At 64.5% G+C, this 44,601-nt stretch carries 43 protein-coding genes; 17 read left to right on the plus strand and 26 right to left on the minus strand.

The window, feature by feature from the left end; genetic code table 11:
• The first annotated feature begins 579 nt into the window (after positions 1-579).
• Together JNL31_RS09595 and JNL31_RS09600 are read left to right on the plus strand one after the other, a co-directional pair.
• Entirely contained in the window at positions 580-1,158 is a 579-nt protein-coding gene (locus JNL31_RS09595; protein ID WP_294972725.1) for a nitroreductase, read from the plus strand.
• Complete coding sequence (locus JNL31_RS09600; RefSeq protein ID WP_294972783.1) at positions 1,158-1,850, plus strand: EI24 domain-containing protein; 693 nt, start codon at positions 1,158-1,160, stop codon at positions 1,848-1,850. The genes JNL31_RS09595 and JNL31_RS09600 overlap by 1 nt, the downstream gene beginning before the upstream one ends.
• A gap of 13 nt (positions 1,851-1,863) precedes the next feature.
• On the opposite strand, the gene JNL31_RS09605 is transcribed toward JNL31_RS09600, so the two are convergent.
• Positions 1,864-2,133 carry a DUF1467 family protein gene (locus JNL31_RS09605; protein ID WP_294972726.1) on the minus strand — a complete coding sequence of 90 codons (270 nt, stop codon included), beginning with the start codon at positions 2,131-2,133 and terminating at the stop codon, positions 1,864-1,866.
• 7 nt (positions 2,134-2,140) lie between these two features.
• The gene (gene mce, locus JNL31_RS09610; RefSeq protein ID WP_294972728.1) at positions 2,141-2,545 is read right to left on the minus strand and encodes a methylmalonyl-CoA epimerase; all 405 of its coding nucleotides are present in this window, start codon (positions 2,543-2,545) and stop codon (positions 2,141-2,143) included.
• 135 nt (positions 2,546-2,680) lie between these two features.
• Here mce and JNL31_RS09615 point away from each other — a divergent pair, with 135 nt between their 5' ends.
• Positions 2,681-3,361, plus strand: a complete 681-nt coding sequence (locus tag JNL31_RS09615) for a response regulator (protein ID WP_294972730.1) — start codon at positions 2,681-2,683, stop codon at positions 3,359-3,361.
• A 22-nt stretch (positions 3,362-3,383) separates the two neighbouring features.
• On the opposite strand, the gene JNL31_RS09620 is transcribed toward JNL31_RS09615, so the two are convergent.
• The 4 genes from JNL31_RS09620 to JNL31_RS09635 form a co-directional block, all read right to left on the minus strand.
• Positions 3,384-3,851 (minus strand): DUF1993 family protein, encoded by a 468-nt coding sequence (locus tag JNL31_RS09620; RefSeq protein WP_294972731.1) that lies wholly within the window; start codon positions 3,849-3,851, stop codon positions 3,384-3,386.
• Positions 3,851-5,629 carry an aspartate--tRNA ligase gene (gene aspS / locus JNL31_RS09625; protein ID WP_294972733.1) on the minus strand — a complete coding sequence of 593 codons (1,779 nt, stop codon included), beginning with the start codon at positions 5,627-5,629 and terminating at the stop codon, positions 3,851-3,853. The genes JNL31_RS09620 and aspS overlap by 1 nt, the downstream gene beginning before the upstream one ends.
• A gap of 148 nt (positions 5,630-5,777) precedes the next feature.
• Positions 5,778-6,404 carry an aminotransferase class IV family protein gene (locus JNL31_RS09630; protein ID WP_294972735.1) on the minus strand — a complete coding sequence of 209 codons (627 nt, stop codon included), beginning with the start codon at positions 6,402-6,404 and terminating at the stop codon, positions 5,778-5,780.
• Positions 6,347-7,483 (minus strand): aminodeoxychorismate synthase component I, encoded by a 1,137-nt coding sequence (locus JNL31_RS09635; RefSeq protein ID WP_294972736.1) that lies wholly within the window; start codon positions 7,481-7,483, stop codon positions 6,347-6,349. Before JNL31_RS09635 ends, JNL31_RS09630 begins: the two co-directional genes overlap by 58 nt.
• Before the next feature lie 259 nt (positions 7,484-7,742).
• Between JNL31_RS09635 and JNL31_RS09640 the strand changes: the two genes are divergently transcribed.
• From JNL31_RS09640 to JNL31_RS09670, 7 genes are all read left to right on the plus strand, one after another.
• The gene (locus JNL31_RS09640; RefSeq protein ID WP_294972737.1) at positions 7,743-9,302 is read left to right on the plus strand and encodes an amino acid permease; all 1,560 of its coding nucleotides are present in this window, start codon (positions 7,743-7,745) and stop codon (positions 9,300-9,302) included.
• A 143-nt stretch (positions 9,303-9,445) separates the two neighbouring features.
• Entirely contained in the window at positions 9,446-12,775 is a 3,330-nt protein-coding gene (gene carB, locus JNL31_RS09645; protein ID WP_294972739.1) for a carbamoyl-phosphate synthase large subunit, read from the plus strand.
• Positions 12,776-12,875: 100 nt separating this feature from the next.
• Positions 12,876-13,844: a DnaJ C-terminal domain-containing protein gene (locus JNL31_RS09650; RefSeq protein ID WP_294972741.1), complete on the plus strand. Its 969-nt coding sequence runs from the start codon at positions 12,876-12,878 to the stop codon at positions 13,842-13,844.
• Complete coding sequence (locus JNL31_RS09655; protein WP_294972742.1) at positions 13,841-14,176, plus strand: hypothetical protein; 336 nt, start codon at positions 13,841-13,843, stop codon at positions 14,174-14,176. The genes JNL31_RS09650 and JNL31_RS09655 overlap by 4 nt, the downstream gene beginning before the upstream one ends.
• Before the next feature lie 372 nt (positions 14,177-14,548).
• Positions 14,549-14,788, plus strand: a complete 240-nt coding sequence (locus JNL31_RS09660) for a hypothetical protein (protein ID WP_294972743.1) — start codon at positions 14,549-14,551, stop codon at positions 14,786-14,788.
• A 474-nt stretch (positions 14,789-15,262) separates the two neighbouring features.
• Complete coding sequence (locus tag JNL31_RS09665; protein ID WP_294972745.1) at positions 15,263-15,673, plus strand: ketosteroid isomerase-related protein; 411 nt, start codon at positions 15,263-15,265, stop codon at positions 15,671-15,673.
• Complete coding sequence (locus JNL31_RS09670) at positions 15,670-16,266, plus strand: GNAT family N-acetyltransferase (protein ID WP_294972746.1); 597 nt, start codon at positions 15,670-15,672, stop codon at positions 16,264-16,266. The genes JNL31_RS09665 and JNL31_RS09670 overlap by 4 nt, the downstream gene beginning before the upstream one ends.
• A gap of 56 nt (positions 16,267-16,322) precedes the next feature.
• Here JNL31_RS09670 and JNL31_RS09675 read toward each other — a convergent pair whose 3' ends face one another.
• The 9 genes from JNL31_RS09675 to JNL31_RS09715 all read right to left on the minus strand — a co-directional run bounded on the left by JNL31_RS09675 (position 16,323) and on the right by JNL31_RS09715 (position 27,045).
• Complete coding sequence (locus JNL31_RS09675) at positions 16,323-17,768, minus strand: APC family permease (protein ID WP_294972748.1); 1,446 nt, start codon at positions 17,766-17,768, stop codon at positions 16,323-16,325.
• A gap of 83 nt (positions 17,769-17,851) precedes the next feature.
• Positions 17,852-18,367: a flavin reductase family protein gene (locus JNL31_RS09680; RefSeq protein ID WP_294972750.1), complete on the minus strand. Its 516-nt coding sequence runs from the start codon at positions 18,365-18,367 to the stop codon at positions 17,852-17,854.
• 4 nt (positions 18,368-18,371) lie between these two features.
• Positions 18,372-19,715 (minus strand): glutamine synthetase family protein, encoded by a 1,344-nt coding sequence (locus tag JNL31_RS09685; RefSeq protein ID WP_294972752.1) that lies wholly within the window; start codon positions 19,713-19,715, stop codon positions 18,372-18,374.
• Positions 19,712-20,386, minus strand: a complete 675-nt coding sequence (locus tag JNL31_RS09690) for a TetR/AcrR family transcriptional regulator (RefSeq protein WP_294972754.1) — start codon at positions 20,384-20,386, stop codon at positions 19,712-19,714. Before JNL31_RS09690 ends, JNL31_RS09685 begins: the two co-directional genes overlap by 4 nt.
• Positions 20,383-21,675, minus strand: coding sequence for an alpha/beta fold hydrolase (locus JNL31_RS09695; RefSeq protein ID WP_294972755.1), 1,293 nt, complete (start codon positions 21,673-21,675; stop codon positions 20,383-20,385). Before JNL31_RS09695 ends, JNL31_RS09690 begins: the two co-directional genes overlap by 4 nt.
• The gene (locus tag JNL31_RS09700) at positions 21,675-23,018 is read right to left on the minus strand and encodes an acyl-CoA dehydrogenase family protein (RefSeq protein WP_294972757.1); all 1,344 of its coding nucleotides are present in this window, start codon (positions 23,016-23,018) and stop codon (positions 21,675-21,677) included. Before JNL31_RS09700 ends, JNL31_RS09695 begins: the two co-directional genes overlap by 1 nt.
• Positions 23,018-24,067, minus strand: a complete 1,050-nt coding sequence (locus JNL31_RS09705) for a peptidase M29 (protein WP_294972758.1) — start codon at positions 24,065-24,067, stop codon at positions 23,018-23,020. The genes JNL31_RS09700 and JNL31_RS09705 overlap by 1 nt, the downstream gene beginning before the upstream one ends.
• Positions 24,068-24,187: 120 nt before the next feature.
• On the minus strand, positions 24,188-24,610 hold the full coding sequence (gene cueR, locus JNL31_RS09710) for a Cu(I)-responsive transcriptional regulator (protein ID WP_294972784.1): 423 nt from the start codon (positions 24,608-24,610) through the stop codon (positions 24,188-24,190).
• Positions 24,610-27,045, minus strand: coding sequence for a heavy metal translocating P-type ATPase (locus tag JNL31_RS09715; RefSeq protein ID WP_294972760.1), 2,436 nt, complete (start codon positions 27,043-27,045; stop codon positions 24,610-24,612). Before JNL31_RS09715 ends, cueR begins: the two co-directional genes overlap by 1 nt.
• 244 nt (positions 27,046-27,289) lie before the next feature.
• Here JNL31_RS09715 and JNL31_RS09720 point away from each other — a divergent pair, with 244 nt between their 5' ends.
• A complete protein-coding gene (locus JNL31_RS09720; RefSeq protein ID WP_294972762.1) occupies positions 27,290-29,743 on the plus strand; it encodes an AMP-binding protein in 2,454 nt (817 codons plus the stop codon).
• Here the strand turns inward: JNL31_RS09720 and cysA are convergent.
• From cysA to JNL31_RS09750, 6 genes are all read right to left on the minus strand, one after another.
• Positions 29,713-30,432, minus strand: a complete 720-nt coding sequence (cysA, locus tag JNL31_RS09725) for a sulfate ABC transporter ATP-binding protein (RefSeq protein ID WP_294972764.1) — start codon at positions 30,430-30,432, stop codon at positions 29,713-29,715. The two genes, JNL31_RS09720 and cysA, sit on opposite strands and share 31 nt — an antisense overlap.
• Before the next feature lie 11 nt (positions 30,433-30,443).
• Positions 30,444-31,304, minus strand: a complete 861-nt coding sequence (gene cysW, locus JNL31_RS09730) for a sulfate ABC transporter permease subunit CysW (RefSeq protein WP_294972765.1) — start codon at positions 31,302-31,304, stop codon at positions 30,444-30,446.
• On the minus strand, positions 31,297-32,133 hold the full coding sequence (gene cysT, locus JNL31_RS09735; protein WP_294972766.1) for a sulfate ABC transporter permease subunit CysT: 837 nt from the start codon (positions 32,131-32,133) through the stop codon (positions 31,297-31,299). The genes cysW and cysT overlap by 8 nt, the downstream gene beginning before the upstream one ends.
• Before the next feature lie 62 nt (positions 32,134-32,195).
• Positions 32,196-33,311 (minus strand): sulfate ABC transporter substrate-binding protein, encoded by a 1,116-nt coding sequence (locus tag JNL31_RS09740; protein ID WP_294972785.1) that lies wholly within the window; start codon positions 33,309-33,311, stop codon positions 32,196-32,198.
• A gap of 71 nt (positions 33,312-33,382) precedes the next feature.
• Complete coding sequence (locus tag JNL31_RS09745; protein WP_294972767.1) at positions 33,383-33,634, minus strand: hypothetical protein; 252 nt, start codon at positions 33,632-33,634, stop codon at positions 33,383-33,385.
• 185 nt (positions 33,635-33,819) lie between these two features.
• Positions 33,820-34,278, minus strand: a complete 459-nt coding sequence (locus JNL31_RS09750; protein WP_294972768.1) for an Rrf2 family transcriptional regulator — start codon at positions 34,276-34,278, stop codon at positions 33,820-33,822.
• 196 nt (positions 34,279-34,474) lie between these two features.
• Here JNL31_RS09750 and JNL31_RS09755 point away from each other — a divergent pair, with 196 nt between their 5' ends.
• A complete protein-coding gene (locus JNL31_RS09755; RefSeq protein WP_294972769.1) occupies positions 34,475-34,948 on the plus strand; it encodes an Lrp/AsnC family transcriptional regulator in 474 nt (157 codons plus the stop codon).
• Positions 34,949-35,046: 98 nt separating this feature from the next.
• On the opposite strand, the gene JNL31_RS09760 is transcribed toward JNL31_RS09755, so the two are convergent.
• From JNL31_RS09760 to JNL31_RS09775, 4 genes are all read right to left on the minus strand, one after another.
• Positions 35,047-35,265, minus strand: coding sequence for a hypothetical protein (locus JNL31_RS09760; RefSeq protein ID WP_294972770.1), 219 nt, complete (start codon positions 35,263-35,265; stop codon positions 35,047-35,049).
• A 31-nt stretch (positions 35,266-35,296) separates the two neighbouring features.
• Positions 35,297-35,458, minus strand: coding sequence for a hypothetical protein (locus tag JNL31_RS09765; protein WP_294972771.1), 162 nt, complete (start codon positions 35,456-35,458; stop codon positions 35,297-35,299).
• On the minus strand, positions 35,455-36,024 hold the full coding sequence (locus JNL31_RS09770; protein WP_294972772.1) for an alpha/beta fold hydrolase: 570 nt from the start codon (positions 36,022-36,024) through the stop codon (positions 35,455-35,457). Before JNL31_RS09770 ends, JNL31_RS09765 begins: the two co-directional genes overlap by 4 nt.
• A gap of 159 nt (positions 36,025-36,183) precedes the next feature.
• Entirely contained in the window at positions 36,184-37,050 is an 867-nt protein-coding gene (locus JNL31_RS09775) for a MurR/RpiR family transcriptional regulator (RefSeq protein WP_294972774.1), read from the minus strand.
• 125 nt (positions 37,051-37,175) lie between these two features.
• Between JNL31_RS09775 and JNL31_RS09780 the strand changes: the two genes are divergently transcribed.
• Genes JNL31_RS09780 through JNL31_RS09800 form a run of 5 tightly spaced genes read left to right on the plus strand, consistent with a single transcriptional unit; the run spans position 37,176 to position 42,060 of the window.
• The gene (locus JNL31_RS09780) at positions 37,176-38,195 is read left to right on the plus strand and encodes a spermidine/putrescine ABC transporter substrate-binding protein (RefSeq protein WP_294972775.1); all 1,020 of its coding nucleotides are present in this window, start codon (positions 37,176-37,178) and stop codon (positions 38,193-38,195) included.
• Entirely contained in the window at positions 38,196-39,263 is a 1,068-nt protein-coding gene (locus JNL31_RS09785; protein WP_294972776.1) for an ABC transporter ATP-binding protein, read from the plus strand.
• Entirely contained in the window at positions 39,263-40,147 is an 885-nt protein-coding gene (locus JNL31_RS09790; protein WP_294972777.1) for an ABC transporter permease, read from the plus strand. The genes JNL31_RS09785 and JNL31_RS09790 overlap by 1 nt, the downstream gene beginning before the upstream one ends.
• Positions 40,140-40,976, plus strand: a complete 837-nt coding sequence (locus tag JNL31_RS09795; protein ID WP_294972778.1) for an ABC transporter permease — start codon at positions 40,140-40,142, stop codon at positions 40,974-40,976. Before JNL31_RS09790 ends, JNL31_RS09795 begins: the two co-directional genes overlap by 8 nt.
• A gap of 1 nt (position 40,977) precedes the next feature.
• Positions 40,978-42,060 carry a P1 family peptidase gene (locus JNL31_RS09800; RefSeq protein ID WP_294972780.1) on the plus strand — a complete coding sequence of 361 codons (1,083 nt, stop codon included), beginning with the start codon at positions 40,978-40,980 and terminating at the stop codon, positions 42,058-42,060.
• Positions 42,061-42,228: 168 nt separating this feature from the next.
• On the opposite strand, the gene JNL31_RS09805 is transcribed toward JNL31_RS09800, so the two are convergent.
• Positions 42,229-44,136 carry a potassium transporter Kup gene (locus JNL31_RS09805; protein WP_294972781.1) on the minus strand — a complete coding sequence of 636 codons (1,908 nt, stop codon included), beginning with the start codon at positions 44,134-44,136 and terminating at the stop codon, positions 42,229-42,231.
• Positions 44,137-44,601 lie beyond the last annotated feature (465 nt).

Here is a 44,601-nt window from a genome sequence, read left to right on the forward strand (position 1 = left end):
GACTACGAATCTGAGGGTCGGGCGTTCGAATCGCTCCGGGTCCGCCATTTATCCCTACAAGTTGGCTACTTGACAGGATACCCGGCGTCAGCGCCGGTCAGCTCGATAGCCGACAGGGCGACATGCTGGCAGCGCGATCAAGACCTGCTGGAATCATTGAGCAGATGTCACGCGACGAAGCTGTCGGTCATGAAGCTACGCCCGGATTCTGGCAGTAGAAGGACACTCTGCTCGCACTTCGATGATAGCAAGCAGATGCATCTGTTGGAGCTTGCAGAACACTCGCTGCTCCAAGGAATGCTTGCCGAGCGGCCTGGAGGACAAGCTCGACTCCACGAGGGCAGCCCGACTACCGAACTCGACCGAACCAGGCTGCGAACAGATGCCTGATCCGACCTCGGACGAAACGATTCCACAATGCGATTTCCGTTTCCGCGAAACGCTCTCGCCATCAATCCGGGAAAGCAAAAAACGGGCACAGAAGCTGTTCGGAAACTGCGATAATCCGCAGCCTCCGGTGGCTGGCGCAGCCCCGGCAATGGCCGTAAGCTGCACGCGACGAAAACACTCAGGTTTCACATGCCCCGCCGCAACGACGCTGCCCTTGCCTTCCTGTCCCACCGCCACTCCCGGCCCGCCAAGCTTTTCTCCCTCCCGGTCCCGACGCGCGAGCAATTGACCGAGATCCTGACCGCCGCCACCCGCGTTCCCGACCACGGCAAGCTTGAACCTTGGCGGCTGGTCGTCGTGCAGGGCGCTGCGTTCAAGCGGCTGGCCGATCTGGCCGAGGCGCGGGCGCGCGAGCTTGGTGGCGACGACGAGAAGGTCGCCAAGGGGCGCGGCCAGTATGACCTGGGCAAACTGGCCGTGGTGGTGGTCGCCTCGCCAAGGCCCTCACCCAAGATCCCGCCGGTCGAACAGCTGATGTCCGCCGCCGCCCTGTGCTTCAGCATTGTCACCGCGGCGGAAGCAGCGGGCTGGGGCGCAAACTGGCTGACCGGCTGGCCCGCGCATGACCCCGTCTTCGCCGCCCGCGCCTTCGGCTGCACCGAGGGCGAGACGGTGGCAGGCATCGTCCACATCGGCACCCCGCCCGAGGATTTCCCGGACCGTCCGCGCCCCGATCTTGCCCGCATCGTCACCTGGGCCGAGGCGTGATCTTCTCCGCCTTCTTCCGGGCGCTCGGCCAGCTCGGCGACCGCCGGTTCCGGCGCGTGGTCTTCCTTGGCATCCTTCTCGCACTCGCGCTTCTGTTCGGGGTCTACGTCCTGTTTCTGCAAGTCATCTGGTGGCTCTCGCCGGATACCATCGACCTGCCCGTGATCGGCCCTATCACCGGACTGCACACGATTCTCGGCTGGACCTCGGTCTTCTTCATGCTCGGGCTTTCGGTCTTCCTGATGGTTCCGGTCGCCTCGGCCTTCACCGGGTTCTTCCTGGAAGACGTCGCCGACGCGGTCGAGGACCGACACTATCCCGGCCTGCCGCCCGCGATGCCGGTGACCCTTGCCGAAGGACTGCGCCAGTCGGTCAATTTCCTGGGTCTGGTGATTGCAGTGAACGTGGGCGCGCTGTTCCTCTACCCCCTCGTCGGCCCCGGCATCCCGGTACTGTTCTGGGCGGTGAACGGATACCTTCTGGGCCGCGAGTATTTCAGTCTCGTCGCCCTCCGCCGCCTTCCGGCCAACGAAGTGAAGGCCATGCGCCGCCGCAACCGCTGGACGCTCTGGGCCGCCGGAACCCTGATGGCAGCGCCCCTGTCGGTGCCGATCCTGAACCTGGCCATCCCGGTGCTGGGCGTGGCGACCTTCACCCATCTCTACCACCAGCTTGCCGACGCGGGACGATAGTCCGGAACGGCCGTCAGTGGCGGATGCGCTCGAACCAGTCCAGGTCCTCGATCGTGATCCAGCCCGACATGATGACCGCGACAATCACCGCCCAGATCGGCGTCGCAATCAGCGTGGTGATCCAGGCCTTGCGTTTCATCACCTCGCCTGCAGGCGCACCCGGCGGCGTGCCCGGCACGATGTCCTTCGCCTCGTCCTGCGAAACGGTGCGGATCGGCAGAACGCAGAACAGCGTCATGAACCAGGTGGTCGCGTAAAGGACGATGGCGCCCGTGATGCTCATTTGATGCTCATGCCTGTTCCAGTTCCACCAGGCAACCGTTGAAATCCTTCGGGTGCAGGAACAGCACCGGCTTGCCATGCGCCCCGATCTTCGGCTCGCCCGACCCCAGCACCCGCGCCCCTTGCGCCTTCAGGTGGTCACGCGCGGCAAGGATATCATCGACCTCGTAGCAGATATGATGGATGCCGCCCGAAGGGTTCTTCTCCAGGAAACCGAGGATCGGCGACGCCTCGCCCAGCGGATGCAACAACTCGATCTTGGTGTTCGGCAATTCGATGAAGACCACCGTCACCCCATGATCCGGCTCGGCCTGAGGTGCGCCAACCCTTGCCCCCAGCGTGTTGCGATACTGCGCTGCCGCCGCCTCCAGGTCGGGCACGGCGATGGCAACATGGTTCAGGCGTCCGATCATGGGGTCCTCGCAAGCTCTCGGTCCCGCTTATGCGATCCGGGCGGGCCGCGTGCAAGCGGCCTTGGGGTCGCAATCGCGTTAACCGGGGCTTTACGGGGGTCGTGGACACTCCGGCGCAGACAGACGAGGTTCGCCATGCCCTTCCCGCCCGATCCGCAGCTGCCGCAAGACCCGCCGCAAGGCCAGGGCAGCCTGCCCTTGCGGGGGCTGTCCCTGCTTGTCGTCGATGACAGCCGCTTCACCTGCGACGCCCTGCGGCTGATCCTGCACCGGGCCGGGGCGCGCCTGCGTCGGGCGGAAAGCCTGGAAATCGCCCGCCTGCACCTGGCCTTCCATCGTCCCGACCTTGCCATCGTCGATCTTGGCCTGCCCGACGGAAGGGGTGAGGATCTGATCGCCGAACTATCCGCCGAAGGCTTCCCGGTGCTTGGCATCTCCGGCGATCCCGACAACCGGGACGTGGCGCTGGATGCAGGCGCCGCAGGCTTCATCGAAAAGCCCATCGGTTCGGCCGCCGGTCTGGTCCGGCTGATTCGCCAGCTCGCCACCGGCGCCGGACCGCTCGACCGGGCGGAAGATCAGCCGGTCCCCTCCGGCGATCTGATGGCGCTGCGCGACGATCTGGTCCGCGCCGCAGCGCTGATCGCAGCGCCGGGGGACGCGGGTTATGCCCTGGCCTTCCTGCGCAGCCTGGCGCGTGCCTCCGGCGATACCGCGCTTGAAACCGCCGCTCAGGACATCCGCAGCGGGTTCGACCGGGCAAAACTGGCCCGGATGATCGAGGAGCGGGTGGCCACGCTCGGGACGATGGCTTGAAACGCTTGCACCGTTGCAGCGGTCAGAACCGGAAATCCGCCGGATAGGAATGAAACCCGTCGAAATCGGCCTTGCCAAGCGGCACGCCCGCCGCGCGCAGCGCTGCATAGCCCATGGTCAGGTGAAAGAAGAAATTCGGCATCCCGTAAAGGTGCAGGAACTCCTCGCCGCTCTGCTCCAGCACCGCGAAGCCCGCCTGGTGACGGATCACCCGCCTCTCCGCGCCCTCGAACTCGGCCGGGGTCATCGCCCCCAGCATCGCGCGGGCCACCGCCAGCCGCGGCCCCAGCGCCTGCGGTAGGTCCGGCACCTCGCGCCCGGCCAACGGACAGGCCACCCGCAAGGCAAAGCCTGCCGCAGTCTCGAACTGCTGGCGGGCTGCAAAAGCATCGGCGATCCGGGCATCCAGTGCGTCTGGCCCTGCGACCGCCACAATGTCGCTGATGCGCGACAGGTAGTGGCGGAAGACGGGGACCGAGGCCTGGTACATCAGCTGTCCTTCGGAACCACGCGCAGGTTCAACTCCCGCAACTGCTGCAAGGTTGGGTCAGAAGGTGCGTTCATCAAGAGGTCCTCCGCGCGCTGGTTCATCGGGAACATGATGACCTCGCGGATATTCTGGGTGTCGGCCAAGAGCATCACCAGCCGGTCGATCCCCGCAGCACAACCGCCGTGAGGCGGGGCGCCGTACTTGAACGCCTTGACCATGCCGCCGAAGCGCTTGTCGACCTCGCTGTTCGGGTAGCCTGCCAGTTCAAACGCCTTGTACATGATCTCCGGCTTGTGGTTGCGGATGCCGCCCGAGATCACCTCATAGCCGTTGCAGGCAAGGTCGTACTGGTACGCATAGACCTGCAACGGATCGCCCGACAGCGCCTCAAGGCCCCCCTGCGGCATCGAGAACGGGTTGTGCGAGAAGTCGATCTTGCCCTCGTCGGTCTTCTCGTACATCGGGAAATCGACGATCCAGGCAAAGCGGAAGCTGTCGCTGTCGGTCAGCCCCAGCTCGCGCCCGATCTCGTTGCGCGCCTTGCCGGCCACGCCCTCGAACGCCTCGGCCTTGCCGCCCAGGAAGAATACCGCGTCGCCCTCGGCGAGGCCCAGTTCCAGCCGGATCGCCTCGGTCCGGTCATGCCCGATCGCCTTGGCGATGGGACCGGCCGCTTCGGTCGAGCCATCCTCGGCCTTGCGCCAGAAGATGTAGCCCATGCCCGGCAGGCCCTCTTTCTGGGCGAAGGCGTTCATCCGGTCGGCAAACTTGCGGCTGCCCCCGGTCGGGGCGGGAATGGCACGGACTTCGTTGCCGTCCTGTTCCAGGAGCTTGGCAAAGATCGCGAAGCCCGAGCCGCGGAAATGCTCGCTCACATCCTGCATCCTGATCGGGTTGCGCAGGTCGGGCTTGTCCGAGCCGTACCACTTCAGGCTGTCCCGGTAGGCAATCAGCGGCCAGTCGGCATGCACCTTGCGGCCCTTGCCGAAGGCCTCGAACAGCCCCTGCAGCACCGGCTGCACGGCGGCAAAGACGTCAGCCTGAGTCACGAAGGACATCTCGATGTCCAGCTGGTAGAAGTCGGTCGGCGAACGATCCGCCCGCGGGTCCTCATCGCGGAAGCAGGGCGCGATCTGGAAATAACGGTCGAAGCCCGCCACCTGGATCAGCTGCTTGAACTGCTGCGGCGCCTGCGGCAGCGCGTAGAACTTGCCCGGATGCAGTCGCGACGGAACCAGGAAGTCGCGCGCGCCTTCCGGCGAGGAAGCCGTGATGATCGGCGTCTGGAACTCGGTGAACCCCTGATCCCACATCGCGTTGCGCAGCCAGCGCACCACGTTCGACCGCAGCATCATGTTCTGGTGCATCGTATCGCGGCGGAGATCAAGGAAGCGGTAGGTCAGCCGGGTCTCCTCGGGATATTCGGTGTCGCCGAAGACCGGCAGCGGCAGCTCCTCGGACGCGCCAAGCACCTCGACCTCGGTCACATAGACCTCGATCTCGCCGGTCGGGATCTTCGCATTCACCAGAGACGCGTCCCGCGCCTTCACCCGTCCGTCGACCCGGATCACCCATTCGGCACGCACCTTTTCCAGCGCGGCAAAGGCCGGAGAATCCCCGTCGCACAAAAGCTGGGTGATGCCGTAATGGTCGCGCAGGTCGATGAACAGCACCCCGCCATGGTCGCGCACCCGATGGATCCAGCCCGACAGGCGGACGGTTTCGCCCACGTTGGACTTGTTCAGCGCGGCACAGGTATGGCTGCGGTAGGCGTGCATCATCGTTCCCCTTTCCAGGGCCTCAAGGTCATCCGGGCCGATACACCTTGCCCAAGGGGCCAAGTCAAGCCCGCCCCCTTTCATACTGGACTAAATATCCCCGCCGGAGGCACGCGACACCAACCGCAGGAGCCTCCGGCGGGGATATTTAGTCCAGTATGAAAACCGCCGGGATCAGGCCACGCAGGGCGTTGCCGACCCAAAGCCGAACCCCGGGCAGGTCCTCGGCCCGCAGAACCTCTTCCGCGCAGCCAAGCTCCGCCCTGAGTACCCCGGGCAGCAAGCCGCTGGACAAGGGCGGCGTCCGCATCCCCTGCCCCCGGTCGAAGAAGACGGATGTGATCGAGCCGTCACAGACCTCGCCCCGTTCGTTCAGGAACAGGACCTCGTCCAAGCCTTCGGGCAGCGCTGCCCGCGCACGGTCGTAAGCCTCGCGCCGGGTGGATTTCACCCGTAGCCAGGGATCGTCAGATCGCAGCCTTTCCTGCGCCAGCCCAACCCGCCATTCCGCCTTGGCCGGAGGCAGCGCAGCATCGGTCCATTCCACCCGGCCCTCCCGGTCCATCGTCAACCGCAGCCGCGCCGGATGGCCGGGGCCCGAGGGCATCACGTCAGGACAGGACCACCCCAGCATCCTCGCCGACCGTCGCAGCCGCGCGAGATGCAGCGCCCAGCGCGGAGCCTTCGCCCCGTCCCAGAGCACCGTCTCGATCAGCCTCAGCCCCGGCTCACCGCCGCGTTCACGAAGCGCGCTTTCCACAGCGCCTCCTCCCATTCGCCCGCCGTGGTCGAGCCATGCGTCACCCCCCCGCCCACGTTCATCACGATATCCAGCCCGCTCACCGACAGGGTGCGGATCGCCACGCTGAAATCCGCATCCCCGTCCGGAGACATCCAGCCCACCGCCCCGCAATAGACCCCGCGCGGATGGCGCTCCACCTCGCGGATGATCTCCATTGCCCGGATCTTCGGCGCCCCCGTCACCGAGCCGCAGGGGAACAGCGCCGCCATCAGCCCCGGCAGCGTTGCGGGCGCTGCAAGCTCCCCCGTTACCGTCGAGGTCATCTGGTGCACCGTCGAATAGCTTTCCACCGCGAAGAGCGTCGGGACCTTCACGCTGCCCACCCGCGACAGCCGCGAGATGTCGTTGCGCAAGAGATCGACGATCATCAGGTTCTCGGCCCGGTCCTTCTCGGACCCGAGGAGTTCGGCGACGATCGCCACATCTTCAGCCGCATCGCGCCCGCGCGGCCTTGTGCCCTTCATCGGGCGGGTCACGATCCGCCCTCCCGTGACCTGAAAGAACAGTTCGGGCGAGCGCGACACCACCACCGGCCCCACGCCCAGATCGACAAAGGCACCATGCCCGACCGCCCCGGTGCGCCGGAACGCGCCGAAAAGCCCAAGCGCCGTGCCTTGCGCCAGCCTGGCATGCATCGGAAAGGTCAGGTTCACCTGGTAGCAGTCGCCCGCCGCGATGTAGTCGAACACTTTCCGCGCCGCATGGCCATAGGCCCGGCGGCCCACCATCGGCTCGGGTGCGGTCATCCGGGTCGACCGGCCCTCCGCCGCCGCGCGTTCCAGCGCCGATCCGGCCGCGAGCGGGCCATCGAACACCCCCAGCGCCAGCAATGGCCCGCTCCGTCGGCGCGGCGTCAGCGGGCGCAGCTTCGCCTCCAGCGCATAGCCCGCCTCGTAAGCGACATAGCCCGCCACCCAGGCCCCCGCTGCCCGCGCCGCCTCGGCCCGGGCCAGCGCGCGTGACACATCGGCGGGCCGCCCGGCGAGGATCACCTCGCGCGGGTGCTGGAACAGCGCGGGATCGCCCCCCGGTCCATGTTCGATGAGGATCACCCGTCGGCCCCCGCTCCGCCTTCCGCGCCCTGAGATAGGCCGATCCCGCCCCTGCCGCCAGACGAATCCGCGCCGCCCATGTCACGCAAAACGACACGGGACCGCAAATTTTCTGATCAAAAGATCAAGGAACGCATTCAAAGCTTGCCTGATGATCAAAATCGCGCTTCCCTGTCGCCACTACCGGCCACCACATGATGTGGCCTGGCCGTAACGAATAACAAAAAAGCGTCCAACACCGGTACGAAGGGAACATTCCATGTCTTCCGACGACTACAATGACAGTGCCAAGCACGAGGACCTGAAGGTCCTGCATGGCATGGGTTACGCGCAGGAGCTTTCACGCTCCATGTCGAAATTCTCGAACTTCGCGATCTCGTTTTCCATCATCTGCATCCTCTCGGGCGGCATCAACTCCTTTGCCCAGGCCGTCTCCTCGGTAGGCGGCGCGGGCGGCGGCATCGGCTGGATCGTCGGCGCTGCCCTGTCGGGCATGTTCGCCCTCTCGATGGCGCAGATCGCCTCGGCCTTCCCGACGGCGGGCGGGCTTTACCACTGGGGTTCGATCCTCGGGAACCGCTTCTGGGGCTGGCTGACCGCCTGGCTCAACCTTCTTGGCCTTATCACCGTGCTCGGCGCCATCAACATCGGCACCGCCTACTTCTTTACCGGCACCTTCGGGCCAATGGTCGGTTTTGGCGGCACCGACTGGGAGATCGTCGGCTTTGTCGCCGTGATCACCGTGATCCAGGCGATCTTCAACCACATCGGGATCAAGGCCACCACCTTCCTGACCGACATCTCGGGCTACATCATCTTTGCCACCACCGCCGTTCTGGTCCTCGCCTGCCTCTACTACGCGCCGGCGATCGACATTTCGCGGCTCTGGACCTTCAAGAACTACTCCGGTGCGGCAGGCGGCGAGGTCTTCCCGCAGTCCGACAGCATCGGCTACCTCTTCCTGCTCTGCCTTCTCCTGCCGGTCTACACCATCACCGGCTACGACGCCTCGGCCCATACCTCCGAAGAGACCAAGAACGCCGCGCATTCGGTGCCGCGCGGCATCGTCTCATCCGTGTTCTGGTCTGCCATCGTCGGCTGGATCATGATCTGCGCGATCATACTGGCGATCCCCGACATGGACGCCGCCGCCGCCCAGGGCTGGGGTGTGTTCTTCGGCACGATGGACGCGATCCTGCCCAGCGGGCTGAAGCTGGCGCTCTACTTCTTCATCCTGATCACGCAACTGCTCTGCGGCCTTGCCACGGTGACCTCGGCCAGCCGGATGCTCTTCGCCTTCTCGCGCGATGACGGGGTTCCCGGCTTCTCGAAGCCGCTGGCCACCGTTTCGCCGAAGTATCGCACCCCGGTCAACGCGATCTGGACGGCGACCGTGCTTTGCATCCTCTACGTGGTGCTGGCGCTGTCGATCAAGGTCGGCGAGACCTCGATCTACGTGATCGTGGTGAACTCGACGCTTGTCTTCCTGTTCCTGTCCTTCACCATCCCGCTGATCGCAGGCATGTTCGCTTACGGCGGGCCGAAATGGCCGACCCCCGGTCCCTGGGCCATGTCAACCGGGCTCTACAAGCTGGTGACGGTGCTGTCGGTCGTCGGCATGGCCGTTATCCTGTTCATCGCGGTCGCGCCGCCGAATGAACGGGTCCTCTATGTCGTCCTCGGCTTCATCGCGATTGCCCTTGTCGTCTGGGTGCTGGTCGAGAATCGCCGCTTCGAAGGCCCGCCGACCGGCGACCGCATCGCCGCCCGCAAGGCCGTTATCGCGGCCGCCGAGGCTGCGGTGGGCGAGAAGGGCTGAGGCCTTCTCGCGCCTGAAAACCTTAGAGGCCGGGGGTCCGCCCCCGGCCTTTTCCTTTGCCCGACGGTCCGCCGTTTGCCCCTTGCGCCGCCCCGCCTTCTCTCTATAACCCGCACAATTTTGCGCAGTAGATGGGGGCTGACATGCCGAAGCGGACCGATATCAAGTCGATCATGATCATCGGCGCGGGTCCCATCGTCATCGGCCAGGCCTGCGAATTCGACTACTCCGGCGCCCAGGCCTGCAAGGCCCTGCGGGAAGAGGGCTACCGGGTGATCCTGGTGAATTCGAACCCTGCGACGATCATGACCGACCCAGGGTTGGCCGACGCCACCTACATCGAGCCGATCACCCCCGAAGTCGTCGCCAAGATCATCGAAAAGGAACGCCCCGACGCGCTTCTCCCTACCATGGGCGGACAGACCGGGTTGAACACCGCGCTGGCGCTGGCCGACATGGGCGTGTTGGATAAGTACAAGGTCGAGCTGATCGGCGCCAAGCGTCACGCCATTGAAATGGCAGAAGATCGCAAGTTGTTCCGCGAGGCGATGGATCGGATCGGGCTGGAAAACCCCAAGGCGACCATCGTCGCGGCCCCGAAACTCGCCACCGGCAAGTATGACATCGCGGCGGGCGTGAAACAGGCGATGGATGCGCTGGAATACGTCGGCCTCCCCGCCATCATCCGCCCCGCCTTCACCCTTGGCGGCACCGGTGGCGGCGTGGCCTACAACCGTGACGATTATGAGGCGATCATCAAGTCGGGCCTCGAGGCCTCTCCGGTCGCGCAGGTCCTGGTCGACGAATCCCTCCTCGGCTGGAAGGAATACGAAATGGAGGTGGTGCGCGACCGCGCCGACAACGCCATCATCGTCTGCTCCATCGAAAACGTCGATCCGATGGGCGTTCACACTGGCGATTCCATCACCGTCGCCCCCGCCCTGACCCTGACCGACAAGGAATACCAGATCATGCGCAACGGCAGCATTGCCGTCCTGCGCGAGATCGGCGTCGAAACCGGCGGCTCCAACGTGCAATGGGCGATCAACCCCGCCGACGGCCGCATGGTGGTGATCGAGATGAACCCCCGCGTCTCCCGCTCCTCGGCGCTGGCGTCAAAAGCCACCGGCTTCCCCATCGCCAAGATCGCCGCGAAACTCGCCATCGGCTACACGCTGGACGAACTGGACAACGACATCACCAAGGTCACGCCCGCCAGTTTCGAGCCGTCGATCGACTACGTCGTCACCAAGATCCCCCGCTTCGCCTTCGAGAAATTCCCCGGCTCCGAACCGAACCTCACCACCGCGATGAAATCGGTCGGCGAGGCGATGGCCATCGGCCGCACCATCCATGAATCGCTGCAAAAGGCGCTGGCCTCGCTGGAAACCGGCCTCACCGGCTTTGACGAAATCGCCATCCCCGGCGCGCCCGACCGCGCCGCCGTGTCGAAGAAGCTGTCCGAAGTCACCCCCGACCGCCTGCGCGTCATCGCCCAGGCCATGCGCGAAGGCTTCACGAACGACGACATCCAGGCGATCACCGCCTTCGACCCCTGGTTCCTCGCCCGCATCCGCGAGATCGTCGACACCGAGGCCCGCATCCGCAAGGACGGCCTGCCCACCAACCCCGAGGCCCTGCGCGCCCTGAAGATGATGGGCTTCACCGATGCCCGCCTCGCCAAACTCACCGGTCGCGACGAGGCCCAGGTCCGCCGCGCCCGCCAGCGCCTCGGCGTCACCGCCGTCTTCAAGCGCATCGACACCTGCGCAGCGGAGTTCGAGGCGCAGACCCCCTACATGTATTCCACCTATGAAGCCCCCGCGATGGGCGATGTGGAATGCGAATCCCGCCCCACCGCCGCGAAGAAGGTCGTCATCCTCGGCGGCGGCCCGAACCGCATCGGCCAGGGCATCGAGTTCGACTATTGCTGCGTCCACGCCTGCTATGCCCTGACCGACGCGGGCTACGAGACCATCATGGTGAACTGCAACCCCGAGACCGTCTCCACCGACTACGACACCTCAGACCGGCTCTACTTCGAACCCCTCACCCTGGAACATGTCCTCGAAATCCTGCGGGTCGAGCAGGAGAACGGCACCCTCCACGGCGTCATCGTCCAGTTCGGCGGCCAGACGCCCCTGAAACTGGCGAATGCGCTGCACGAGGAAGGCATCCCGATCCTCGGCACCACGCCCGATGCCATCGACCTTGCCGAAGACCGCGAACGTTTCCAGCGCCTGTTGCAAGACCTCGGCCTCAAGCAGCCGCACAACGGCACCGCGCGCAGCCGCGACGAGGCCTTCACTGTGGCCAAGGATGTCGGCTACCCGCTCGTCATCCGCCCCTCCTTCGTCCTTGGCGGTCGCGCAATGGAAATCGTCCGCTCCGACGACCAGCTCGACCGCTACATTTCCACCGCCGTCCAGGTGTCCGGCGACTCGCCCGTCCTTCTCGACTCCTATCTCTCCGGTGCCGTCGAGGTTGACGTCGATGCGTTAAGCGACGGTAAATCCGTGCATGTCGCTGGAATCATGGAACATATCGAGGAAGCCGGCGTCCATTCTGGCGATAGCGCCTGCTGCCTGCCGCCGCACCAGCTGTCGCCTGAAACCGTCGAGGAACTGAAACGCCAGACCGTCATCATGGCCAAGGCGCTGAACGTCGTCGGCCTGATGAACGTGCAATTCGCGATCAAGGACGGCGTGATCTACGTCCTCGAAGTCAACCCCCGCGCCAGCCGCACCGTGCCCTTCGTCGCCAAGGCCACCGACAGCGCCATCGCCAGCATCGCCGCCCGCCTGATGGCCGGCGAGCCGCTCTCCACCTTCCCGATGCGCGCCCCCTACCCCGAGGGCGTCGGCCCCGACAGCCCGCTCCCCCTCGCCGACCCCCTCACCCTCGCCGACCCGAATACCCCCTGGTTCTCGGTCAAAGAGGCCGTCCTCCCCTTCGCCCGCTTCCCCGGCGTCGACCCGATGCTCGGCCCCGAGATGCGCTCGACGGGTGAGGTGATGGGCTGGGACCGCACCTTCGCGCTCGCCTTTCTCAAGGCCCAGATGGGCGCAGGCACCATCCTGCCGACCGAAGGCCGCGTCTTCCTCTCGATCAAGGACATGGACAAGACCGAGACCCTCGCCGCCGCCGCCCGTGATCTCGTGGCGATGGGCTTCCAGATCGTCGCCACCAAGGGCACCGCGCACTGGCTTGCCGCGAACGGCGTGCAGGCCGAACCCGTGGCCAAGGTCTATGAAGGCCGCCCGAACATCGTCGACCGCCTCAAGAATAACGACATCGCCATCGTCATGAACACGACCGAGGGCACGCAGGCAGTCAGCGACAGCCGCGACATCCGCCGCGTCGCGCTGATGGACAAGATCCCGTATTTCACCACGGCTGCTGCCAGCGTCGCGGCAGTGGCCGCAATGAAGGCGCGGGGCGAAGGCTACGGGGTGCGCACCCTGCAGGGCTGACCCCAGCCCTGCCCCGCCTTTCGCGGCCCTGCGCCCTTGCAGCCCGCACTTAGTCCGCTATCCTCAGCCCCGGAAGGCGTTGAACGGGCGGAGTATGTTAATGGCGGGCGATCCCTATGCCGCGCTCGGGGTGAAGAAGACGGCCACCGAGGCCGAGTTGAAGGCCGCTTATCGCAAGATCGCCAAGGTCGATCACCCCGACCTGAACCCTGATCCCGCAGCGGCTGAACGGTTCAAGGCCGCCGCTGCCGCCTATGACCTTCTGAAAGACCCCGAACAGCGCCGCCGCTTCGACGCGGGCGAGATCGACGAACAGGGCCAGGAACGCCCGCAGCGCCGCTACTATCGCGACCATGCCGAGGCCGCCGACAATCCCTATGCCCGCAGCTACGGTTTCGAGAATGACGCCGACATGGGCGATGTCTTCTCCGACCTCTTCGGCCGCCGTGGTGCGGGCGGACGGGCCGGTACGGGCGGCGGCGGCTTCGAAGGCTTTGAGGGCTTCGGCCAGGGCGGCCAGCAACGCGACTTCCACATGCGCGGGCAGGACCACCGCTTTACCCTGGAGGTGGATTTCCTGACCGCCGTCCGCGGCGGCAAGACCCGGATCACCCTGCCCGACGGCAGTGACCTGGAAGTGACGATCCCCAAGGGCGCGCAAGACGGCCAGACCATCCGGCTGAAGGAAAAGGGCGGGGCAGGCCTTGGCAAGGGCGGTTCGGGGGACGCCTATCTGACCCTGACCGTCGCGCCGGACCCCCTGTTCCGCCGCGAGGGCGACGACATTTTCCTGACCCTGCCGATCACCCTGGCCGAGGCGGTTCTGGGCGGCAAGGTCGCCACCCCCACCATCGACGGCCCGGTCAACCTGACCATCCCGAAAGGTGCGACCACCGGCCAGAAGCTGCGCCTGCGCGGGCGCGGCATCAAGGGCGGCGACCAGCAGGTCGAGCTGAAGATCGTGATGCCGCCGAAGGTGGACCCCGAGCTTGAGACCTTCATGGAAAGCTGGCGCAAGTCGCATGACTACGACCCGCGCGTCGGCATGAACTCCGGGAGCAGATCATGACCCGCTATTACAGCTCGACCGAAGTCGTGGCGCTGATCGACGACCTGACCGAACCCCGCCTGACCGCCTACCTGCGGGCCAGCATCGTTCAGCCGGTGGCAACCCCCGACGGCCCCGGCTTCCGCGAAACCGACGTCGCGCGCCTGCAACTCCTCTGCGATCTGGATGAGAACTACGCGCTCCCGGAAGAGTCGCTGAAAATGGTGATGGGCTTGATCGACCAGCTGAACGCCATGCGCGGCGACATGCGCGCCCTGCTGCGCGCCGTCGCCTCGGAACCCGACGAGGTCCGCTGCCGCATCCACAGCAGCATCCGGGTGCTGCGGGGATGAGGAAAGTCGGGCGAGGGTAGAGAGGGGCGGTCTGGCATTGGCGTCGCTCGGGCATTGTCTTTCACCCTGTGAGCCACAATATCATCATCCCCTTGAACACGACCAAAGGCATACAGATTTTCGGCGCCGACAAAGAATTGCGCCGCATGGTGGGAACGGAACAGGCCCGCTATTGCATCGGGCTGCGGCGAGCTTGGCGGTTCTGGTGGCAGGGAACTCAGGGGCAATGGGTATGGACACTCTGGGGTCAGGATCAATGTGTCGCACCTATACTCTTGATCGGTGAACCACTTGAATAACACCCCGCTGCCTAAGTTTCGTCTTGGTTGAATTCAACATGGGCATGTTCAAATTGATCAAGATGAGGAACGAATGAAACTGCGTATTTTTCTTATCCCTCTGATGCTTGCGGGATGTGTGACGACCCCAATCGTATCGGACTTTAACGGCTCAAGCGTCAAAATCGTCGAGAGTTTCGGCGGTGCGAAGCCGTCCGAAGCGACAATTGCTGAAGCCAAGCGCATCTGTGCGAAAGTCGGCAAGACCGCAGAGGGCGCCTCCGCTCGTTCGCTGCCCAATTACGACACCGAGTATCTGTTCCTCTGCCTCTGAAAAAATGCAAAGCTGTGGTGCGCAACTCGGGCACCACAGCACTCCGGCCGACTCACCGGAAATCCAATCGCCCAATCCACAGCGCCGTTCTTGCCGCGTTCGGAAAAGAACTCGGTCGCGCCACGCGCACCAATCCTGTCGGCCAAGGCAAGGCCAGTGTATTGATTGAACGATACACTTTCCGTCGTGGCGAAGTCCTCTACGTCCCTCTTAAGCGATTTGGGCAAGCTGACGATCATCCGCGTTTCTTGGCTCAGGCCATGATACTACTTCGGCAGAAGCTCTCTTCACACGGTCTATTGCAAACCTTAACCCCACCCTAACGCCCGCGACCAACCCATTGATTCCAAACGCCCCGATTTTCTGTCCACCGTGGACACTGCCTCCCCCAAAGTCGCTTTCCGCCCCCAACCCGTCCCCCCGGCTTGGAAACCCCGCCCCGCCCCGCTACTCTCCCACCCCAAAGGAGACCCCATGCCCCGCGCCGAGACCCTCGCCCTGATCCGCCGCTATTACGACGCCTTCAATGCGGGCGACCCCGAGGGCATGCTCGCCTGCCTGACCGAGGATATCGAGCACCGGGTGAATGAGGGCGGCCACCGGCTCGGCAAGGCCAGGTTCCGCGAGTTCTGTGGCCACATGGGGGTCAGCTACCGCGAGCAGCTGAAGGACCTGACGATCTTCGCGACCGACGACGGCACCCGCGGGGCCGCCGAATTCGTCGTCCACGGCGCGTACCTGAAGACCGACCCCGGCCTGCCCGAAGCGAGGGGCCAGACCTACATCCTCCCCGCCGGGGGGTTCTTCGAGACCCGCGACGGTCTCATTTCCCGCATCACCACCTTCTACAACCTGAACGACTGGATCGCGCAGGTCCAGGCATGAACATCGACGACATCGACGTCCGCGCCCTGAAAGGCCCCGATCTGGAAGCGGCGCTTGACGGCGTCGCCCAGCTTCGCATCACCGTGTTCCGCGACTGGCCCTACCTCTACGACGGCTCACCGGAATATGAGCGAGAGTATCTCGCCACCTACCGCGACAACCCCGGCGCGCTTCTGGTGGGGGCGTTCCACGACGGCCAGCTGATCGGTGCCTCGACCTCCACCCCGATGGAGGACCACGCCCGTGAATTCGCCGCGCCCTTCCGCGACCTCGGCATTCCGCCAGAGAAGATCCTCTACGGGGCCGAGTCCGTCCTCCTCCGCCCCTACCGCGGCATCGGCCTCGGCCACCGCTTCATCGACCTGCGCGAAGCCCATGCCCGGGCCTTGGGCCGCACTCATGTCGCCTTCTGCTCGGTCATCCGGCCAAGCGACCACCCGGCCCGGCCCGCCGTCTATCGGTCCAACGACTCCTTCTGGCGCGGCCGGGGCTACCGGACCCTGCCGGGTGTCGTGGCACGGTTCAGTTGGAAGGACCTTGGCGACACGGTGGAAACCGAGAAGCCGCTCCAGTTCTGGATGCGCGAGCTGTGAATGAAGAGGCCGACCCGGGCGACCCGGACCGGCCTTTGACTTCGATTTGACCCGGATCAGTCCAGGTTCATCCCCATCTTCGCAAAGCGCGCCGGGTCCGAGGACTTCAGCCGCTGGGCCAGCAGGAAACCGACAACGCCGCCCGCCGGGATCAACGCGGGCAGGAGCCAGCTGAGCGAGCCGCCCGTCGTCCCGGTGAGATCGCCGTAGTTGATGAAGATGTAGACGAAAAGCGCCGCCATGATCAGCCCGGCGATGGCCGGAAGGATCCTGGTCGACAGGGGCGAACCCCCGCCCTGTTTCGAGAAGAAGGCAATCACCGACAGCGAGGTGATGGCCATCATCCCGATCACGCCCAGGGTGCCGATCTGGCTGATCCAGGTGAACATGTTCAGGATCGGGTCGAGGCCCAGGCCTGCGAAAATCGCGAGGACGATCACCGCAAGCACCGTCTGCACGACCGAGCCGATATGCGGGCTTTGATGCGCATCATGGGTGCGGCCGAAAGCTTCCGGCAACAGTCCGTCACGGCCCGCGACATAGGAATAGCGGGCGATGTAGTTGTGGAAGGCCGACAGCGCGGCGAAGAGACTGGAGACCAGCAGAAGCCCCGCGATCATCGAGATGGTCGGATTGGTGTAGGTCTCGGCCAGGATGAAGAAATGCGCGGTCGGGTCGGGCAGGCCGCCGATGGTTTCCAGAAGCTTGTCGGCCCCGGTTCCCGCGATCATCAGCCAGGTGGTGAAGACGAAGAAGATGCCGATCATCAGGATCGACAGGTAGGTCGCGCGCGGGATGGTCTTCGCCGGGTCCTTGGCCTCTTCGCCATAGATCGTGGTCGCCTCGATCCCGATGAAGGAGCCCAGGCAGAACAGGATCGCAGCGGTCAGCGAACCGGACGTCAGCGCCGAGAAGTCGAAGATGTTGACCGCAAGGCCCTTGCCCTCGGCCCCGCCCGCGCCAAGGATGGCGAAGTCGACGATGAAAACGATCAGGTATTCCAGGCCGACCAGCACCACCATGACCTTGGCCGACAGGTCCACCTGCCGGTAGCCTAGGATGCCGACCAGCGCGATGGCGATCAGGCTGTAGACCCACCAGGGCATGGTGATGCCGAAGCCGCCGAACACCCCCGCAGCGACGCCGCCCAGAAGCCCGATCAGGCCGAACTGCATGGTGTTGTAGGCGACCAGCGCCATGATCGAAACCGCGCCGCCCCAACTGCCGCCAAGCCCCCGTGCGGCATAGGCGTAGAAGGCGCCGGCGTTGATGACATGGCGGCTCATCGCGACATAGCCGGCGGCGAAGGCCAGCATGACCAGCGTGAGCAGGATGAAGGTCAGCGGGATGCCGGTGCCGTTCCCCAGAAGGAACGCGAGCGGCATGGCCCCGGCCACCCCGGTCAGGGGTGCGGCGGCCGAGATCACCATGAAGGTGACGGCGACCAGCCCCAGCGAATTGCGTCGCAGCCGGTTCGGCCCGATTTCGGTGAATTCAGACATGTTCCCTCCGTGTTGAGCGCGCCCGGTCTTGTTGCCGGGCCCTTTTCCTGCGGTCGTTGACTCGCCGCAAATTACTTAACAGTTTAACTATCTCCGGTGAGATGTATAGCCCTTCTGTAGGCCCGCTGCCCGTATAGCAGCGCCGACGGGTTGTCGGAGAGCCGCACCGAGGCCACGCGACCGACGAGGATGTGATGGGTTTCCCACAGAAGCGCGGTGGCGAGACGGCATTCAAAGACGGCCGTCGCGCCGGACAGGACGGGCTGGCCGATGTCGCCCTTTTCCCAGGCCACGCGATCAAAGCGTTCGGCGCGGTCCGAAGCGCTGCGCCCGGCAAAGAGGTTGGAAACCTCCTGCTGGTGCTCGGCCAGAAGATTGGCGCAGAAGGCACGGTTCTTCAGGATCGCGGCGGCGGCGGGCGACTGGTGGTGGATGCACAGCAGCAGCGAGGGTTGCTCGCCATCCGCCGAGACCGAAGTCAGCGAGGAGACCGTGACCCCCGCGCGCCCGCCCTCGCCATCGGTGGTGGCGACGGCGACGAAGGTGGCCGCGCGGCTCATCCCTTCCATGAAGGCGGTGCGAAGATCGGCGGCGGTCATCATGTCACCCAAGATCAAAAAAGCGTTGCAATTCGACGTCCGGCACCTTGCGGCGGAATTCGTCGTGCTGAGAGTCGCGCGTCGCCGTGAAACCGTCAACAAAGCGCGTGCCCAGCCAGTCGCGCGCAAAGTCCGACCCGCGCAGGCGGCTGATCGCCTCGGGCATGGAGCGGGCGAAGTCGCGGGCGGGTTCCTGGGAATAGCCCGACCCGACGACTTCCGGCTCCGGCTCGATCTTGTTAAGGATCCCCGCGATCCCTGCGGCGAGGGTGGCAGCGGTGGTCAGGTAGGGGTTTGTATCGGCCCCCGGCAGCCGGTTTTCCACCCGCAAGGACCCCGCATCATGGCCCACCAGCCGGAAGCAGGTGGTGCGGTTCTCGTAGCCCCAGGTCAGGCCGGGGGGCGCGAAGGTGCCCGGCGCAAAGCGGCGATAGCTGTTCACCGTCGGCTGGAAGATCAGGGTCATGTCGCCGATATACGCCTGCAACCCGCCGAGAAAATGGCGGAAGGTCTGGCTGACGCCGTTCTTCTGTGCCTCGTCCCAGAACAGCGGCTTGCCCGCCTTGTCCTTCAGGCTGATGTGCAGGTGGATCGACTGGCTGTCGGCCTGTTCGTTCCAGCGGGGCATGAAGGTGACGGACCTGCCCTGCCGCAGGGCAAGGGCGCGCAGGAAATTCTTCAAGAGCACCAGCTGGTCGGCGGGCTCAAGTCCCCCACCAGCGGCGATGCAGCATTCCATGAAGCCGCCGCCGATCTCTTCATGCATCTTGGCCAGATCGATCCGCAGCGGCTCGCAGATGGCGGAAAGCGCCTCGTACCATTCCGTCTGCAGGGCCTGGTAGATGATCAGGTCATGGCTGGCATGCGGTGTCGCGGTCTGGAGATTACGATACCCCTTGGCCCGAGCGCTTTCCGGGGTTTCGTCGAAAAGGGTGTACTCCAGCTCCATCCCGTATTTCGGAAAGAAGCCCGCCTCGGCGGCGCGGGCCAGGACACGGGTCAGGATCGAGCGCGGGCAAAGCTCGGCAGAGGCGCCGGTGAAGTTCGACAGGACCAAGAGGTCATGGCCGGGCTTCGACCAGGGCAGGCGCCGGGCGCTGGTAGGATCAATGCGCAGGGGATCGTCGTGGAAATCGCCCGCGTCGTCGTTCACGCCGGGCAGGTTCAGGTGGACATCGGTCGGGTCAAGCGCCAGTTGCGCCGGGGCCATGCCCATGCCGTTTTTCGCAATCCCTTTCAGGGACGCGGCCGAGACCATCTGCCCGCGCAAAAGGCCGTTGGTATCGGCCATCGCCACCGTGGCGAAACGGCTGGCGGGATCGGCGAGGAAGTCGTCAATCATGGTCATCTGTCACCTGTTGGGAGGGTCAATAGCGCGGCCAGTTGCTCCAGGTCCTGCGCGGGGGTGGTTGAATAGGCCTTGAGGAACACCTTGAGGCCGTTGGCGATGTAGCGGGTCAGCGTCTCGCGGTCGGGCACCGCGTCGGGCATGTACAGCGCCTGCGTCCGGGGGGCGGAGAGGATCAGGCCCCAGAGATCCTGCGCGGCAAGCTCGGCCTCGTCGAAGGCCAGCCGCCCCGCGTCGCGCTGGGTTTCCAGGTAGCGCATGATCCCGCGCAAGAGGTGGTCGGGTCCGCTGGCCTGGTAGGCCCGGCCGATCTCGGGGAAGCGGCCGACCTCGCCGATGATCAGGCGGGCGAGCGATAGCAGATCCGGACGCATGACGGTGTCGGCATAGGCCCAGGCGAAGGTCAGAAGATCGGCGACCATCCCCGACGCCGAGGGATGCTCGAAGACATCGAGCATCAGGTCGCGTTTGCCAAGCATCATCGCCTGGAAGAGCGATTCCTTCGACGGGAAGTAGGAATAGAGCGTGGGCTTCGTCACCCCGGCCTCGGCGGCGACGGCGTCCATCGACGCGCCGGAATAGCCGGATGCCGCAAAGACCGTCAGCGCCGCGTCGAGGATCTGGCGCTCGCGGTTCAGCCGGTTCTGCTGGCGGCGGGGAAGGTCGTTCACGGCAGCCTGCGCAGGAAGCTGAGAAGGTGGCGGTTGTAGGCCTCTGGCTTCTCGACGTTGCAGACATGACCCGCGCCGGGGATGACCTCGAAGCGGACGTCGGGTCGGGGGGCGGCGTCCCAGATACGGCCCGCGACGGCGCGGATCTCGGCGGGGGGCGCGAGGCGGTCATGTTCGCCGGTCATCATCAGGACGGGCATGGTGAGCTTGGCGAAGTCGAAGCGTTCCAGCGGGTTGGTGAAACAGCTCAGGGCGTCGCGGTAGGTGGCGGCGGGGATCGCGGCCATGCTGTCGAAGAGCTGTTGCCGGGTTTCGTGCGAGGCATCCGGCCCGGCCAGGACCTTGACCACCGCAGGCGCAAAGTCGGCAGGAACCTGGCCTGCGTCCATCGGCACTTCACGGCTGACGCGGAAGGCCTCCCGTTCGTCGGGGCCCGCTTCGGACATGCCGGTGCAACCGCCGGAGAGGACGAGGCCCGCCAGCATCTCGGGGTGGCGCATGGCGAAGGAGGTGGCGATCCAAGACCCGTAGGAGAGGCCGACCAGTACCAGCCGTTTCGCCCCGAGCCTTTCGGCGACGCGCAGGATATCGGCGCAATAGTCATCGACCGTGGATTGCCGGGGCCCGAGCGTGCTGTCGCCATAGCCTCGCAGGTCAAGAGCGGCGGCCTGCATGGTTGAACCTGCGGCTTGCAGCTGCGGCAGCCAATTGGAGCGCCCGCCGCCGATACCGTGCAGGAAGAGGCAGAGGGTGCCAGGGGATTGGGGTTGGCGGCCTTCGGTGACGGTCAAGGCAAGCCGGGGCAAGTCGTCGAAGATCAGCGTCTCGACCGGCGCGGGAGTAGTCTTTTCCGCAGGCTGCACGTTCCTCGCGGTCGCTGACGCCAAAGCCGCGATCCCGGCCTCGAACACGGCCTTCGTCCCGTCGCAAATCCCGGTCAGCCGCGTGGCAGGGGCGCGAACGGTTGCGGTCCAGTTGACCACCGACCCGCCCACCTCGGCCGACGACACGGTGATGCGGGCATCATAGGCCTCGCAATCGCGGATGCCCTCAAGATGCGTGTAGCCAAGCACCCGGTCGCTGTCCGAGAGATAGGTCTGCTGTTCGCGGTAGACGGTATCCTCGCCCGCGACGGTGAAGGTCCGGATGCGGGCACCTTGCGGCCCCCGCTCCTCGGTCATCGTCGCGATCCACGGATGCCAGGCGCCGCAGAAGTCGCGGACGACTGACCACACCACCTCGGGTGCAAGCGGCACAAGGCCCCGGACCTGCACCACCTCACGCCCCATCAGCGCAGCATCCGCAGGGCGCCCGAGTCCCCGCGCCAGAGCGAGTTCCTCGCCCCGCCCTCGTCGCCGGGGGCATGGTCCAGCTCGTTCATCTCGTAAAGCGCGAGGACGCCGATATAGTCCTCCATGATCTCGGAGGTATAGGGCAGCATCAGCGCCCCGCAGCGACTGTCGCGGTACATGCGTTCCAGCGGCAGCGACTTCAGCATCGACTGCCCGCCGCAGGTGCGGATCGCCAAGGCGGTGATCTCCTGCACGCCTTCCATCACGTTGTATTGCGCGGCATACATCCGCATCACCTCGCCCTTCGACGGCATCCCTTTGGCCTCGGAAAACGCCTGCCACCAGAGCGCCCGCATGTTCGCCAGCCGGGCATACATCTTCGACACTGCCACCCGCTTGGTCGCATACATCCGCCGGTCGATCGGCGGCTGGCCCGGGACCCGTCCCTGCAAATAGGCCAGCGTAAAGTCATAGGCCCCCTGCGCCACGCCCATGTAGGTGGGGCTGAGAGTGGCCATCATATGCGGCCAGTTCGGCAGCGTCTTGCCGAAGATGCCCTTCGGCATCAGCAGGTCCTCCTCGGTGACGAAAACGTCTTTCAGGATCAGGTCGCGGCTGTTCGTGCCCCGCATTCCCAGCGGGTCCCAGTCGCCCTTCACCGTCAGGCCCGGTGCATCCTTGTGGACGACGAACAGCATCGTGTCCTCGTGCCGGGGTTCCTGGCCCTCGAATACCTCGGTGCAGACGATGGTGTAATAGTCGCAGTATCCCGCCAGCGAGGCGAATTTCTTGAAGCCGGTGATCTTCCAGCCGCCCTCCACCGGGCGGGCCTGGGTCTGGTTCGGCTTCGAGGTCCAGTTCTGCCCTCCCTCCGAGATCGGCTGTGAATAGATAGCGCGTTCGGTCATCGCCCGGGTGAACTGCTTGGCCCGCAAGGGGGCAAAGGCCGCCTTTTCCTCGGCCGACAGGTTCGGCATGTCATACATGAACCGCGACCAGGCCATCGAGGAGTTGTGCATATTGAACGTGAGCGCCGTCGCCCCGCAATACTTGGCGATCTCGGCGCCCACCATGGCGTATTCGCCCATGGAGAAGCCCCAGCCGCCGAATTCCTGCGGGATCGACAGACCCAGAAAGCCGTTGTCGGCGAGGTCCTTGTAATTCTCAACCGGGAACGAGGCATCGTCGTCCACCCCCTTGGCGCGGGCGGCAAAGACCGGGCCAAGCTCGTTGATCTTCGCCATGGCGGCGGCGACCTCGGGGCGGACGCCGCTCATGTCATAGTAATCCGCAGGCGCGCTCATCGGCAGGACGGCGGGGATCGGGGACTGGTCGGTCATCAGGCAAGCTCTCCTTGCAGAACGCCGTCCTTGACGACGACGCGCCCGTCGAGGGCGATGGTGCAGTTGCGCATCGGAAGGTCGAAATGGCCGAGCGTGTAGCGCCCGGCATACTGGTTGGCCCCGGTGGACCACAGGAAGCTCCCGGCAATGGCCCGGAACTCCACCGCCTGCATGTCGCGCTTGTCGTACATGGCGGCGGAAACCCATTTCGCGCCGTGGTTCATGCCCCAGCCGACATGGCTGAGCCCATAGGCGTTGCGGTCGTTCCAGGCTTCCATGTATTCGCGCAGGTGCAGCGCGTCGATGCCGTCGCCTTTGATCGCGGTGACGAAGTCGTTCTCAATGGTAAAGTCGATGCGGCTGGTCAGGAAGGTCTTGAACGTCAGGTTCATGTCGCCCACGTCCATCACCACGCGGCCGTTCACCGCGTCCTTGCCGGGGAAGGCCAGGCACAGCCCGGCCGGCCAGTGCGCCACCGCGCCCGGCTTGGTACCGAAACCCGCCGTGCCGCCGCAGGGCGCGCCGCGCAGGTCAACCGTCAGGTCGGTGCCGATGGCCGATGTCACCCGCATCTCCGCCGCCTCGCGCAGCATCTGGATGCCGATCTGCAACTTCACGTCGTCCTCGGCCTTCGGCTCGGTCCGCTCAAGGATTTCCGGGTGTTCGTTGGTGATGACTAGCAGGCGGGTGCGCCCGGCATCCTCGATCTCGGGCCATTCGGGGGCATGGATCAGCCCCTCGACCGTGCAGTCCACGATCACCTCGACCAGCTTCAGCGCCTCGACCACCGCGCGGTTTCCGGCGATGGCCCAGCTGGTGCCGGTGGACTTCACCGGGACCGGGGCCGACTGCGCGGGCGTCGGCATCTGGATGTGGAAGCTTTCCGCCCCGAGGTCATACCCCGCGAGCTCGCACAGATGCACCAGAACGGGCCGCGACTGGGTTTCGCTGATGATCGCGATCTTCGTGCCCTTGCCGATCCCGTTCAGCGCCAAGACCCGGCGGAAGGCGGCAAGCCATTTCCCCTCGATCCGTTCCTGCAACATCAACCCCCTCCTGACCCCAGTGCATTGCCGGTGCGACGATTCGCCCCATCGGCAAATTGCTTTACTGATCAGTATAGTTTTTCGGAGTGAGGCCGTCTGTCAACGATTTTCCGTTGGCAGTCAGTTTTTCGTTGTGCTGCAATGATTTGCCGCAACCCTTCCCCCAAGATCGTCGAGAATCGGGCAGTCCGGACGGGCGTCTCCGGCGCAGGCATGGACCAGATGCTCCAGCGCCGCCTTCATCTCCATCATCTCGCGGATGCGGGTTTCCAGCGCTTCGATCTGCCCTTCGGCAAGCCGTTTCACGTCGGCACTCGCCCGCTCCCGGTCGCGCCACAGCGCCAAGAGGTCGCCGACCTTTTCCATCGGAAAGCCGAGGTCGCGGGCCCGGCGGACGAAGCGCAGGACCTGCACTTCCTTCGGCCCATAGGTGCGGTAGCCCGACCCCGTGCGCCCGGCGGGCGGGATCAGTCCGGTCTCCTCGTAGTAGCGGATCATCTTCGCCGACACACCCGAGGCACGGGCGGCTTCGCCGATGTTCATCATGCGCGGGCTCCATAGCGTTTCAGCCGCAGGGCGTTGGTGAGGACGAAGACCGAGGACATCGCCATCGCGCCCGCCGCCAGCACCGGGGACAGCAGGATGCCGAAGGCCGGATACAGCACACCAGCGGCGACCGGGATCAAGGCGGCGTTGTAGGCGAAGGCCCAGAACAGGTTCTGCCGGATGTTCCGCATCGTCGCGCGGGACAGGCCGATGGCGTCGGCCAGTGCGGGCAGGCGGCCCGAGACCAGCACCACATCCGCCGCCTCGATGGCGATATCGGTGCCGGTGCCCATGGCGATGCCGACATCCGCCTCGGCCAGAGCGGGCGCGTCGTTGATCCCGTCGCCCGCGAAGGCCAGCGCGCCTTGCGCCTTCAGCTTGTGCAGCGCCTCGACCTTGCCCTCGGGCGTGACCTCGGCCACCACCTCGTCGATGCCAAGGTCGCGCGCGATGGCCCGCGCCGTGCGGGCATTGTCGCCCGAGATCATGGCTAGCCTCAGCCCCAGCGCCTTCAGCGCCGCAATCGCTTGCGGCGTGGTCGGTTTCACCGTATCCGCCACCGCCAGCAGCGCCACTGCCATGCCGTCCCGCGCGGCATAGATCGGGCTTTCGCCCCGGTCAGCCAGCCGCTCGGCCTCGGCAATGAAGGCCACGATGTCCACGCCCCGCTTGCCCATCTCGTGCGCGGACCCCAGCGCGATTTCCGACCCGCCGACCCGCGCCGAGACGCCGTGACCCGGCTTGGCAAGGAACCCCTCGACGGCAGGCAAGGCCATCCCCTCCGCCGCTGCAACGATGGCCCGCGCCACGGGATGCTCCGACTGCGCCTCGACCGCAGCGAGGACCGGCAGCAGCGCATCCTTCGTCTCCCCCCTTGCGGGCTGGAAAGTGGTCAGCACCGGCTTGCCCTCAGTCAGCGTCCCGGTCTTGTCGAAGGCCACGACCTGCACGCCTTGCAGCGCCTGCAACGCCTCGCCCTTGCGGAACAGGACGCCCAGTTCTGCCCCCCTCCCCGTGCCCACAAGGATCGAAACCGGCGTCGCTAGCCCCATTGCGCAGGGGCAGGCGATGATCAGGACGGCCACCCCGTTGACCAGCGCCATCGGCAGCGCCGGTGCAGACCCAAAGACCAGCCAGGCCAGGAAGGTCAGCGCCGCGACAGCCATCACCGCCGGGACGAACCACAGCGTCACCTTGTCAACCAGCGCCTGGATCGGCAGCTTGCCGCCCTGCGCAGCCTCGACCATGCGGATGATCCGCGACAGCATCGTGTCGGCGCCGACCGCCACCGCCTCCATCACCAGCGCCCCGGTCTGGTTCACCGTGCCGCCGATCACCCGGTCGTCCGCATGCTTTTCCACCGGCAGAGGTTCACCTGTCACCATCGACTCATCGATCCAGCTCGTTCCTTCCGCCACCCGCCCATCCACCGGCACCCGTTCCCCCGGCCGCAACTCCAGAAGATCGCCGGGGCGCAGCTCGGCCACCGACACATCCCGCACCTGCCCCTCGCGCCGCAGATGCGCCAGGGCCGGTTGCAGCCCCACCAGCCGCTCGATGGCGCGCGAGGACCGACCCTTTGCCCGCGCCTCCAAGAGCCGCCCGAGCAGGATCAGCGTCACGATCATCGCCGCCGCCTCAAAATAGACCGCGACAGAACCGGGAGGCAGCAGCCCGGGCAGGAAGGTCGCCAGCGTCGAATAGACCCAGGCTGCGCCAGAACCGACGGCCACCAGCGACGACATGTCCGGCGCACCCTTCACCAGCGCCGGGATGCCCTTGACGAAGAACCGGCGCCCCGGCCCCGCCAGCACCAGCGTCGTCAGAGCGAACTGGATCAGCCAGCTCGTCCCCTGCCCGATGGTCATCATCACCCAGTGGTGGAAAGACGGGCTCATGTGGCCACCCATCTCCAGCACGAAGACCGGCAGGGTCAACAGAGCCGCCAGGACCAGATCGCGTGTCAGCCCTTCGGCCTCGCGTTCGCGGCGATGGGCGGGTGTTTCGGCATCCCTCTCCGCAACCCGCGCGTCATACCCCGCGCCCTTGATCGCAGCGACGAGGGCAGAGGCATCGACCATCCCTTCGACGCGCGCGCTTTCGGTTGCGAGGTTCACATGGGCGACGGAAACTCCCGGCACCGCCTTCAGGGCGCGTTCCACCCGGGCCACGCAGGAGGCACAGGTCATACCGTCGATGGACAATTCCTGCGTGCGCAACGGGACTGCGTAGCCCGCTGCAGCGACCGCGCGGATCAGTGCGTCAGCGGGTGCGATACCTTTGATTTCAGCACTTTCCGTGGCCAGATTGACGGCAGCGGATGAAACCCCGGGAACGGCTTTCAAGGCCCGTTCGACACGACCCGTGCAGGACGCGCAGGTCATCCCCTCGATAGGTAACGAAAGTGTGGTTTCCGTTGGAGATAAGGTCATGGTCCAGTCTTCCTTGGCCGGGGACCATCTGCATATGGGGGTTCCCATGATGGGAAGGTCAAGGGCTCCGGTAAAGATTTTCTGGGGTCAAAAGAGTGGACCATATTAAAAGGTGCAGGCGCAGCCTGACTGGACAGGATGCCACTTCCAGACAAGACCGCTTTCGCGACAAAATTTCGTCACCAAACCAAGTTAGACGCCCAGAGCAAGTACTTCATGCGGAAAAGACATTGCAGGCCCAGTGATGAATACTGAAAAGATTCAGTCGACTGCGGTTGTCCGCAGAAACTCCATCACCTTCGTCGAACAAGTCTTCGCCCTTTATGCCGCGCGTCGGCCACTGGTGCTGGTGTCCAGTGCTGCGCAGGTGGACCACTTGCCGGGTCTCGCCATCGACCGCTGCATCGACCCGGGCGAGAAATCGGGCTGGTTCACGGCGCATCACCCGGTAGTCCTGGATGATTTGCCGGCTCAGGTCAGTTACACCTCGGGCACCGAGGGCCTGCCCAAGGGTATCCTTCTGAGCTATCGCAACCTCGGCTACACCACCGAGCGGATCATCGAACAGATGCAGCTGACCGCCGAGGTCCGCGAATATGTCGGCGTCCCGGCAACCTTCAGCTTCGGAATGGCGCGGTATCGCGCAGTCAGTGCGGTGGGTGGCAAGGCCTATCTGCCGCCACGCGGCTTTGATCCCTTGGAACTTGCCCGCATGCTGACGGCGGGAGAGGTCAACGCCCTGTCCGCGGTGCCCACCCTGTTGCGCATTCTTCTCGCGGATCCGGCAATCATCGGTCCGGCGGGCAAGAAGCTCCGCTGGATGGAAATCGGCTCGCAGCACATGACGGCAGACGAGAAGCGCCGCATCCGCGAGATTTTTCCGAATGCGCTGATCGTTCAGCACTATGGGCTGACCGAAGCCTCGCGCAGCACCTTTCTGCAGATCTCCGACGCCCCCGACGCGGTGCTGGAATCAGTCGGTCGACCGGTCGGCGATGGAGAAATCCAGCTGGCGCCGGATGGACGTATCCGCATTCGCGGCCCGCAGGTGGCGAAATTCCGCGTGGATGGAGAGGGACTGCACGATCTGACCGATGCCGATGGCTGGTTGCAGACGAACGATCTTGGTCGTCTGCAGGACGGCTTCCTGTTCTTCGATGGCCGCGCCGACGACCTGATCAATTGCGGCGGCCAGAAGGTTGTGCCGGACCAGCTGGAGGAACGCATCCGGTCGCGCGTCCGATCGGGAATGCAGATTGCGGTTGCCAAGGTCCCGGACGCCCAGCGCGGTGACGGGGTGCTGGTCGCACTGGTCGGCGAGGCCGATGCGGTCGCGCAGGTGAAGGCCGCCGCGACCGAAGCGCTGCAGGAGATGGGCATTTCGGCTGGCAGCTCGCTGCATGTACTCGCGCTAGACAGCCTTCCGGTAACAGGTACCGGAAAGGTCCAGCGCCGGGTGCTGGCCGAGCAGTTCGCACTGCGGAAAGTCACTGACCCGCAGCCGCCACCCCGGAGCGAGGACGAGATCGAGGACGTGAAGTCGCTGTTCCAGTTCGAATTTCCGGGCCAGGACGTTGGCGACCACGATACGTTCGAAACACTGGGCGGCGACTCACTGCACTACATCCAGTTCTCGCTGGCTTTCGAAAGCCACTTCGGCCAGTTGCCTGACCAGTGGGAAAAACTGACGGTCGCGGAGCTTCAGCAGCAGGTCCAGGTCACGGACAAGTCAACCTGGCGCCGGCTGGAGTCGGTCACGCTGACGCGGGCGTTCTTCATGATCTGCATCATCGCCCTGCATACGAATGCCTTTGTCTATAGCGCCAACTGGTGTGCAGCCTATTTCCTGATGATGCTGGCGGGCTATTCCGTCGCCCGCTTCCAGCTGCCCGAGATCATCCGCTCGGGAAGTGTCCGGACGTTGTGGGGCACAATCCGCTTCGTGGCTGTCCCGACGATCCTCATGGATGCCTTGCTGGAGATGGTGACCCGGAACTTCGAGTTGCCTTCGCTGCTTCTGGTGTCCAACTACCAGGATCCCAGCGCCATCCGTGGCTACACATTCTACTTCGTCGAGTTCTACCTGCAGTTGCTTGTGCTTTCGGCCATTCTGTTCTCCTTTGAACGAGTGCGAGAGGCCTTCCGGCAGCGTCCGATACTGAGTGCCGTCGTCCTCTTCCTGGTCGTCGTCGCAATCGACCGGACCGTGGAATCGATTTGGAACGGCGATTACAACTATCATCGGACGCCGTGGCATTACGGCTGGTGCTTCGCGCTCGGCATAATCATGGCTTCGGCCAAGGACCTGAAGACCCGTTTGTTCGCCTTTGCGCTTGCGATCGTCTGCTCGCTGCTGGTCTGGCAACTCACCTCGGCGGCCTTCTATGTGATCGGCGGATCCGCCATCGTGCTTTTCGTGCGCTCGATCGTCGTACCCGCGCCGGCAAAGGTGGTTATTGCCGAGATCGCGGGCGCTTCGATGTTCGTATATCTCAGCCACTTCCAGATCATTTCATTGGTGGAGAAATCGTTCGGCAAGCCGCACCCGTGGCTGGAACTGACCTTGTCGATCTTCGTGGGCATCGGCGTTGCGCGCTTCTACATCGGGCTGGAACGGAAGATCCTGCGGCTTGGCAATCCGCGGAGAATGCCTGAGAGCCTGGGGCCTCAGACGCTGATGAATTCCCGGACGAATTGAGACGCCGGCTTTGCACGGATATCTTGCGGCTTGCCGATCTGTTCGATCCGTCCCATTGACATAACGACCACCAGATCTGCCAGTTCCATCGCTTCGTCCTGATCATGGGTCACGAAGACCGTTGTAAGCCCGGTCTCGTCATGAATGTCGCGCAAGCCCTGGCGAAGCTCCTTGCGGACCTTGGCGTCAAGGGCTCCGAAGGGTTCGTCAAGCAGCAGCATCCGGGGTTCGATGGCAAGTGCACGCGCGAGGGCGACGCGCTGGCGCTGACCGCCGGAGAGCTGGCTTGGATAGCGGGAGCCAATGTCTGGCAACTGGATCAGGTCGAGCAGTTTGGTCACGCGGCGCGAAATCTCCGCGCGTGGCGGACGTGAGGCGCGGGGTCGGGCGTCCAGGCCGTAGGCGATGTTCTCGAAGACCGTCATGTGGCGAAAAAGCGCGTAAGACTGAAAGACAAACCCGGCGCGGCGATCCTGCACGGAAAGGCCGGTGGCATCCTGCCCATCGAAGAGAACACGGCCAGATGTCGGGTATTCAAGGCCCCCGAGAATGCGCAGAAGCGTGGTCTTGCCCGAGCCGGACGGACCGAGGAGGGCCACGAGCGCGCCGGAGGGGATTGCGAGGGAGACGGGGTGCAGGGCGGCGGTGATGCCAAACTGCTTGGAGATTTCGTCGATTTCGATGTGCATGGCAGGTCCCCCTAGTGGCGGCGGGTGGCGGCAAGCGCGTCGGCGTGCCGGATTTCGAGAAAGGTTTTCAGGCCCAAAGTAAGGAACCCGAGGAAGGCCAGGACGGCGGCGAGGGTGAAGGCCGCAACGGAAAGGTACTCGTTGTAGAGCATCTCTATGGTGATCGGCATGGTCGCAGTCTGGCCGCGGATCTTGCCCGAGACGACAGCGACGGCACCGAATTCCCCCATCGCGCGGGCGTTGCAAAGAAGTATGCCGTAGAGCAGCGCCCAGCGGATGTTCGGCAGCGTCACCGTGAAGAACGTGCGCCAGCCACTGGCTCCGAGTGTCAGGGCCGCCTCTTCCTCGGCCCGGCCCTGTTCGATCATGACCGGGATCAGCTCGCGCGCGACGAAGGGGAAGGTCACGATCATCGATGCGAGGACGATACCTGGAAGGGCGAAGACGATCGGGTAGCCCGCGTCGACCATCATCCCGCCGATCCAGCTGTTCGCCCCGAAGGTCAGGACGACGCAGAGGCCGACGACCACGGGGGAGACGGAGAAGGGCAGGTCGATAAGGGTGAGGAGCAGGGCTTTCCCACGGAAATCGTACTTGGTGATGAACCAGGCGGCGGCGACGCCGAAGATCGCGTTCAAGGGCACGGCGATGGCGGCGACCGTCAGGGTCAGGCGGATGGCCGAGATGCCCTCGGGGTCGGCCAGCGAGGAGGCGGCCTTCCACCACCCCTCGCGCAGGGCCTCGTAGAAGACGGTGACGAGGGGCGCGAAGAGGAGCAGCGCCAACACGACGAGGACGCCGCCGATCAGCAGGCGGCGGACGACTGGCGTTTCCTCGGTTGCGGGGCGCCAGGTGGCGGGGGCGTCAGACATAACCAATTCTCCGGCGGCTCCAGACCTGGATCGCGTTGATGAGAAGGAGAAGCGCGAAGGAGATGACCAGCATGGCGATGCCGATGGCGGTCGCTCCTTCGTAGTTGAACTCTTCCAGCTTGATGACGATCAGGAGGGGGGCGATTTCCGTCTTCATCGGCAGGTTGCCTGCGATGAAGATGACGCTGCCGTACTCACCCACGGCGCGCGCGAGCGACAGCGCGAAACCCGTCAGCGCTGCGGGCGAAAGCATCGGCAGGATCACCCGGCGGATCGTGTGCACACGGGAGGCGCCGAGGGTGGCTGAGGCTTCCTCGACCTCGCGCTCGATCTCGTCGATCACCGGCTGGACGGTGCGGACGACGAAGGGAAGGCCCACGAAGACCAAGGCGATGAAGATGCCAGAGGGGGTATAGGCGATCTTGAAACCGAGGTCCTTTGCCAGCGCGCCGAAGGCGCCGTTCGGGGCGTAGAGAGCAGTCAGCGCGATACCGGCAACGGCGGTGGGCAGGGCGAAGGGCAGGTCGACGGCGGCGTCGATCAGGCGGCGGCCCGGGAAGCGATAGCGGGCCAGCACCCAGGCAAGTGCCACGCCGAAGACGAGGTTGAATAGCGCGGCAAGGAACGACAGCCGGAACGAAAGCCAGAGCGAGGCCCAGATGCGGGGGGTGTTCACCTCGATCCACAGCCGTTCCGGGCCGGCAAAGGCACCCTTCATAAGAAGGGCGCCGATGGGCAGGAGGACCACCAGAGAGAGGAGGGTGATCGTGATCCCGGCACTGATCCCGAGACCGGGGATCGGAGATCGGTGGATGAGGGGTCTGCCCATTGGTTTTCCCATGCAAGGCGGGCCGGCACCGGGATGCCGACCCGTTGGGTCAGGAGGAACGGTTACTGCCCGACGTAGATCTGGTCGAAGACGCCGCCGTCGGCGAAGTGCTTGGCCTGCACGTCCTTCCAGCCACCGAACGAGGCGATGTCGCGCAGTTCCAGCTGCGGGAAGCGGGCGACGTCTTCAGGCGCGGCTTTCGAGGTATCCCAGCCGCGGTAGTAGTCCTTGAAGATGATCGCCTGGGCTTCCGGGGTATAGAGGAAGTTCAGGTAGGCCTCGGCCAGCTTGCGCTGATCGTCGGTCTTGATGTTGGCCTCGACCAGCGCCACGGGCGGTTCGGCCAGGACCGAAACCGAGGGCACGACGATGTCGAACTGGTCGTCGCCAAGCTCGTTCAGGGCCAGATAGGCTTCGTTCTCCCAAGCCAGAAGCACATCACCGATGCCACGCTGGGCGAAGGTGGTCGTGCTGTCGCGCGCCCCTTTGTCCAGAACCGGGACATGCTCGAACAGCGACTTGACGAAGGCCTGCGGGTCCTGGCCGTTCTTTTCGGCCCAGGCCCAGGCGGCAAGGTAGTTCCAGCGCGCGCCTCCGCTCGTCTTCGGGTTCGGCGTGATCACTTCCACTCCTTCCTTGGTCAGGTCGCCCCAGTCCTTGATGCCCTTGGGGTTGCCCTCACGAACGAGGAAGACGATGGTCGAGGTGTAGGGCGAGGAGTTGTGCGGCAGCTTCGACTGCCAGTCTTCCGGCAGCTTGCCCTCCTTGGCGATCTTGTCGATGTCGGCGGCAAGAGCAAGGGTCACGACCTGGGCGTCGAGCCCTTCGATCACCGCGCGGGCCTGGCTACCCGAGCCGCCATGCGACTGCTCGATGGTCGGCGCCTCGTTGCCCTGGGCAGTCCACCAGGCAATGAAAGCCTCGTTCAGGTCGCGATACAGCTCGCGGGTCGGGTCGTAGCTGACGTTGAGGAGGCTTTCGGCAGCAACCGGCGCCGGGGCCGCACCAAGGCCCAGCGTGGCGATGGCGGCGGCGGCGACTAGGCCCTTGAGGCGGCCGATGGGCCAGCCGGTCAGGCGACGCAATCCGTCGGCAATGGTGACGCGGCCGTCGTCATGGCGTTCGGCAACGGGGCCTTGCGCACTCACGGTGCCGGCGAGGGTGATGGTGGCGAGCATGGTCTTCTCCTTGGTCGGAAAGGGGCGGTAGGGCATCAGGCCCAGAACGGTCTGCGGCAGGTGAAACTGGGTCACGACGGCTCTCCGATCGGTTCGACGCGGGCTTCCCAGACCGAGGCGTCGCGGCCTTCAAGGAGGTCCGCGACGGCTTCGGCGGGATTGCGGGTGAAGATCACCAGCGGGCTGCCATTGACCCGGTGGGTCAGGCCGGTACGGCGGTCGATCAGCCGGACGGCACAGGTGGCGCGAGGGGTCCGGGGCATGGCGGTCAGCGCCAGCCCGGCCTGTCCGTAGACAGTGCGGGGGGATACGGCTGCAGTCATCATCCTTGTCCTTCGCTATGGGTGGGCATCTGCCCGGTGCCATTAATAACGACAGGAGTAGTCGAGTATTGCAAAGGAAAATACTCGCTGAATTTTGTCGTGATTAGAGAATGGAATTCTACGCCAGCGCTCCGGCGACTCAGCCGTGAGTTGAGCGGGAGTCGGGGGAATTCAGTGAGTTGCGACTACTCGGCCGCGCCAAGAACCTGATCGGCGACCGCGCCAGACCGCAGCATGTCTTCCAGCGTCAGCGAGTCGATGATCAGGAGGTAGGACCAGAACACCTCGGCAAAGACCTTCCGGATGCGGCAGGTCGCTTCGTCGGTGCAATCCTCGCAGCGCTGGTAGGCCCGACGCGACAGGCAGGGCAACGGTGCGATTGGCCCGTCGATCGTCCGCAGAAGTTCCGAGATCGAGATGTCGGACGGTCGCTTGATCAGGCTGTAGCCCCCCGACCGCCCGCGGATCGAGGCGATCACTCCGGCGTTGCGCACCTCGAGCAGGATATGTTCCAGGAACCGCTTCGGGGTGCCGGAGCGCTTGGCGATCTGTTCGATCGTCAGCGCCTGCGGGTCGGGCCTCGCCGCCTCGTCCGCCAGGGCCAGAAGCGCCTTGAGGGCATATTTCATCTTCTGCGTGATCATGGTGCGACGCTACGCCCGGCAATGTCGAGAATCAACGTCGCGATTGGCGATTCTGGCGCGCTTCTCTGCTTCTGTGTCGGAAAAACACCGAGGAAAGGCCAAGAAAACAAGGTGAAAGCATATACACGATCAAACCTATAGACTTTTACTTCTTTTACGCCATGCTTGCGTAAAGACCCTGCGAAAGGCCGACGACATGACCGAGCTGGACCTGATCGACCGCAAGATCGTCGCCGAATTGATGCGCGATGCGACCATGCCCATCGCCCAGATCGCCGACAAGGCGGGCCTTTCGCAGACCCCGTGCTGGAAACGCATCCAGAAGCTGGAGGCGACCGGAGTCCTTGCCGGCCGGGTGGCTCTGGCTGACCCGGAAAAGCTTGGCTTCGGGCTTACCGTCTTCGTCGGGATCGAGGCCCCGGACCATTCTTCCGACTGGCGCGGATCCTTCGCGAAAGCGGTCGAAACCATCCCCGAGATCATGGAAGTGTACCGGATGGCAGGCGAACTGGACTATCTTCTCCGCGTCGCGGTGTCCGACATGTCGGCCTACGATACGCTCTACAAGCGCCTGACGGATGCGGTGCCGATCAAGAACGTGACCTCGCACTTCGCGATGGAGCGGATGAAGTACACCACCGCCTACCCGGTCGACACCCGCAATCGCTGACCCTGCAAGGCGCGACATGCAGCCCTGTTCCTCTCTGGGCGGCTGAAGCGGTCCTGTGCAATAGCCGGGCCGCCTGCTGCCTGCCGGTCAGCCGTGGGCTACGGTCGGGAGCCGGTATCGCTGTTCGCGGCGTTCCATTGATCCGCGCGAATGATTGCGTCCGGCCCCGGCTTCAGGCCGAGCCAACCGGCAAGAATGGCAGCGACCAGGATAATCGACACTGCAAGCACGCGCGAAACATGGGCGTCGTCGGCCCGCCGGGCGGGCGATTGGGCAAAGATCTCCAGGAAATGCTGGTCGAACCGTCCGTCGATCATTTTCACCCTCCGATCCGGGGAGCAGTCCCCGTCATGGTGCCAAAGTCGCGCGCGCAGCGTCGACAAGCTGGTCGCCGGATCGCAGGCCCGGAGCAAGGACCAAGGCCATCGCTGCAAGGTAGATCGCCGCGAAGAGTGCCAGGGAGGCATAGCCGGTTCGGCCTGCGCCAGGATTGCGGAACAGGCGGCTCATGCCGGAATCCTCGCCGTGCTGATCTTGGCGCCATGTCGCGGTGCGCTTCTGCACAAAAGTTCGTCCCGGTACCGTTTGCCATCCTCCCAGGGACCGAAACCCGATGCAACGTTGATGTGTCCGGCAAAGCCCATGTCCACCAGGCTGGCATTCCAGGATCGCGCCAGGCTGGCCGCGCGCTGAGCCCGCATCCAGGGATCGTTGCGGCTGGCAATGACGGTGGCTGGAACTCCGAGAGGGCCTTCCGGTATCGGCCCGAAATGGCCGATCCTGTCGCTGCCCGAGGTTTCTGCCGGTGCGACAAGCAGCGCGGCGCGCACCTTCAGTTGCGGCCACTTTTTCAACAGGCGGGCAATCAGAACGGAACCCAGGGAATGGCCCACGAGAATCGAATCCGGATGATGCAGGACCATCGAGGCAAGCTCGGTTTCCCAGACTGCGGGAACAGGGCGCGAAAGGTCGGACAGATCGACCATCAGGGCACGCGGGTCGGTCGCCGCCCACCAGTGCTGCCAGTGCGGCGCCGGAGAGCCATCGAGCCCGGGGACAATCAGTGTCTTGGTCATCACATGTCCTTCCGGAATGGCGAATCTGCGATGATTAATATCTATCAGGTCAGTCGTGTTTGAATGTTCCAAAGGCTGGGCCAGAAAGAGAAACGCGTTCTCTGTCGTCCCGCACCACACTGCGAACAGGTTGCGGCCCAAGGGCCCCGAATCGTTGATCTAGTAGAGGCCCAGTCCCCGCATGATTGGCGGCCAATCCTTGATCCGCTTTCTCGCCTTTTCCGGCGCACGACCGGCGACCTCGTGGATAATCACGTTCATCAGCGTGGTCATCGGCCCTGTGCTTTCCAGAAAGGCATCGACCTTGGTGGCCACGTGGAAGACCATCGGCGTTTCCGATCCGGCCCAGGTGTTCAGTTCATCCGTCACCACCACGACCTGCAAGCCAAGTCTGCGCGCGGTTTGGACGATGGGCAGGGCTTCGTGGGCATAGGGGGCCATGTCGATCATGACCAGGCACCGCTTTTCGTCGGCCCGGCGGAACGAGGGGATCCACTCCACCAGCCCACTGTCATGTGGGGACAGGAAGCGGACCGATCCCCGCACGATGGATAGTCGCCGGGCGAAATCCTCGGCGATGCCGCGAATGGTCTGGAAGCCGGTGACGAAAACCTCGTCCGCTGCCGCTATGGCGTCGATGGCCTGCGACCATGCAGGCTTCTCCACCTCATGCGCCAGCGCCAGTACGGCATCGGCATCACGCTTCAGAATCGCACCGATCTCGCCATCAAGCAGGCGGAAATAGCGGTCGGAGGGTGAGACATGCGCATGCACCAGCGCCGCCTGCAGGTCTTCCTTCAGCCCTTGCAACCCCTTGTAGCCAGCGCGTTTCAGGAACCGGCTGACGGTGATCTCGCTAACCCCGGTTCTCGCCGCGATCGAGGCCCCTGTCTCAAGCCCAAGCGTCGACTCATTCAGGATCAGCCACTGGGCGATGATCGCCTCGGATTTGGTCAGGCCACCGGCAACGCTGCGCAACCTTGCAGCAAGCGGCGATTCTTCAGCAGAGGGCAGGATCTCATTCATGGCAGTATTTACAACAAAAGTTACGAATGGTAGCGTTCTGTCATAAACATAACATGCCCGAGTCGGCTCCGCCAAGTCTTTTGACCACCGGCAAACGATCTTGGGGCACCAACCGGGAGAAGATCATGAAGACACTTGCATTGGCCTCCGCGCTCGCCCTGTCGGCCGGTCTGGCACAGGCCGAAGGCACGCTTTCGCTGTACAACTGGGGCGACTACATCAACCCCGAGGTGCTGACTAAGTTCACCGAGGAAACCGGCATCACGGTGACGCTGGACACCTATTCCTCGAACGAGGAGATGCTGGCGAAGATCCAGGCCGGGGCGACCGGATACGACATCGTCTTCCCCTCGGTCCACATGAACGACATCATGATCAAGCTGGGCCTGCTCGAAAAGACCGGCATCAACACGGCTCCCGATTTCAAGAACATCGACCCGGCCTTCTTCCGGGCCAAGGAAGACCCGAACAGCGAATACTGCCTGCCCTACGCCTGGGGCACCGTCGGCATCTTCTACAACGAGGACATCACCGGCCCGATCACCGGCTGGGCGGATTTCTTCGCGATCCCGGAAAAGACCGGGGCGAAGATCACGCTTCTGGACGACATGCGCGAGGTGCTGGCCATCGGTCACATCATGAATGGTACCTCGGTCAACAGCACCGATCCGGCGGAAGTGCAGGCGGCGGCCGATTATGTGCTGGCCCACAAGGCGGCGGTCAACGCCTTCACCTACGAAGTGCCGCCGATGCTGACCTCCGGCGACATCGCGGCCGGGCATTTCTTCGTCGGTGGCAACGTCTTCTTCACCGAAATGCCGAACATCAAGTACATCATCCCGGCCGAGGGCGGCACGATGTATCAGGAAAACATCTGCGTGCTGGCCAGCGCGCCAAACAAGGAAAACGCGAAGAAGTTCCTGGAGTTCTACCTGAAGCCGGAAATCGCCGCGCTGAACGTCGCGCAACAGTTCAACGGGACCCCGAACATTCCTGCCAATGAACTGACGCCCGATATCATCAAGTCGAACGCCAATATCAACGTGGGCGCCGACACGATGACCCGGTTGCAGATCTTCGAGGACATCGGGGCCGCGCTCAAGTTGTACGACCGCGCCTGGAACACGATCCGCACGGCACAATAAATGGCAGCCCTTCTGGAAATCAGCGCGGCGCGACGGGAATTCGTCACCCCCGAGGGGGGCCGTCTGGCCGCCCTCGACGGGGTCGACCTGACGGTCGGCGCGAACGAATTCGTCACGCTCCTTGGCCCCTCGGGCTGCGGCAAGACCACGCTTCTGCGGGCGATCTCGGGATTCGAGGTGCTGGACAACGGCACGATGCGACTGGACGGGATGGACCTGACCGCCCTGCCGCCCTTCCGCCGCCCGGTGAACACGGTGTTCCAGAGCTATGCCTTGTTCGGCCACATGACCGTCGCACGGAACGTGGGCTACGCATTGGAAGTGGCGGGGGTCGGGAAGGCATCCCGTGACGCACAGGTCGCGGAAGCACTGGAAAAGGTCGGCCTCGCGGGCATGGGCGGGCGGCGGCCCGGCCAGCTGTCGGGTGGGCAACGGCAACGGGTGGCGCTGGCCCGCGCGATCATCGCCAAACCCCGGCTTCTGCTGCTGGACGAACCGCTCTCCGCGCTCGACCGCAACCTGCGCCAGCAGATGCAGCTGGAGTTGAAGACGCTGCAACATTCGCTTGGCATCGCCTTCATCTTCGTGACGCACGATCAGGAGGAAGCGCTGACCATGTCCGACCGGATCGTGGTGATGCGCGCCGGAAGAATCGAGCAGATCGGCTCGCCCCGCGACATCTACCGGCATCCGAAGAACCGCTTCGTCGCGGAGTTCATCGGCGAAACCAACCTGTTCCCGGTCACGGTGGACCATGTTGCGGGCAACATTGCCCTGGGGCGCACCGCGGACGGTGTGGAACTCCAGCTCCCGGCCACGGGACGATCGGTCGGCGAGCAGGTCACCGCGATCCTGCGTCCGGCGGACTTCACGCTTGGCACTGCGGGGATTCCCGGACAGGTCACACGGGAGGTCTATCTCGGCTCTGACCTCTACATCTTCGTCCAGCCAAAGGCGGGCGGACCGGAAATCCGCGTGATCGCCCGGGACGGTGCGGGTGCCGCCGAAGGTGCAGCGGTGCATCTGGCCCATGACCCGACCAGCGTGCATGTGCTGGAGGCCGCGTGATGGCGATCAGGCGGCAATCCGTCGTCCTGGGCGTGCTCCTGGCCCCGGTCACGCTCTTCCTCGGCTTCTTCTTCCTGCTTCCGCTTCTCATCATCGCGCTCTACTCGTTCCTCTCCCCCGGGCTCTACGGCGGGGTCGAGTGGACCTTCTACCACTGGAACTACGGTCGCATCTTCGGCTGGGCGGACGGTATCAACGAGATCTTCGAGCCGATCTACCTGCAAATCCTCTGGCGCTCGCTGTCCTTTGCCGCGCTGACGGTCGTGCTGACGCTGATCCTGTGCTACCCGGTCGCCTTCTGGGTCAGCCGCCTGTCGGAGCGCTGGCGGCTGGTGTTCATGTTCCTGATCACCCTGCCCTTCTTCTCCAGTCTGATCGTGCGGCTATACGCCTGGCTTCTGATCCTGAAACCCACCGGGCTCTTCAACACCGCGCTTCTGTCGCTTGGCGTGATCTCGGAGCCGCTGGAAATCCTCTACACCCCCACGGCGGTGGTACTGGGCATGGTCTATGTCATGGTGCCCTTCATGTTCCTGCCGCTCTACTCGGCGGTTGACAATCTTGACCGCGCGCAGGTCGAGGCCTCGCTCGACCTCGGCGCGAACCGCGTTCAGACCTTCCTGAAGGTCATCCTGCCCCAGACTCTGCCGGGCATCATGGGGGGCGCGGTCATCGTCTTCATCCCCTCGGTCGGCAACTTCGTCGTGCCCGATGTCCTGGGCGGCGCGAAGGGGCTGATGATCGGCAACCTGGTCGAACAGCAATTCCTCTCGGCCCGCAACTGGCCCTTCGGCTCGGCCCTGTCGATGATCATCATGGCCGTCGTCCTGACCGTACTCCTGATCTCGGTCACGCGGGCCAGAAAGGCGGGCGGCCATGCGTAACCCGGTTGGATGGGCCGCACTGACGGCGTTCTCGCTGGCGTTCTTCGCCTTTATCTACGCACCCCTCTTCGTGATCATCGGCTATTCGTTCAACTCGAACCCGGTCAACATGATGATCTGGGAGCATTTCACCTTCGACTGGTATGCCGGGCTTCTGGGCCTGGCGGACCGGACGACCGACGTGTCGAACCGCGCGGCCTATGTCGAAAGCACGGGCCAGATGCTGGCCGCGCTGCGCACCTCGCTGACGGTTGCGGTAATCACGACCACAATCTCCACCGTGCTGGGCACGGCCACGGCCATCGCGCTGGCCCGCTACCGGTTCCGGCTGCGCGGGGTCTACAATGGCTTCCTGATGCTGCCGATGATGATGCCCGACATCGTGCTGGGGATCGGGCTTCTGATCTTCTTCGTCACCATAGGCATGAACCTCTCGATGCTGACCATCATCATCGGGCACTGCACCTTCCTCGCCTCCTACGTCTTCATCATCGTCCAGGCCCGCATCGCCGGCATCGACCCGGCGCTCGAGGAAGCCTCGGCCGATCTCGGCGCCTCGGAATGGGTGACGTTGCGCAAAGTGCTTCTGCCGCAGCTGGCCCCCGGCATCCTCGGCGGGGCGCTTCTGGCCTTCGTCATCTCGATGGACGACCTCGTGATCACCTATTTCGTCTCGGGTACCGGGGACACCACGCTTCCGGTCTTCATCTTCGGCATGATTCGCCGCGGGGTGAAGCCCGAGATCAACGCCATCGCCACGCTGATTATCCTCGCCTCGGTGGTGATCGCGGCCCTTGGCCTGTGGCTTCGCAGCAGAAAGACCGACTGACATGACAAGTAATCCCATCCGGCCCCGGGCTCGTGATCTGGGCCTGCCGTTCCTTGGCGCGCCTGGGCCTCTGAACGCGATCACCGACGTGGCTGGCGTGGCGGTCGGATTCTGCACGCTGACCGATCCCTCGCGCAAGATGCGCACCGGGGTCACGGCCATCCTGCCGCGCCCGGGAACCGATCCGCAGCCTGTCTGGGCAGGTCAATACGCCCTGAACGGCAATGGCGAGATGACCGGCACGCACTGGATCAACGATGCAGGGTATTTCCTGGGGCCGATCCTAATTACCAATACGCATGGCGTGGGTGCCGCGCACACCGGGGCGACGCGCTGGATGATCGGGCATTATGCCGACTATTTCCGGGAGCACCACGCCTGGGCGATGCCCGTAGTGGCCGAAACCTATGACGGTGTGCTGAACGACATCAATGCGCTACATGTCCAGCCCGACCACGCTATTGCCGCACTTCAGGCCCGAAGCACCGGCCCGGTCGCCGAGGGCTCGACCGGGGGTGGAAACGGCATGATCGCCTACGAGTTCAAGGGAGGCACGGGTACCGCCTCGCGCCGCATCGAACTTGGCAGCAAGGACTATACGGTGGCAGCACTTGTGCAGGCCAATCACGGCATCCGTTCATGGCTGACCATTCTGGGCAAGCCGGTCGGAAAGCTGGTGCCGGAAGGTGCCTTCTACTCTGGAGAGATGGGCTCGATCATTGTGATCATGGCGACGGACGCCCCGTTGTCGGGCCTTGCGCTGCGCCAGGTTGCCAAAAGGGCCGCGATCGGAATAGGCCGCGGCGGTACCCCCGGAGGCAACAATTCCGGCGACATATTCCTGGCATTCTCCACAGCAAACCCCGGCCCGATGCCGCAATTCGCCGAAGCAATCACATCCCGGCAAGAGCTGAACGTCGAGCTTCTGGACGATCTGTATCTGGCCGCTGTGCAGTCAATTGAAGAAGCGGTCGTCAATGCCATCGTGGCCGGAGAAGACGTGCCGACCGTCAAGCCCGAAGGGATGATCTGCCGGGCATTGGACCTGGAACGCCTGAAGGCCATCTTCGCTGGCCAATCCTAGGGTTCAGCCGGATTTCTCTTCCTGCGCCCGTCGGCATCCCCACGGTGAAGTCCGGACGATGGCGGAACCGCCGGACGGGTGTTGCCGACCATCATCCATCGCAACGGGCGGAAGTCCCCTTTGGATCTCTTTCCGGAAGAACCTGTCCCATTCCCGGCAGGGTGGCGATCAGATGACCATCTGCTGCCCAAGCTCGATCACGCGGTTGACCGGCAGCCGATAGAAGCTCGTTGCATCGGCAGCACTACGCGTCATCGACAGGAAGATCTTCTCCTGCCAGACCGGCAGGCCCTGTTTGCGCCCCGGTTTGAACGACCGGCGGTTCAGGAAGAACGAGGTCGACATGATATCGTACTTGACCCCCATACGCCGGGCCAGAGCCAGGGCCTTTGGCACATTGGTTTCCTCCATGTAGCCGAAGACCAGGTTGATCCGGGTGAAGCGTTCGTTGATCGGCGTGACCTCTACGCGGTCTTCTTCCTCGACATAGGGGGTGTTCGCCATGTTCACACCGACGATAAGGTTTTGCGCATGCAGAACCTGATTGTGCTTGAGATTGTGCAGAAGCGCGGCTGGAGCGACCTCGGGATCGGCGGTCAGGAAGACGGCGGTGCCAGAGACCTCCTTCAGCCGTTTCGATTTCTGGACCGTCATCATGAGCGTGTCGATGCTGACCGCATCCCGACGAGCCTGCGACAACACATGGGCCGAGCCACGCAACCAGGTCCACATCATCAGGCAAAGGCCCGAGGCGATCAGGATCGGCACATAGCCGCCGTCGATGATCTTCGTCGCGTTGGCGATCAGGAACATCACCTCGATCGCCAGCAAGGGGCCGATCACCACATTGGTCAGCAAGGGCGACCAGCCCCAGACCCGCCGGAACAGCACTGTCGCGAGGATCGAGGTGATCACCATGTCGCCCGTCACCGCTATGCCGTAGGCCGAGGCGAGGTTGGACGAGGACTGGAACTGCAGGACCAGGAAGACCACGCCCGCCGCCAGGATCGTGTTGACCTTGGGCAGATAGATCTGCCCGACCTGGCTTTCCGAGGTGTGCAGGATCTCCATCCTTGGCAGAAGGCCCATCCGCACCGCCTGCTTGACCATCGAGAAAGCCCCGGAAATCACCGCCTGGCTCGCGATCACCGTCGCACAGGTGGCCAGAATGACCAGCGGCAACAGAAGCCAGTCGGGTGCCAAACGGAAGAAGGGGTTGTCGGCGGCGTCGGGATGCGCGAGAACCAGCGCGCCTTGGCCCAGGTAGCAAAGTGTCAGGGATGGAAAGACCAGGGCGCCCCATGCGATGCGTATCGGGCGGCGGCCGAAATGGCCCATGTCGGCATAAAGCGCCTCGCCCCCGGTAACGGCCAGGAAGACCGAACCCATCACGACAAGCGAGGACCGGCCGTTCTCGATCAGGAAGAGGATACCGTGATAGGGGTTCACCGCCGCAAAGATCGCCCAGTCGTCTCCGATATGGCGCAGCCCCAGGATGCCGATGGTGAAGAACCAGACCAGCATGATCGGCCCGAACAGGACCGAGACGACCGCCGTACCGAAGCGCTGCACGAAGAACAGGACCAGGATGATGGTCAGGGTAACGGGTACGACGAAGGACTCAAAGCCCGGGGCGACCAGCACCATGCCTTCGACTGCGGACAGGACCGACATCGCCGGGGTGATCATCGCGTCGCCGAAGAACAGAGAAATGCCGACCATGCCGATCCCGATCAGCCAGGTCGGCCGCGTGGACAGCGATTGCTGGATCAACGCGACCAGCGACAGCGTGCCGCCCTCGCCATGGTTGTCGGCCCGCATGACCAGAACCACATACTTGACGGTGACGATCAGGGTCAGCGTCCAAAGGAGCAGCGAGACAATCCCCAGCACCTCGTGCCGCATCAGGCCGTTCGCACTGGCGGTCCGAATTGATTCCCGCATCGCATATAGCGGGCTGGTACCGATATCGCCGTAGACAACCCCGATACAGCCGAGGACCAGAACTGCAAGACTACCCTTGGCGCCATGTTCGGTGGCCGTCGACGTTGAGGCCTCGGTAGACTGTTCGGACATTCGGCACCCCCGGAGCCATGACCGATACTGGATCGGCATCGGAACGGCAAGGTTGGGCAGACGCCGCCTTGCGCTTCCGCCGGATGGGCTGTGGCCGCCACCCGGATTGTCCCCCCCGTCCGTAAGTTGGACTTGGCCGGCTTTCATGGAGAGCGTCCAGCTCGCTTCCCGGGCCTTTCGCTCGAAGATGATCAGGCACTGGAAGCCGCGCGATGCATGTCACTCACGGGAATATGGAGCCCGTCGATGCATCTGGCGACGGCGGTTTCGGCCTGCTGACGGGATCGCCAGGCGGCGGACCGGATCAGTTCTGACTTGATGGCTTTGAAGAACGTTTCCACAGTCGAGATGCCCTGGCACGTCCCGCGACCGCGTTCTCCGCCATGTTCCACGCTCGCTTGATCCAAGGACAAAGCCGGGGCTACTCAAGGGCTTGACGGTGAAAGTGGTGCCAGAGCCGCACTC

The organism is Tabrizicola sp. (assembly GCF_016792905.1).
Taxonomy (GTDB): domain Bacteria; phylum Pseudomonadota; class Alphaproteobacteria; order Rhodobacterales; family Rhodobacteraceae; genus Tabrizicola.

Coding starts and splice junctions, on each gene's coding strand:
- JNL31_RS09665 (WP_294972745.1), top strand. CDS start 15,263: ATGCCCCGCGCCGAGACCCTCGCCCTGATCCGCCGCTATTACGACGCC.
- cysA (WP_294972764.1), bottom strand. CDS start 30,432: ATGCACATCGAAATCGACGAAATCTCCAAGCAGTTTGGCATCACCGCC.
- cueR (WP_294972784.1), bottom strand. CDS start 24,610: ATGAACATCGGCGAAGCCGCCCGTGCCTCGGGTGTGTCGGCGAAGATG.
- carB (WP_294972739.1), top strand. CDS start 9,446: ATGCCGAAGCGGACCGATATCAAGTCGATCATGATCATCGGCGCGGGT.
- JNL31_RS09630 (WP_294972735.1), bottom strand. CDS start 6,404: ATGGGAGGAGGCGCTGTGGAAAGCGCGCTTCGTGAACGCGGCGGTGAG.
- JNL31_RS09755 (WP_294972769.1), top strand. CDS start 34,475: ATGACCGAGCTGGACCTGATCGACCGCAAGATCGTCGCCGAATTGATG.
- JNL31_RS09695 (WP_294972755.1), bottom strand. CDS start 21,675: ATGGGGCGTGAGGTGGTGCAGGTCCGGGGCCTTGTGCCGCTTGCACCC.
- JNL31_RS09605 (WP_294972726.1), bottom strand. CDS start 2,133: ATGAGCATCACGGGCGCCATCGTCCTTTACGCGACCACCTGGTTCATG.
- JNL31_RS09745 (WP_294972767.1), bottom strand. CDS start 33,634: ATGACTGCAGCCGTATCCCCCCGCACTGTCTACGGACAGGCCGGGCTG.
- JNL31_RS09640 (WP_294972737.1), top strand. CDS start 7,743: ATGTCTTCCGACGACTACAATGACAGTGCCAAGCACGAGGACCTGAAG.
- JNL31_RS09800 (WP_294972780.1), top strand. CDS start 40,978: ATGACAAGTAATCCCATCCGGCCCCGGGCTCGTGATCTGGGCCTGCCG.
- JNL31_RS09655 (WP_294972742.1), top strand. CDS start 13,841: ATGACCCGCTATTACAGCTCGACCGAAGTCGTGGCGCTGATCGACGAC.
- JNL31_RS09765 (WP_294972771.1), bottom strand. CDS start 35,458: ATGAGCCGCCTGTTCCGCAATCCTGGCGCAGGCCGAACCGGCTATGCC.
- JNL31_RS09650 (WP_294972741.1), top strand. CDS start 12,876: ATGGCGGGCGATCCCTATGCCGCGCTCGGGGTGAAGAAGACGGCCACC.
- JNL31_RS09780 (WP_294972775.1), top strand. CDS start 37,176: ATGAAGACACTTGCATTGGCCTCCGCGCTCGCCCTGTCGGCCGGTCTG.
- JNL31_RS09675 (WP_294972748.1), bottom strand. CDS start 17,768: ATGTCTGAATTCACCGAAATCGGGCCGAACCGGCTGCGACGCAATTCG.
- JNL31_RS09615 (WP_294972730.1), top strand. CDS start 2,681: ATGCCCTTCCCGCCCGATCCGCAGCTGCCGCAAGACCCGCCGCAAGGC.
- JNL31_RS09740 (WP_294972785.1), bottom strand. CDS start 33,311: ATGCTCGCCACCATCACCCTCGCCGGCACCGTGAGTGCGCAAGGCCCC.
- JNL31_RS09785 (WP_294972776.1), top strand. CDS start 38,196: ATGGCAGCCCTTCTGGAAATCAGCGCGGCGCGACGGGAATTCGTCACC.
- JNL31_RS09705 (WP_294972758.1), bottom strand. CDS start 24,067: ATGTTGCAGGAACGGATCGAGGGGAAATGGCTTGCCGCCTTCCGCCGG.
- JNL31_RS09750 (WP_294972768.1), bottom strand. CDS start 34,278: ATGATCACGCAGAAGATGAAATATGCCCTCAAGGCGCTTCTGGCCCTG.
- JNL31_RS09660 (WP_294972743.1), top strand. CDS start 14,549: ATGAAACTGCGTATTTTTCTTATCCCTCTGATGCTTGCGGGATGTGTG.
- JNL31_RS09700 (WP_294972757.1), bottom strand. CDS start 23,018: ATGACCGACCAGTCCCCGATCCCCGCCGTCCTGCCGATGAGCGCGCCT.
- JNL31_RS09795 (WP_294972778.1), top strand. CDS start 40,140: ATGCGTAACCCGGTTGGATGGGCCGCACTGACGGCGTTCTCGCTGGCG.
- JNL31_RS09805 (WP_294972781.1), bottom strand. CDS start 44,136: ATGTCCGAACAGTCTACCGAGGCCTCAACGTCGACGGCCACCGAACAT.
- JNL31_RS09720 (WP_294972762.1), top strand. CDS start 27,290: ATGAATACTGAAAAGATTCAGTCGACTGCGGTTGTCCGCAGAAACTCC.
- JNL31_RS09670 (WP_294972746.1), top strand. CDS start 15,670: ATGAACATCGACGACATCGACGTCCGCGCCCTGAAAGGCCCCGATCTG.
- cysT (WP_294972766.1), bottom strand. CDS start 32,133: ATGGGCAGACCCCTCATCCACCGATCTCCGATCCCCGGTCTCGGGATC.
- JNL31_RS09680 (WP_294972750.1), bottom strand. CDS start 18,367: ATGACCGCCGCCGATCTTCGCACCGCCTTCATGGAAGGGATGAGCCGC.
- JNL31_RS09770 (WP_294972772.1), bottom strand. CDS start 36,024: ATGACCAAGACACTGATTGTCCCCGGGCTCGATGGCTCTCCGGCGCCG.
- JNL31_RS09760 (WP_294972770.1), bottom strand. CDS start 35,265: ATGATCGACGGACGGTTCGACCAGCATTTCCTGGAGATCTTTGCCCAA.
- aspS (WP_294972733.1), bottom strand. CDS start 5,629: ATGCACGCCTACCGCAGCCATACCTGTGCCGCGCTGAACAAGTCCAAC.
- JNL31_RS09775 (WP_294972774.1), bottom strand. CDS start 37,050: ATGAATGAGATCCTGCCCTCTGCTGAAGAATCGCCGCTTGCTGCAAGG.
- JNL31_RS09715 (WP_294972760.1), bottom strand. CDS start 27,045: ATGACCTTATCTCCAACGGAAACCACACTTTCGTTACCTATCGAGGGG.
- cysW (WP_294972765.1), bottom strand. CDS start 31,304: ATGTCTGACGCCCCCGCCACCTGGCGCCCCGCAACCGAGGAAACGCCA.
- mce (WP_294972728.1), bottom strand. CDS start 2,545: ATGATCGGACGCCTGAACCATGTTGCCATCGCCGTGCCCGACCTGGAG.
- JNL31_RS09620 (WP_294972731.1), bottom strand. CDS start 3,851: ATGTACCAGGCCTCGGTCCCCGTCTTCCGCCACTACCTGTCGCGCATC.
- JNL31_RS09685 (WP_294972752.1), bottom strand. CDS start 19,715: ATGACCATGATTGACGACTTCCTCGCCGATCCCGCCAGCCGTTTCGCC.
- JNL31_RS09790 (WP_294972777.1), top strand. CDS start 39,263: ATGGCGATCAGGCGGCAATCCGTCGTCCTGGGCGTGCTCCTGGCCCCG.
- JNL31_RS09595 (WP_294972725.1), top strand. CDS start 580: ATGCCCCGCCGCAACGACGCTGCCCTTGCCTTCCTGTCCCACCGCCAC.